The 55,629-nt window shown below is 65.5% G+C and carries 54 protein-coding genes and 1 tRNA gene (2 of these 55 only partly in view); 28 read left to right on the forward strand and 27 right to left on the reverse strand.

Features of this window, described 5'->3' with window-relative positions; translation table 11 throughout:
* Window positions 1-851: the 5' portion of a 3-isopropylmalate dehydratase large subunit gene (locus tag DAAJ005_RS13770; RefSeq protein WP_151847613.1), read on the reverse strand. It extends 436 nt beyond the left edge of the window; 851 of the gene's 1,287 nt are visible here — the first part of the coding sequence; the start codon lies at window positions 849-851; the stop codon falls past the left edge of the window.
* 237 nt (window positions 852-1,088) lie between these two features.
* On the opposite strand from DAAJ005_RS13770, the gene DAAJ005_RS13775 reads away from it, so the two are divergent.
* Window positions 1,089-1,895, forward strand: coding sequence for an AAC(3) family N-acetyltransferase (locus DAAJ005_RS13775; protein ID WP_151847614.1), 807 nt, complete (start codon window positions 1,089-1,091; stop codon window positions 1,893-1,895).
* 12 nt (window positions 1,896-1,907) lie between these two features.
* Here the strand turns inward: DAAJ005_RS13775 and DAAJ005_RS13780 are convergent, their stop codons facing one another.
* Window positions 1,908-2,249, reverse strand: a complete 342-nt coding sequence (locus tag DAAJ005_RS13780; protein ID WP_151847615.1) for a DUF4180 domain-containing protein — start codon at window positions 2,247-2,249, stop codon at window positions 1,908-1,910.
* Between the two features lie 44 nt (window positions 2,250-2,293).
* Between DAAJ005_RS13780 and DAAJ005_RS13785 the strand changes: the two genes are divergently transcribed.
* From DAAJ005_RS13785 to DAAJ005_RS13800, 4 genes are all read left to right on the forward strand, one after another.
* Window positions 2,294-2,809 carry a DinB family protein gene (locus DAAJ005_RS13785; protein ID WP_151847616.1) on the forward strand — a complete coding sequence of 172 codons (516 nt, stop codon included), beginning with the start codon at window positions 2,294-2,296 and terminating at the stop codon, window positions 2,807-2,809.
* Complete coding sequence (locus DAAJ005_RS13790; protein ID WP_226342432.1) at window positions 2,806-3,288, forward strand: DinB family protein; 483 nt, start codon at window positions 2,806-2,808, stop codon at window positions 3,286-3,288. The genes DAAJ005_RS13785 and DAAJ005_RS13790 overlap by 4 nt, the downstream gene beginning before the upstream one ends.
* On the forward strand, window positions 3,285-3,761 hold the full coding sequence (locus DAAJ005_RS13795) for a dUTP diphosphatase (protein WP_151847617.1): 477 nt from the start codon (window positions 3,285-3,287) through the stop codon (window positions 3,759-3,761). Before DAAJ005_RS13790 ends, DAAJ005_RS13795 begins: the two co-directional genes overlap by 4 nt.
* A gap of 82 nt (window positions 3,762-3,843) precedes the next feature.
* Window positions 3,844-5,136 (forward strand): aspartate aminotransferase family protein, encoded by a 1,293-nt coding sequence (locus tag DAAJ005_RS13800; protein WP_151847618.1) that lies wholly within the window; start codon window positions 3,844-3,846, stop codon window positions 5,134-5,136.
* A gap of 145 nt (window positions 5,137-5,281) precedes the next feature.
* Here DAAJ005_RS13800 and DAAJ005_RS13805 read toward each other — a convergent pair whose 3' ends face one another.
* Window positions 5,282-6,031, reverse strand: a complete 750-nt coding sequence (locus tag DAAJ005_RS13805; RefSeq protein ID WP_151847619.1) for a WecB/TagA/CpsF family glycosyltransferase — start codon at window positions 6,029-6,031, stop codon at window positions 5,282-5,284.
* Window positions 6,032-6,213: 182 nt separating this feature from the next.
* Here DAAJ005_RS13805 and DAAJ005_RS13810 point away from each other — a divergent pair, with 182 nt between their 5' ends.
* Both DAAJ005_RS13810 and bshC read left to right on the forward strand, forming a co-directional pair.
* Window positions 6,214-6,888: a Crp/Fnr family transcriptional regulator gene (locus tag DAAJ005_RS13810; RefSeq protein WP_151847620.1), complete on the forward strand. Its 675-nt coding sequence runs from the start codon at window positions 6,214-6,216 to the stop codon at window positions 6,886-6,888.
* Window positions 6,889-6,955: 67 nt separating this feature from the next.
* Entirely contained in the window at window positions 6,956-8,512 is a 1,557-nt protein-coding gene (gene bshC / locus DAAJ005_RS13815; protein WP_151847621.1) for a bacillithiol biosynthesis cysteine-adding enzyme BshC, read from the forward strand.
* 45 nt (window positions 8,513-8,557) lie between these two features.
* Here the strand turns inward: bshC and ftsY are convergent, their stop codons facing one another.
* Both ftsY and DAAJ005_RS13825 read right to left on the reverse strand, forming a co-directional pair.
* Window positions 8,558-9,514 carry a signal recognition particle-docking protein FtsY gene (ftsY, locus tag DAAJ005_RS13820; protein ID WP_151847622.1) on the reverse strand — a complete coding sequence of 319 codons (957 nt, stop codon included), beginning with the start codon at window positions 9,512-9,514 and terminating at the stop codon, window positions 8,558-8,560.
* A gap of 122 nt (window positions 9,515-9,636) precedes the next feature.
* On the reverse strand, window positions 9,637-11,418 hold the full coding sequence (locus tag DAAJ005_RS13825; protein ID WP_151847623.1) for a GAF domain-containing sensor histidine kinase: 1,782 nt from the start codon (window positions 11,416-11,418) through the stop codon (window positions 9,637-9,639).
* Window positions 11,419-11,656: 238 nt separating this feature from the next.
* Between DAAJ005_RS13825 and DAAJ005_RS13830 the strand changes: the two genes are divergently transcribed.
* From DAAJ005_RS13830 to DAAJ005_RS13845, 4 genes are all read left to right on the forward strand, one after another.
* Entirely contained in the window at window positions 11,657-12,733 is a 1,077-nt protein-coding gene (locus tag DAAJ005_RS13830; protein ID WP_151847624.1) for an Mrp/NBP35 family ATP-binding protein, read from the forward strand.
* Window positions 12,730-13,416 carry a metalloregulator ArsR/SmtB family transcription factor gene (locus tag DAAJ005_RS13835; protein WP_151847625.1) on the forward strand — a complete coding sequence of 229 codons (687 nt, stop codon included), beginning with the start codon at window positions 12,730-12,732 and terminating at the stop codon, window positions 13,414-13,416. The genes DAAJ005_RS13830 and DAAJ005_RS13835 overlap by 4 nt, the downstream gene beginning before the upstream one ends.
* A gap of 69 nt (window positions 13,417-13,485) precedes the next feature.
* Window positions 13,486-14,076 carry a 2'-5' RNA ligase family protein gene (locus DAAJ005_RS13840; RefSeq protein WP_151847626.1) on the forward strand — a complete coding sequence of 197 codons (591 nt, stop codon included), beginning with the start codon at window positions 13,486-13,488 and terminating at the stop codon, window positions 14,074-14,076.
* A 127-nt stretch (window positions 14,077-14,203) separates the two neighbouring features.
* Window positions 14,204-14,279, forward strand: a tRNA-Trp gene (locus DAAJ005_RS13845).
* 58 nt (window positions 14,280-14,337) lie between these two features.
* Here DAAJ005_RS13845 and DAAJ005_RS13850 read toward each other — a convergent pair.
* Genes DAAJ005_RS13850 through DAAJ005_RS13860 form a run of 3 tightly spaced genes read right to left on the reverse strand, consistent with a single transcriptional unit; the run spans window position 14,338 to window position 16,889 of the window.
* Window positions 14,338-15,765 (reverse strand): HAMP domain-containing sensor histidine kinase, encoded by a 1,428-nt coding sequence (locus DAAJ005_RS13850; protein WP_151847627.1) that lies wholly within the window; start codon window positions 15,763-15,765, stop codon window positions 14,338-14,340.
* 40 nt (window positions 15,766-15,805) lie between these two features.
* Window positions 15,806-16,468, reverse strand: coding sequence for a response regulator transcription factor (locus tag DAAJ005_RS13855; RefSeq protein WP_151847628.1), 663 nt, complete (start codon window positions 16,466-16,468; stop codon window positions 15,806-15,808).
* A 52-nt stretch (window positions 16,469-16,520) separates the two neighbouring features.
* The gene (locus tag DAAJ005_RS13860) at window positions 16,521-16,889 is read right to left on the reverse strand and encodes a YkvA family protein (RefSeq protein WP_151847629.1); all 369 of its coding nucleotides are present in this window, start codon (window positions 16,887-16,889) and stop codon (window positions 16,521-16,523) included.
* A 403-nt stretch (window positions 16,890-17,292) separates the two neighbouring features.
* Between DAAJ005_RS13860 and rplU the strand changes: the two genes are divergently transcribed.
* The 4 genes from rplU (at window position 17,293) to DAAJ005_RS13880 (ending at window position 19,019) form a co-directional block, all read left to right on the forward strand.
* Window positions 17,293-17,595 carry a 50S ribosomal protein L21 gene (gene rplU / locus DAAJ005_RS13865; protein ID WP_029483010.1) on the forward strand — a complete coding sequence of 101 codons (303 nt, stop codon included), beginning with the start codon at window positions 17,293-17,295 and terminating at the stop codon, window positions 17,593-17,595.
* A 17-nt stretch (window positions 17,596-17,612) separates the two neighbouring features.
* Entirely contained in the window at window positions 17,613-17,897 is a 285-nt protein-coding gene (gene rpmA / locus DAAJ005_RS13870) for a 50S ribosomal protein L27 (RefSeq protein ID WP_029483009.1), read from the forward strand.
* Window positions 17,898-18,039: 142 nt separating this feature from the next.
* Window positions 18,040-18,258: a 50S ribosomal protein L31 gene (gene rpmE, locus DAAJ005_RS13875; RefSeq protein ID WP_151847630.1), complete on the forward strand. Its 219-nt coding sequence runs from the start codon at window positions 18,040-18,042 to the stop codon at window positions 18,256-18,258.
* A gap of 92 nt (window positions 18,259-18,350) precedes the next feature.
* Complete coding sequence (locus tag DAAJ005_RS13880) at window positions 18,351-19,019, forward strand: thymidine kinase (protein WP_151847631.1); 669 nt, start codon at window positions 18,351-18,353, stop codon at window positions 19,017-19,019.
* Between the two features lie 76 nt (window positions 19,020-19,095).
* Here the strand turns inward: DAAJ005_RS13880 and glgC are convergent, their stop codons facing one another.
* Window positions 19,096-20,337, reverse strand: a complete 1,242-nt coding sequence (gene glgC, locus DAAJ005_RS13885; RefSeq protein ID WP_151847632.1) for a glucose-1-phosphate adenylyltransferase — start codon at window positions 20,335-20,337, stop codon at window positions 19,096-19,098.
* 179 nt (window positions 20,338-20,516) lie between these two features.
* Complete coding sequence (gene miaA, locus DAAJ005_RS13890) at window positions 20,517-21,449, reverse strand: tRNA (adenosine(37)-N6)-dimethylallyltransferase MiaA (protein ID WP_151847633.1); 933 nt, start codon at window positions 21,447-21,449, stop codon at window positions 20,517-20,519.
* 87 nt (window positions 21,450-21,536) lie between these two features.
* Here miaA and DAAJ005_RS13895 point away from each other — a divergent pair, with 87 nt between their 5' ends.
* From DAAJ005_RS13895 to DAAJ005_RS13910, 4 genes are all read left to right on the forward strand, one after another.
* Entirely contained in the window at window positions 21,537-21,974 is a 438-nt protein-coding gene (locus tag DAAJ005_RS13895; protein WP_151847634.1) for an Hsp20/alpha crystallin family protein, read from the forward strand.
* Between the two features lie 83 nt (window positions 21,975-22,057).
* Complete coding sequence (locus tag DAAJ005_RS13900) at window positions 22,058-22,555, forward strand: DcrB-related protein (RefSeq protein WP_192930772.1); 498 nt, start codon at window positions 22,058-22,060, stop codon at window positions 22,553-22,555.
* 42 nt (window positions 22,556-22,597) lie between these two features.
* Entirely contained in the window at window positions 22,598-23,848 is a 1,251-nt protein-coding gene (gene nspC, locus DAAJ005_RS13905; RefSeq protein ID WP_151847636.1) for a carboxynorspermidine decarboxylase, read from the forward strand.
* 12 nt (window positions 23,849-23,860) lie between these two features.
* Window positions 23,861-24,346 (forward strand): nucleoside deaminase, encoded by a 486-nt coding sequence (locus DAAJ005_RS13910; RefSeq protein WP_151847637.1) that lies wholly within the window; start codon window positions 23,861-23,863, stop codon window positions 24,344-24,346.
* A 248-nt stretch (window positions 24,347-24,594) separates the two neighbouring features.
* Here DAAJ005_RS13910 and DAAJ005_RS13915 read toward each other — a convergent pair whose 3' ends face one another.
* The 3 genes from DAAJ005_RS13915 to DAAJ005_RS13925 form a co-directional block, all read right to left on the reverse strand.
* On the reverse strand, window positions 24,595-25,773 hold the full coding sequence (locus DAAJ005_RS13915) for a DUF4384 domain-containing protein (protein ID WP_151847638.1): 1,179 nt from the start codon (window positions 25,771-25,773) through the stop codon (window positions 24,595-24,597).
* 220 nt (window positions 25,774-25,993) lie between these two features.
* Window positions 25,994-26,770, reverse strand: coding sequence for a DUF554 domain-containing protein (locus DAAJ005_RS13920; RefSeq protein WP_151847639.1), 777 nt, complete (start codon window positions 26,768-26,770; stop codon window positions 25,994-25,996).
* A gap of 180 nt (window positions 26,771-26,950) precedes the next feature.
* On the reverse strand, window positions 26,951-27,919 hold the full coding sequence (locus DAAJ005_RS13925; protein ID WP_151847640.1) for a leishmanolysin-related zinc metalloendopeptidase: 969 nt from the start codon (window positions 27,917-27,919) through the stop codon (window positions 26,951-26,953).
* 484 nt (window positions 27,920-28,403) lie between these two features.
* Between DAAJ005_RS13925 and DAAJ005_RS13930 the strand changes: the two genes are divergently transcribed.
* Window positions 28,404-28,607: a helix-turn-helix domain-containing protein gene (locus DAAJ005_RS13930; protein WP_151847641.1), complete on the forward strand. Its 204-nt coding sequence runs from the start codon at window positions 28,404-28,406 to the stop codon at window positions 28,605-28,607.
* 40 nt (window positions 28,608-28,647) lie between these two features.
* Window positions 28,648-29,322, forward strand: a complete 675-nt coding sequence (locus DAAJ005_RS13935; RefSeq protein WP_226342433.1) for a hypothetical protein — start codon at window positions 28,648-28,650, stop codon at window positions 29,320-29,322.
* On the opposite strand, the gene DAAJ005_RS13940 is transcribed toward DAAJ005_RS13935, so the two are convergent.
* From DAAJ005_RS13940 to DAAJ005_RS13950, 3 genes are read right to left on the reverse strand one after another with little or no spacing between them, the layout of a single operon-like run.
* Window positions 29,312-30,562, reverse strand: coding sequence for a cytochrome P450 (locus DAAJ005_RS13940; RefSeq protein ID WP_151847642.1), 1,251 nt, complete (start codon window positions 30,560-30,562; stop codon window positions 29,312-29,314). The two genes, DAAJ005_RS13935 and DAAJ005_RS13940, sit on opposite strands and share 11 nt — an antisense overlap.
* Entirely contained in the window at window positions 30,562-31,413 is an 852-nt protein-coding gene (locus DAAJ005_RS13945; RefSeq protein WP_151847643.1) for a DivIVA domain-containing protein, read from the reverse strand. Before DAAJ005_RS13945 ends, DAAJ005_RS13940 begins: the two co-directional genes overlap by 1 nt.
* Entirely contained in the window at window positions 31,410-32,063 is a 654-nt protein-coding gene (locus DAAJ005_RS13950; RefSeq protein ID WP_151847644.1) for a YggS family pyridoxal phosphate-dependent enzyme, read from the reverse strand. Before DAAJ005_RS13950 ends, DAAJ005_RS13945 begins: the two co-directional genes overlap by 4 nt.
* A gap of 346 nt (window positions 32,064-32,409) precedes the next feature.
* Between DAAJ005_RS13950 and DAAJ005_RS13955 the strand changes: the two genes are divergently transcribed.
* The gene (locus DAAJ005_RS13955; protein ID WP_151847645.1) at window positions 32,410-35,028 is read left to right on the forward strand and encodes an outer membrane protein assembly factor; all 2,619 of its coding nucleotides are present in this window, start codon (window positions 32,410-32,412) and stop codon (window positions 35,026-35,028) included.
* 71 nt (window positions 35,029-35,099) lie between these two features.
* On the opposite strand, the gene DAAJ005_RS13960 is transcribed toward DAAJ005_RS13955, so the two are convergent.
* From DAAJ005_RS13960 to DAAJ005_RS13995, 8 genes are all read right to left on the reverse strand, one after another.
* Complete coding sequence (locus DAAJ005_RS13960; protein WP_151847646.1) at window positions 35,100-36,926, reverse strand: ABC transporter ATP-binding protein; 1,827 nt, start codon at window positions 36,924-36,926, stop codon at window positions 35,100-35,102.
* A gap of 73 nt (window positions 36,927-36,999) precedes the next feature.
* Entirely contained in the window at window positions 37,000-38,805 is a 1,806-nt protein-coding gene (locus tag DAAJ005_RS13965; RefSeq protein ID WP_151847647.1) for an ABC transporter ATP-binding protein, read from the reverse strand.
* Window positions 38,806-38,896: 91 nt separating this feature from the next.
* On the reverse strand, window positions 38,897-39,661 hold the full coding sequence (locus tag DAAJ005_RS13970) for a peptidylprolyl isomerase (RefSeq protein ID WP_192930773.1): 765 nt from the start codon (window positions 39,659-39,661) through the stop codon (window positions 38,897-38,899).
* 56 nt (window positions 39,662-39,717) lie between these two features.
* A complete protein-coding gene (locus tag DAAJ005_RS13975) occupies window positions 39,718-40,233 on the reverse strand; it encodes a DUF1684 domain-containing protein (protein WP_192930964.1) in 516 nt (171 codons plus the stop codon).
* 23 nt (window positions 40,234-40,256) lie between these two features.
* Window positions 40,257-40,484 carry an RNA-binding S4 domain-containing protein gene (locus DAAJ005_RS13980; RefSeq protein ID WP_075833884.1) on the reverse strand — a complete coding sequence of 76 codons (228 nt, stop codon included), beginning with the start codon at window positions 40,482-40,484 and terminating at the stop codon, window positions 40,257-40,259.
* A gap of 114 nt (window positions 40,485-40,598) precedes the next feature.
* The gene (locus DAAJ005_RS13985; RefSeq protein ID WP_226342434.1) at window positions 40,599-41,378 is read right to left on the reverse strand and encodes a hypothetical protein; all 780 of its coding nucleotides are present in this window, start codon (window positions 41,376-41,378) and stop codon (window positions 40,599-40,601) included.
* Window positions 41,375-41,836 (reverse strand): hypothetical protein, encoded by a 462-nt coding sequence (locus DAAJ005_RS13990; protein ID WP_226342435.1) that lies wholly within the window; start codon window positions 41,834-41,836, stop codon window positions 41,375-41,377. The genes DAAJ005_RS13985 and DAAJ005_RS13990 overlap by 4 nt, the downstream gene beginning before the upstream one ends.
* A gap of 26 nt (window positions 41,837-41,862) precedes the next feature.
* Complete coding sequence (locus DAAJ005_RS13995) at window positions 41,863-42,876, reverse strand: Ig domain-containing protein (protein WP_151847649.1); 1,014 nt, start codon at window positions 42,874-42,876, stop codon at window positions 41,863-41,865.
* A 245-nt stretch (window positions 42,877-43,121) separates the two neighbouring features.
* Here DAAJ005_RS13995 and DAAJ005_RS14000 point away from each other — a divergent pair, with 245 nt between their 5' ends.
* The 4 genes from DAAJ005_RS14000 to DAAJ005_RS14015 all read left to right on the forward strand — a co-directional run bounded on the left by DAAJ005_RS14000 (window position 43,122) and on the right by DAAJ005_RS14015 (window position 50,085).
* Window positions 43,122-43,925, forward strand: a complete 804-nt coding sequence (locus DAAJ005_RS14000) for a glutamate racemase (RefSeq protein WP_151847650.1) — start codon at window positions 43,122-43,124, stop codon at window positions 43,923-43,925.
* 76 nt (window positions 43,926-44,001) lie between these two features.
* On the forward strand, window positions 44,002-46,923 hold the full coding sequence (locus DAAJ005_RS14005) for an insulinase family protein (RefSeq protein WP_151847651.1): 2,922 nt from the start codon (window positions 44,002-44,004) through the stop codon (window positions 46,921-46,923).
* 111 nt (window positions 46,924-47,034) lie between these two features.
* Complete coding sequence (locus tag DAAJ005_RS14010; RefSeq protein ID WP_151847652.1) at window positions 47,035-47,814, forward strand: hypothetical protein; 780 nt, start codon at window positions 47,035-47,037, stop codon at window positions 47,812-47,814.
* Between the two features lie 477 nt (window positions 47,815-48,291).
* Window positions 48,292-50,085, forward strand: coding sequence for an ABC transporter ATP-binding protein (locus DAAJ005_RS14015; RefSeq protein ID WP_226342436.1), 1,794 nt, complete (start codon window positions 48,292-48,294; stop codon window positions 50,083-50,085).
* 337 nt (window positions 50,086-50,422) lie between these two features.
* Here DAAJ005_RS14015 and DAAJ005_RS14020 read toward each other — a convergent pair whose 3' ends face one another.
* Window positions 50,423-52,153, reverse strand: coding sequence for an ATP-binding protein (locus tag DAAJ005_RS14020; RefSeq protein WP_151847654.1), 1,731 nt, complete (start codon window positions 52,151-52,153; stop codon window positions 50,423-50,425).
* 39 nt (window positions 52,154-52,192) lie between these two features.
* On the reverse strand, window positions 52,193-54,304 hold the full coding sequence (locus DAAJ005_RS14025) for a GAF domain-containing protein (protein ID WP_151847655.1): 2,112 nt from the start codon (window positions 54,302-54,304) through the stop codon (window positions 52,193-52,195).
* 244 nt (window positions 54,305-54,548) lie between these two features.
* On the opposite strand from DAAJ005_RS14025, the gene DAAJ005_RS14030 reads away from it, so the two are divergent.
* Window positions 54,549-55,082: a recombinase family protein gene (locus DAAJ005_RS14030; protein WP_151847656.1), complete on the forward strand. Its 534-nt coding sequence runs from the start codon at window positions 54,549-54,551 to the stop codon at window positions 55,080-55,082.
* Here the strand turns inward: DAAJ005_RS14030 and DAAJ005_RS18980 are convergent.
* Window positions 55,072-55,212: a hypothetical protein gene (locus DAAJ005_RS18980; RefSeq protein WP_192930774.1), complete on the reverse strand. Its 141-nt coding sequence runs from the start codon at window positions 55,210-55,212 to the stop codon at window positions 55,072-55,074. The genes DAAJ005_RS14030 and DAAJ005_RS18980 overlap by 11 nt on opposite strands.
* A gap of 97 nt (window positions 55,213-55,309) precedes the next feature.
* Here DAAJ005_RS18980 and DAAJ005_RS14035 point away from each other — a divergent pair, with 97 nt between their 5' ends.
* Window positions 55,310-55,629 carry the 5' end (the start) of an AAA domain-containing protein gene (locus tag DAAJ005_RS14035; RefSeq protein WP_151847657.1) on the forward strand. It continues 4,831 nt past the right edge of the window, so only the first 320 of its 5,151 coding nucleotides appear in the window; its start codon is at window positions 55,310-55,312; the stop codon falls past the right edge of the window.

The following is a 55,629-nucleotide window of genomic DNA, read 5'->3' on the forward strand; positions in this document are numbered from 1 at the left end:
CGCCCGTTGCTGGGAATGTTCGGATAGGCCACGGTGGGTTCCACAGCGGAGGCATCCACATCGACAACCACGCGGTATCTGGCGTCTGCATCCGAGGTGTATTCGGTGTAGTCGCCGGGGCTGATGCCGCGCTCTTGCAGGTAGGCGCGGGTGGTGTCGTCCACCGCCACGATGCCCGTCTTGCCGCCCGCCTCAATGGCCATGTTGGTCAGGGTGTAACGCCCTTCCATATCCAGGTTGTCGATGTACTCGCCCACCCATTCCATGACCAGATAATTCGCGCCGTCCGCCCCGATGCGCTTGATGACTTCCAGCACCACGTCTTTGGGCGTCACGCCCGGTTGCGTCCGGCCCGTGACCCGGATCAGCATGGTCTCGGGGACCTTGAACCACACGCGGCCCGCGTAGATGGCCCCGGCCAGATCGGTGCTGCCCACGCCCGTGGCAAAGCAGCCCAGCGCCCCGGCGTTGCAGGTATGGGAGTCGCCGGACACCAGCGTCTGCCCCGGCTTGATCAGACCGGTGTTCTCCAGCACCACATGGGCAATCCCGCCGCGCCCCACGTCATAGAAGTGCTTGATGCCCTTTTCCTTGACCCAGCTCTTGAGCTTCTGGTACATCTGCGCGGCCTTGATGTTCATGGCTGGGACCGAGTGATCGGGAATGGCCACGATCTGATCGGGATTGAAGACCCGGTCCATGCCGCGCTCCTCCAGCATCCGCAGGGCGGCAGGCGTGGTGATCTCGTGGCACAGCACCCAGTCGGTCTTGCACTCGATCAGTTGGCCGGGCACCAGCACGTCATGGCCGCTGTGGGCCGCCAGAATCTTTTCCGCAATCGTCATTCCCATGTGTCGTTCCTCCCCATCACCAAAGCTCTTCCATCGTCAAATCTTCCAGGCGCGCTGCTGGCGCTTTTCCGCCGCCGTGACCCGCTGAACCTGCCCGCGAGTCTAGCGCCTGACCGGATGCGTGCGGCCCGAGGTGGGATAGATGGGCCGCCGCGCTTCATCCACCGTTGGCCGTTGAGCACGAAGGTGAGACGCGGCTCTAGCCGCAACCCGCGCCGGGCCGCTAAACTATGGGCTGTGCTGAATCTGCTGCGGAAGCCCGCTGTCCATGCCGCCGAACTCGATGAGGGTCTGGCCGCGCTGGGACTGGACGGCACGCAGCACCTGATCGTCCACGCCAGCCTGAAGTCCTTTGGCACGCTGGACGGCGGCCCCCGGACATTGGTGGATACGCTGTGGCGGCGCACGGCCACGCTGGTGGCCCCAGCCTTCAGCTATAACACGCTGCTCAACCGGCCCAGCAGCGTGGCTCACACCAAATTCCACCGCGACACCCGCGTCAGCCGCGACATCGGGCGGGTGTCGCAGGAACTGGTGGAGCGGCGCGACGCCCTGCGCTCGTTTCACCCCACCCTCAGCTTCGTGGCGCTGGGAGACGAGGCGGCGCGGATCACGGCGGCCCAGTTGCTGAACAGCCCGTACCAGCCCATCGGGGCGCTGTATGACCTGAACGGCTACGCGCTGCTGATCGGTGTGGATTTCGGCAGCAACACCAGCGTCCATTACGGTGAGTATCTGGCCGGAATCCCGATGCTGACGCGCTACGTGCCGCTGGACGGTCAGGTGTTGCCCACCGCCTTTCCCAACTGCTCGGCGGATTTCGACAACCTGCTGCCGGAGATGGAGTTTAAGTTCCGCTCGGCGCGCGTCGGCCCGTCCACGCTGCGACTGTACCGCGTGCGCGATCTGGTAGACAGCACCGTGCGCCTGCTCCAGCGCGACCCCGAGGCATTGCTGTGTCAGTACAAGGGCTGCCGCTGTCAGGAAGTGCGTCAGACGGTGCGGCGTGACGGGCTGAAGCCCCGGCTGCATGTGGGGCTGTAAGGCTTCACTGCATCAGGAACTGAGCCACGCCCACGCCTCCTCCTCGTTATGAACAAAACGGATCAGCGGGTGGAATGAATGTTCGTGGGCCAGTTCCGCAAAACGTTCGCCGTGCGCCGTGAAATCCGGCAGCACCAGCGCCACGCGCAGGCGGTAATTGGTGAACTTCTGGAACGCCTCGCCCGCCAGCCCGGTCTTCAGATCGAGGAACTCCGGCGAAAGGTCCGCTTCAGTCAGGATCAGGCCGTCCAGACCGTAGGCCGCGCCGATCAGGGTGTGGATGTCGTCTAGACCACGCAGGGAGAGGCCCAATTCACGGACGGTCTGAATTCTGGGGGCTTCATCTGGGTTCATGCTGAATGCAGCGTAACAAAGCCTGTGTCTGCGAAACTGAGCGCATGACCTCTTCTGACCACATTCCCGACAACCGCAGCGAACGCGCCCAACTGGCCTTTGCCCGCCTGCTGCCCAAACTGTTCCGGGGCGGGCAGGCGTTCGTGGGGGTGGAGGCCAGCCTGAGTGGCCTGGATGCAAAGACGGCGGCTCGTGTGCCGGACGGACTGCCGCACAGCGTGCTGGGGCTGCTGGCGCATGTGAACTGGTGGAACCGCTGGATGCTGGACACCATCGAGATGGGACAGGCCCAGCCCTACCCCACCCACGCCGCCGACACCTGGCCGGAAGTGGAAGCCGACGACTGGGGGCGCGTGAAGAACGAGTTCTACGAGTTGCTGGCCCGCGTGGACGCGCACGCTTCAAGGCCCGATCTGGCCAACCCGGTCAACCACGAGGAAACGATTGGCGAGCTTCTGGCCGACTTCGCGCTGCACACCGCCCACCATTTTGGGCAGATCGTGACCGTGCGGCAGTTGCTGGGCGCGTGGCCCCCCCCCGGAGGAGGCGATAGCTGGTGAGCGAGGCTCAGACGGGCGGAATCTTCAGCAAGGCAGTGGGCAATCTGTATCTGGGCGGCCCGGCCAACGTGTCCTGGGAACACGCGCTGGAAGGGCTGGAGGCAGGGGACGCCACGCGCGTTCCTGAGCATCTGCCCCACAGCGCCGCGCAACTGGTGGCGCACGTCCAGTTCTGGCAGGCGCATCTGCTGGACACGCTGGCCGGGAAGCAACCCGCCACGCCCGAACACGCCGCCGGGGGCTGGCCCACGCCGGGCGACTGGGAAACCCTGCGGGTCACCTTCCTGCGAGACGCCGCAACATTGCGTGCCCACGCCCGCGATTCCGAACTCTGCGCCGCCCTGAACCGCGAGGGCGTGCCCCACGCCGCCCTGCTGACCACCTACGCTGGACACAGCGTCTACCATCTGGGGCAGGTGGTGGCCGTCCGGCAGGCGCTGGGGCTGTGGCCGCCGCCGGGTGGGGGCGATACGTGGTGACGCAGCAGAACAGCAGAGAGCGCGGCTTCGAGGTGGTGTCTGACGCACACCGCACACACCCAAATACCGAGATTCACCTGCCCAGCCGGGGTTCACGTCACTCTGCCGGATACGATCTGCATACGCCGACGGGCTTCACGCTCCCGCCTGCGGCCACTGCCATTGTCGTCACCGATCTCAAGGTCTATATGCAGCCAGACGAGGTTCTGTCGGTCTACCCGCGCTCGTCCGTGGGCCTGCGCGGGGTGATGCTCACGAACACGGTGGGCATCGTGGACGCCGACTATTACGCCAATGCTGCCAACGACGGCAACATCCGCCTCTCGCTACACAACATCGGCCCGGAGACATTCACGGCGGGGGCGGGAGACCGCATCGCGCAGGCCATCTTCACGAAGTACCTGCTAGCCGATGGCGACGACTTCGCGGCTGGCCCCGAACGTCAGGGCGGGCACGGCCACACCGGACGCTGAGGCGGCTGACCGCATTCAACCCTGATCTCGTTCAACCCTGGCCCCATTCAATTCCAGGCCCATTCAACTCTAGGATAGCCCCATGTCCAACGTCTTCTACCGCTCGCGCAAACCCTACCCTGTCGCCAGCCATGCGGAGGGCGTCTACATCTTCGACGACAGCGGAAAGCGCTATCTGGACGGCAGTTCCGGCGCGCTGGTCGCCAACATCGGGCATGGGCGGGCGGCGGTGGCAGACGCGATGGCGGCGCAGGCGCGGCGGCTGGCCTTTGTCCACGGTTCGCAGTTTTCAAGCGATGTGCTGGAGGAGTACGCCTCCCGCCTCGCCGTCTTTCTGGGGCTGCCCGATTTCCGCTTCTGGGCCGTCTCCGGCGGTTCGGAGGCCACCGAGAGCGCCATTAAACTGGCCCGCCAATACCACGCCGAGCGGGGTGAGACGGGGCGCTACCGCATCGTCACGCGCAGGCCCAGTTACCACGGCGCGTCGCTGGGGGCGCTGGCGGCGTCCGGCATGGGCGCGCGGCGCGAGCTGTACACGCCGCTGATGAACGAGGCCGCGTGGCCCAAACTCGCCAAGCCTGACCCGGAACTGTCCGGCGAACAGGATGCCGAACGCTTGCGGATACTACTGGAAGAACTGGGACCAGACACGGTGGCCGCCTTCATGTGCGAGCCAGTGGTGGGCGCTTCGGACGCAGCACTGGCCCCGAATACGGGCTATCACGCACGAATTGTCGAAATCTGCCGAGAATACGGCGTGCTGTTCATTGCCGACGAGGTCATGTGCGGCATGGGCCGCTGCGGAACGCCGCTGGCCGTGCGGCTGGGCGGAGAGGTGACACCCGACATCGTGGTGCTGGGCAAGGGGCTGGCCGCCGGATACGCCCCCCTGGCCGGATTAATGGCCAGCCCCAGCGTCCACGACACTGTGATGAACGGCTCCGGGGCCTTCAAACACGGCTTTACCTACGCGGGCCACCCGATCAGCGTGGCGGCGGGCCTGAGCGTGCTGGACATCGTCGAGGATGAACAGCTTGTGGAAGCGGCAAACGAACGGGGCGCTCAGCTTCTTGGAGGTTTACAGGCGTTGAAGGCGAAATACCCGCAGGTTTTAGAGGCGCGCGGTCACGGGCTGCTGCTGGGACTGGTCCTGGGCGATCCCACAACCGGACAGGCGTTCGAGACTCCGGGGCTGGCGGACCGGGTGGCAACGGCGGCGCGGGCACGCGGCCTGATCACCTACCCCGGCTCCGGCGCGGTGGACGGCGTGCGTGGCGATCACCTGCTGCTGGGGCCACCGCTGAGCATCACGGCGGCGGAGGTGGAGGAAATGCTGGCGGGTCTGGACGGGGCCTTGGCAGACACGCGGGGCTGAGGGCGGAAACGCTGGTCACACGCCCCCTCACCCTTCCGGCGCTGCGCGCCTCCCTCCCTCTCCCACAAGGGGCGAGGGGATAAAAACCGCCGCGACCTGCGCACCGCTTCCCATGTTTTCCCACACCCTACAGCCCACACCCCATCTACCGTTTCCGCCGCTTCTCCGCCCCCACCAGACGCACAAAATTCAGCAATCGGGGCGCACGGTTCCAACGCTTGCGGTCCCCGGCGACGCGCCAGACCCATTCCACGCCCAGTTTGCGGGTCCAGGCGGGGGCCAGCACCGCTGTTCCGGCCAGCACGTCAATCACGCCGCCGCAGCCGATCATCACTGGGACGCCCAGCACGCCGCGCCACTGCTGGTTAAAGACCTCCTGCCGTCCCGCGCCCATCGCGGTCAGCAGCAGATTCGCGCCGCTTTCGCCCACCAGCCGGGCCACCCGCTCGTCGTCCTCCGGGCCGAAGTAGCCGTGGTGGATTCCAGCCACCGTGACGCCGTAATCGCGGGCTGCGTTCTGCGCGGCGGCCTCGGCCACACCGGGTTTTGCGCCCAGGAAGAACACTCGCAATTCCGCGCCGTGTTCTTCCATCAGGCCCGTGACGATATCGAAGCCCGGGGCGCGCGGCACCTCCTGACTGTGAAGCTGTTTGGCCGCGTACACAATGCCCACGCCGTCCGCCGTGACCAGATCGGCGTCCTGAACGGCCTGGGCAAATTCAGGATGACTGCGCGACTGCACGATAATTTCCGGGTTCAGGGTGACGACGGTGTGCGGCGCGCGGGCCGGGTCCGCCAGCCAGCCGCCCAGCAGCGTCAGCGTGCCTTGCAGATCAATCACGTCCAGCGGCAGACCAAACAGCCACAGGCGCGGGCGGGGGGCAGGAGAGGACATTCGAGAAGGATTCTAAACGTTCGCGTCCTACAGGGGCGTCTGTTTCTTGGCTTCGGGGGAGGGACCAGAAAGAGTGCGCCGCAGAAAATACCCTGGGAAACCGCCCAGCAACGGCGTTCCTCCCCTGGCACTGCGCCCCCGCTTGCGTTCCCCCGCACCAATTGCGGCATACTGACCTACATATGTTGCCCGGAGCATTTGGAACCCTGCCTGAGACGGCGCAGGCACAGGTCATGGCGGCGGGGCGGGTGGGGCGCTGGGCGCGGGCCGGGCTGCTGTTTCACCCGGAAGACGCCGCCGAGACGCTGTTTGTGATCCTGCGCGGCGCGGTGCGGCTGTACCGCCTGGGGTCCGGGGCGCGCGAGGTCACGCTGGACGTGCATGGCCCCGGCGCGCTGCTGGGTGTCTCGGCCCTGACCCCCGGCGAGAGCTACAACGTCTACGGCGAGGCGATGGACGACGTGGAGGCCCTGATGCTGGGCCAGGACGCCCTGCACCGCCTGACGGGCGCGCAGCCTCCCGTGGGCGTGGCCCTGACCGAGCAGATCACCCGCCAGACGCGGGGCGTGCAGGAACGTCTGTCCGGGCTGGTCTTTTTAGAGGTCTCGCAGCGGCTGGCGCTGGCGCTGCTGAATCTGGCCGAACGCGAGGGCGGCTGGCCGGAGGAAGGGCCAATTGCCCTGAAAGACCGCGTTTCGCACCAGGACCTGGCCTATGTGGTGGGCAGCACGCGTGAGACGATTACCAAGCTGCTGGGAGACTTCCGCACGCGTGGGCTGCTGGACCTGGGCTACCGCCGTATTATCCTGACCGACAAGGGAGGTCTGCAAAGGGCTTCGCGGGAATCGCTGCGCTAGGCAGGGCTTTTGAGATAAATCAGCAACTGGTCCCCGGTTTGCGCCGGGGCGGGAAGGAATGGGCAGTATGGCGCGGAATATAGCGGCGGAATACAGGGCCGGAGGGCTGGAAGAGTTCTTCCGCCTGCCGGTGGACGCAATGAAACAGGCTCAGGTCGAGGTCAGGCCAGATATTGACCGGGGGGCGCTGGCAGAGGCTTTGCGCCAGTATCACCAGGGTCTGGGAACGCTGGACAGGACTGTGGAGGAGGCGCTGTCACGGCTGGCCCACCCTGCCTCCAGAGTCGTCGTGACCGGGCAGCAGGCGGGGGCACTGACCGGCCCGGCCTACAGCGTCCATAAGGGCGCAGACGCCGCGCTGCTGGCCCGCAGCCTGAACACCGAAGATGTCCCGGTGGTGGCCGTGTACTGGGTGGCCAGCCAGGACCACGACGCGGCAGAGGTGGCCAGCACCAGTCTTCTGGACATGGCAGAAGTGCTGCACCACCTGACCCTGGACGTGCCCGAAGGTGTGCCGGTGGGCCGCGTGCCGTGGCAGCAGGAATGGACCGCTCAGGCGCTGGCCCTGCTGGACGCTTTCGATGCGCCGCTCGAATACATCGCCGCCGTGCGGGCGCGGCTGGTACGGGCGGTAGAGGCGGGCGGCAGTTACGCCGATGTCTTTGCCCGCCTGATTCACGGTCTGCTCTCCCCTGCCGGATTAGTCGTTCTGGACCCCCTGCACCCCACGATAGCCCGGTTGATGGCCCCCACCCTGGCGCGTGAATTACAGAACCCGCTGGCCTCCTCGAAAGCTATTGAGAACGCTGCGGCGCGACTGACGGCACAGGGCTTCGTGCCGCAACTGCGCCGCGCGGCAGGAGCGACAAACCTGTTTATCGAGGAAGAGGGTGGCCAGCGGCGACTCCTGAAACTGGACGGACAGACCTTCAGCACCGAGAGCCGCGAGTACACCCGCACCGAATTGCTGGCTGTGCTGGAGGCCGATCCCAGCCGGATCACTCCAGCGGCGGGCCTGCGCCCGGCAGTGCAGGACGCGCTGCTACCCACGCTGGCCTTCGTGGTGGGACCGGGGGAAATCGCGTATGGAGCGCAACTGCGGGAAGTCTACGAACTACACGGCCTGAAGCAGCCGTTGCTGTGGCCGCGCCTGACCGTGACGTGGCTGGAGCCGAACGTGGCCCGTCTACTGAGGCGACTGGGCGCAACCGCCGCCGAGGTTCAGGCCGATCCCGAAGGCGTCCTGGGCCGCGCCCTGGCCCGTGAACGCGGCGCGGCGGCGGTCACATCCGAGAAACTGGCGGAGATAGACGCCCAGCTCCGCGCCGTGATGGACGAAATTGCCGCCCTTGATCCCACTCTCGTCGGCGCGGCAGAGCGCACCCGCTCCCGCGTGATCGGGCGGGTGGGCCGCCTCCAGACCCAAGCGGTGCGCGCCCTGGCACGTCAGGAAAATGACCGCAGCGGGCAACTCACCCGGCTCAAGGCACACCTGCTACCGAACGGCACACCCCAGGAACGCGAGATGAATTTCCTGACCTACCTGCTCAAGCACGGCGAGAAACCGTTGGAGCTACTGCTGGCGCTGGAGCCGGGGTGGCGGGGAGAAATCGAGATTCCGTAACCAAGACGGGGAGGAGTGAGAACGTCGTTCCTCCCCACTGCTCGCCTATTCCTTCGGCACTTCCACATCGAACAGCGCCCGCACGAATTCCTGGCTGTCGAAGGGTTGCAGGTCGCCCGCGCTCTCGCCCACACCGATGAATTTAATAGGCACGCCCAGTTCGCGCACGATGGGAATCAGGATGCCGCCCTTGGCCGTGCCGTCCAGCTTGGTAACGATCACGCCGGTCAGGGGAGTGGATTCGTGGAACTTCTTGGCCTGTTGCAAGCCGTTCTGCCCGGTCACGGCGTCCAGCACCAGCCAGACCTCGGCGGGTTCGCCGGGATCGGCCTTCTCGATCACGCGGCGCACCTTCTTCAACTCTTCCATCAGGTTGTGCTTGTTGTGCAGGCGTCCGGCGGTGTCCACGAACAGCAGATCCGTGCCACGGGCGGCGCGGGCAGTGGCGGCGTCGTAGGCCACGGCGGCGGGGTCACCGCCATCGGTGCCCTGCACCACGGGCACGCCCAGCCGGTCCCCCCACTCGCCCAGTTGTGCCCCAGCAGCGGCGCGGAAGGTGTCTCCGGCGGCGAACATCACGCTATTGCCCCGGCCCATGTAGTACTGGCCCAGCTTGGCGATGGTGGTGGTCTTGCCCACCCCGTTGACGCCGATCACCATGATCACATGCCCGTTCGGCTGCACCGACACGCGGCTGGCCTGCGGCGCGAAGCCCAGTTTGCGGAACTCGGCGCGGCTGGCGTTGGGCTCCAATTGCAGGGTCAGGGCGTCCATCAGCGCCTGCTGCATGTTCTTGCCCTCGCTGCGGCGCACGTCCTCCAGAATTTCCTCGGTGGCAGCGCGGCCCACGTCGGCAGCGATCAATGCGTATTCCAGGTCTTCGATGGTGTCCAGACGGTTGTTGAACACGTCCTTGACGTCGTTGCCCATGAATCCGGCGGTCTCGTTGATCTGCGCGCGGGTCTTGCTCAGGCCGCTGCGCAGGCGTTCGAGCCAGCTCACGGACGGTCCCCGGCGGGAGCAGGTGTCGGGCAGGAAAAGAATGGGGCGATCATGCCCCCACCATAGCGCCCGCTGCCGGGGGCAAAAGGGCAATGAGCGGTCAGAATTTCCAGCGTGGAGACTTACGCTTGCGGCATCTCCGCCTCGATGGTGGTGCCCCGGCCCGGCATGCTGAGGACGCGGTACTGGCCGCCCCTGGCCTCCAGGCGTTCGCGCATCTGGGTCAGGCCCAGGCCGCCCGCACTGCTAACCCGTCCAGTGACCGCCTCCAAGTCAAAGCCCGCGCCGTCGTCCTTCACACTCAGGAGAACCCGCCGCGCGCCGCCGTCCAGGGTCACGCGCACCTCGCCCGCGCGGGCATGCTTGGCGACATTGTTCAGGCTCTCTTGCAAAATGCGGAAGACCACGGCCTCGTCGCCGGGCGAGAGATGCACCTCGCCGGTCACGTCCAGACTGCTTTTCATGTTGTTCTGCTCGCCAAAGTCCAGCACGTAGCGGCGCACCGTTTCCAGCAGGCCGTAACGTTCCAGATCGATGGGCCGCAGCGCGAAGATGCTGCGCCGCACTTCCTTGATCTGCTCGCGCAGCAGTGCCGTGGCCGCGCGCACGTCCGCCTCGGCCAGTTCGGGATCGCTGTGCATTTTGCGGGCCACCACGTCCAGCTTGAGGGCCGCGAAGGCCAGCGACTGCGCCACACCGTCGTGGATCTCGCGGGCAATCCGGGCGCGCTCGTCGCTGATCGCCAGTTCCTCGGAATACAGGTAGGCGCGGGCGTTGCGGACCGCCAGGGTGGCCTGCCCGGCCATTAAAGCCAGCAGCGACACGCGGGCCGCCTCGAACACCCCCTCACGCGGATCGCCCAGCATCAGCACGCCCACCAGTCCCTCCTCGTCGCGCATAGGCAGCCCCAGCACGCTGCGGGCCTCGGGGAACACCTGACACGCCTCGGCCCCGGTCACGATCAGCGGCCCGCTGGACTGCGCCACCCGCGCGGCGAAGGCCGGGGCCACGCCGCCGCCGGGCACGTCGTTCCGGCTGGCTCCGTCGCCGCTCATCCCACCACCACCACTGACCTCACCGCGCCGGTCCTGGGCGTATTCCAGCCGCAGCACGCCGTCCTCGTCGCTCAGATACGCCGCGCGGGCCTCGGCACCCACCCGGCCTGCCATCGTACCCGTCACGCGCGACAGCAGACGGCGCATGTTGCGCTCGGCGCGAATGCTCTGGTCCACGCTGTACAGGGTCATCAGGTCCAGAGTGCGCTGGCGGGCGGCTTCCACGCCCGTCGCCACTTCGGCAGCCAGCGCCTGCGCCAGTTCTGCCGTATCGGCGCTGGGCGGGGTCTCGAAGTGCAGCAGCAGCGCGCCACCACCGGGAACACTGACCTTCAACGGGTGCAGGGCGGCGCTGGGGGCGCTGAGCAATGTTTCGCCGCGCGCCGTGCCGCTGAGGCCACCGGGCACGGTCAGGGTGGCGTGGGTGGCCCCAGTCACGCGCACCGCGCCGCGCACCGCCACCTCCAGCACTGCGCCCAGATCAGGTGCGCCGCCCAGGTCGCGCATCAATTCCTGCACCCCCTGCAAGCGCCCGTGAGAGGCGCTGAGCTGCCCGTACAGGTCACGCAATTCAAGCTCGGCGCGTTCGCGGGCACGGGTGCCCTCGGCGATCCACTCCACGCTGAAAAAAGTCGCGGCGGGGCCTACCAGACCGTAGAACAACAGGTGCGCCCACAGCTCACGCTGCCCGTTGCCCAGCAGCGAGATAGTCAGTTCCACCGCGCCCACCACCAGCACGATCAGTGGCGGCAGCAGGTTGCGAACCAGCCGCACCCGGTCCGACAGCGGCGCGCGCGGCACGGCAGGGGGCCGGGCGGGCGGTCTGCGGGTGGCAGGAAGCTCGGTCATGGCCCCAGTCTAGAGGGGAAAGTGCGGCGGGGTCAGTAACTTTCGGTGCGGGCCAGATGGTGGCAGGGGGCCTTGGGTGGGTGAGACGGCTCACGACTGTCCTCTGATACGCAGGCCCTTATCGGAATGCAGGCCCGAAACTGCCGCGCCTCTCCCCGCCGTCCAGCACAACCTTCCTGGCCCCCACTGTGAGCGCGTGGCTTGCCCACTGGCCGGCTTTGCGGTACTACTAGCCCATATGCATGACGCCGTGATGGCCGCCCTCAGCACCGTGAACGATCCCGAACTGCACCGCGATCTGGTTTCGCTGGGCATGATCGAGCGCGCCGAAGTGGTGGCAGGCGTGGCCCAGATCAAGGTCAACCTGACCACCCCCGCCTGCCCCCTGAAAGGTCAGATCGAGAGCGAGGTCCGCGCGGCGGTGCTGGCGGTTCCCGGCGTGAACGACGTGCAGGTAACCTTCGGCGCAACCGTGCGGATGGCTGCGCAGCCTGCGTTGCCGGGGGTCAAGCACGTTCTGCTGGTGGGCAGCGGCAAGGGCGGCGTGGGCAAGAGCAGCGTGGCGGTCAATCTGGCGGCCTCGCTGGCAGCGGACGGCGCGCGGGTGGGCCTGCTGGACGCCGACGTGTACGGCCCCAGCGTGGCGCACATGCTGGGCCAGGGCGCGGCCCGCGTGACCGCCAACGCCGAGCGCAAGATGCAGCCGCTGGAGGCGCACGGCCTGAAATTCATCAGCATGGCCAACCTCTCCCCCGCCGGACAGGCCCTGGTGTGGCGCGGGCCAATGCTGCACAGCGCAGTCCAGCAGTTCATCAAGGACGCGGCCTGGGGCGAGCTGGATTACCTGATCGTGGACCTGCCCCCTGGCACCGGAGACGTGCAGCTTTCACTGACGCAGACCGTAAATGTCACCGGGGCCGTGATCGTCACGACGCCGCAGGACGTGGCCCTGATTGACGCGGCGCGGGCCATCGACATGTTCCGCAAGGCCAGCGTGCCGGTGCTGGGCGTGGTGGAGAACATGAGCTACTTCGTCGCGCCGGATACCGGGAATGTCTATGACCTGTTCGGGCGCGGGGGCAGCCGCAAGCTGGGCGAGCAGTACCCGCTGCTGGGCGAGGTGCCCCTCGACATGGACGTGCGCCAGGACGCCGACGCCGGAATTCCCGCCGTGCTGGCCCACCCGAACACCCCGGCCTCGCAGGCGCTAATCAGTGTGGCGCGCAATCTGGCCGGACAGGTCAGCGTGCTGGCCGTGAACAAGGAGTTGGCACAGTCCCTAGCCGACTTGCCGGACCAGTTGACCGTCGTATGACGGCGGGGTCCAGCAACACGCCTCCCCCTCCCGCGGCCCTGGCCCTCCCAGAGCCGCCGCCCGCCCCACCCGAGCGCACCAAAGTGCGGCTACTGGAGCTGGTGCAGCGCCACGGCCCGCAGACCGCGCAGGATCTGGCCGCGCGGCTGGAGGTCAGCGTGCCCGCCGCGCGCCGTCATCTGGGCGACTTGCAGGAGCAGGGGCTACTGGCCTCGCGCACCGAACGGCCCGGCGGGCGTGGGCGGCCCCAGCATGTCTTCAGCCTGACGGAGCGGGGCGAGGCGGGGTTTCCCCGCAGCTATTCCGGGTTGTGCGTGGACGTGCTGCGCCACGTGGAAGACCTGTTCGGCCAAGGCGCGGTGCTGAAGGTGCTGGACGCCCGCAACGTCGAGATCGAGGCTCGGATGCAGGCTGAAATCCCGAGCCATCTGCCGCTTGAAGACCGGGTGCGGCGGCTGGCGGCCCTGCTGGGCGACATGGGCTTTGATCCCGTGCTGGAACAGGACGGCGCGGACTGGTGCCTGACCCAGCGCAATTGCCCCAATCTGGCGGTGGCCCGGCAATACAGCCAGCTCTGCGACTCGGAATTGAACCTGTATGCCAGTCTCCTGGGCGCGCCCGTGGTCCGTGAAACCCGCATCGCCTGCGGGCAGGGCGGCTGCCGTTACCGCATCGTCGGTTAAACCCAGTCTACTGCCCCCCAAGCTGATCAGAACATGAGACAGTACAGTGGTCCCCAGGACTTCCCTGCCATGACCCAGCATCTGCCCCCCCTCCCCGAACCGCACAGGCCGCTGTACAGCCTGGTGGCCTGGCCCCCGCAGGTGCTGGACACCTGGATGCGCCGGGTCCAGGCCACGCTGAATGTCAGCGGCTTCGGCCTGCCCCACCTGAACCTGCGCGCCCCCTTCCAGACCAGCCTGAGCGGTCCCGATCTAGTGGCAGCCTTCCGTGAGGGCCTGCGCGGCGAACCGGCGCTGGAGGTGCGCGTGCGGGGCTGGAAACGCCTGAGCGGCGTCATCTTCCTGGAGTTCGAGCTGGACCCGGCGCTGGCCGAGCTGCACACCCGCATGCTGGAGATCGGCCCGTCCAGCCGCGCGCCCTACGACGGCCCCGACTACCGCCCGCACCTGACGCTGGCGCTGGGCATTCTGCCGTGGGCCGAGGACCTGCTGTGGGACAGAGTTCAGGTGCTGACGCCTCCGCTGGACCACTTCACCGTCCAGGCCCTGAGCCTGACCCGCGAGGAACGCGGCGAGGTCCAGGAACTCCACACCTTCCCGCTGGTCCTTCCGCCCGAGGAAGACGAGCCAAGAACCGAGGCCGGAGCCGCGCCCAGTTAAATCGCCCAGCTCAATGGCTTAAAGGGCCGCACACGTCTTGCACCGCTTCCCAGGCTCTGCTACTCTGTCCAGGCCCGCGAGAAGACGCCATCTTCCGGTGGGTGTCTGGTCAGCAACATCCTGGCGAGGGTTCTTAGCTCAGTTGGTAGAGCATCGGTCTCCAAAACCGAGGGTCGCAGGTTCAAGTCCTGCAGGGCCCGCCACGCACAACCCCGCATTGCGCGGGGTTTTTTCGTTTCTCTCTGACGGAGAGAACCGGATCTATGGCCCAGAAGTGGAATCCCGGTGGAGTGACCCTTCCTCTGGCAACCGCAACGTCGCCGTGAAGCCCTCTCCCGGCGCACTTTTCAAAGTCAATGTGCCGCCGTGCAACTCGGCGGCGCGGCGGGCCAATGCCAGCCCCAGGCCGTGGCCCTCGCCGCTGCGGCTGGCGTCCGGGCGGTAAAACGCCTCGCCCAGCCGGGCCAGCACGTCCGCCCCCACGCCGGGGCCATCGTCGTGAACAGTGACGGTGGCCCAGCCATCTGCCTCTGCCAACGTCACCGTCACAGTTGCGCCGGGAGCGTGGCGCACCGCGTTCATGGTCAGGTTCCAGATCGACTGGCCCAGCAATACGCGGTCTCCCAGTACCGTTACGGGCTGTGGGGCACTCAGGTCCACGTCCGCCTCTGTATCCGCATCAGGGGCATCCAGATCAGGGACCAGCTCGCGGGCGCGGTCCACGGCGTCGGCGGCCAGCTCGCGCAGGGGCACCGGGGCGCGGGCCAATTGCGAGGCGTCGCGCGCCAGCAGCAGCAGGTGGTTGGTTAGCGTGGACAGCCGCGTGATGTCGGTGCCGATCTCCTGCAAGTCGCTGCGGTAGCGCGCGGGATCCCGGTCACGCGCCAGACTGCCTTCCACGCGGGCGGTCAGGGCGGCCAGCGGGGAACGCAGGTCATGGGCCGCCGCGCGCATGAACGCCTGTTCACGGTCACGGGCGTCGGCCAGTCGGCCAAAGGTGCCTTGTAGGGTCAGCGCCAGCCGCGACAGCTCGTCGTCCTTGCCCGCACCGGGCAGGGGGCGGCGAAGCTGTGCGCCCTCGCCGACTTCGCGCGCCGCATTTTCCAGCGTCCGCACGGGGCGCAGCAGCCGCCCGGCCACCCACCAGCCCACGCCCAGCGCCAGCAGCAGCGCCAGCGGCAGCAGCCACGCCAGCGCCCGCGTGAACGCCTCGCGCGCCTCGCCCAGCGCGCGCGCGTCCGAAATCACGGTCAGCCGCAGGTTGCTGCCCCGCAGTTGTTGCACGGTCAGCAGTTGATCGCCGCTGATTCCCACCCCCATCGGCAGGTCCAGCGGCACGCCAGACGGGAAGCGAGTGGTGTGGACGTCTAACAGTTCGCCGCCCTGCACGCCCTGAATGCGGACCTCGAAGGCCCGGTTCTCGCCGCGCGTATCGGCCAGATTTTCCAGGTCCGCTGGCCGGATCGCCACGCCATCCAGCCCAAAGGGCCAGTTGCGGTCGCTGGCGCGTTGCAGGGCCGCCTCCAGTCGCACGGCGATCACCGCGCTGGTGGTCAGCAGCCGCTCTACCTGGGCCTGCCGCAAAAAGCTGTTGACGGCAAAGAACAGTCCCGTCGCCACCAGCAGCACGGCCAGCCCGGTGGCCAGCGCCGAGAACAGCGCCAGCCTCAGCCGCAGGGTTAGGCGCATGGAGGGGTCTGGCCTCTTCCCTGCCCTGCTCCACTTCCTGTCAACGTTCCACCCGGTAGCCGCGCCCACGCTCACTGCTGATCGCCTCGGGGGCCAGTTTGCGGCGCACATAGCGCACGTACACGTCCACAATGCGGGCCTCGCCACCAAATTCCGGCCCCCACACGCGGTCCAGCAGGTCCTCACGGGTAAACCAGCGTTCGGGCGAGAGGGCCAGTGCCTCCAGCAGCGAGTACTCGCGGCCCGTCACCGCCACCTCTGTGCCGTCCCAGGTCACGGTCCGGGCCACGGTGTCCAGCGTGCCGCGCCCGTCCGCGAAAGTGACCTGCGGCGCGGCCTGACCCCGCTCCCGCCGTGACAGGGCACGCAGGGTCGCCAGCAGTTCCGGCACCGCGAAGGGCTTGACCAGATACGCGTCGCCGCCCAGATCCAGCCCCTGCACCCGGTCGGCCAGTTCGCCGCGCGCGGTCAGGAACAACACGGCGGCCTCCACCCCGCCCGCCCGCAGTTCACGGGCGATCTCGAAGCCGTCCATACCGGGCAACATCACGTCCAGTACGATTAAGGGAAAGTCGCCCAGCAACGCGGCCTCCAGTCCCTCGGGGCCGGTCTGCGCCCAGGTCACGGCATAGCCCGCCTCGCGCAAAGCGCCCACCGTCGGCTCGGCGATGCGCGCGTCGTCCTCTACCAGCAGTAAGCGCATATGGGGCCAGTCTACGGGGCGGCGTTAAGCAGGGGTTAGGCTCAGTTGCCGCTCAGCCCCCGCCACCCAGTCCTCGCCACAGTGCCCAGACCAGCAGACCTGTTCCCAGGATCAGGCTCGCCCCAAGCGCAGGCAAGAGCCACGGCAACCGCCTTTGCAGCGCGGCGCTGCGGGCGCGGGCACTGAGCAGCACCGGCGCAGGCAGCGAACGGGCGGCCAGCGCCAGAATCGCGGGAACCACCAGCAGGTCATCACCGAGGCCCACCACCGGAATCGCGTCGGGAATCAGGTCAATCGGGCTGAGGGCGTAGGCCAGCGCCAGCAGCGCCCCCAGCCTCGCCGTCATAGGGGTGCGGGCATCCCAGACGGCGAACAGCAGGGCCAGCGCGTCGCGCCAGATGGGTTTGAGACGGGTGATCACGCCCTTCTATACGCGGCGCGATGAACCGAAGTTCCAGTCTTCAGCCCCTCGCCCCCGCCTTTTGCTATGCTGTGTCTTCGCAGCGGTTAGGCCCAACAGCCCAGCCGCGCCGGAGGAAAGAGAAAGCGCGACTCAGTCACATGAGTCCAGGTGTACCGCGAGGACACCTCCACAGACACGGGAACACGCACACCACACACCTTTTGGCCCTGCTCCGGCGGGCCGTGTGACCCGTGCCTCCCCCGTTGTCTGGAAGTTCTTTTCTTCCCCGGCAATGGGGCGTTCCCGTTTGTGTCGGTTCTGTGTTAAAGTCCCAAGTTGGTGTGTTGCGCCCCAGGGTGCGGCAGCAAGAGAGGCCACGTCAGGCAGCGTTCCGGCGTCGGCAGCACAAGGAAGGTAGACGATGTTTGCAATTATTCAGACCGGCGGCAAGCAGTACCGCGTGCAGGAAGGCGACGTGATCCGCGTGGAAAGTCTGGCGGGCGAGGCAGGCGACACCATGGACCTGACCCCCATCTTCGTAGGAGGCGACCAGACCCTGTTTGGCGACGCCGTGAGCAAATTTGTGGTCAGTGCCGAAGTGGTGGAGCACGGACGCGGCCCCAAGATCTACATTCGCAAGTACAAGAGCGGCGTGCAGTACCGCCGCCGCACCGGCCACCGCCAGGATTTCACGGCGATCAAGATCACGGGCATCAAGGGTTAAGGGGAGGCTGAACTGATATGGCACATAAGAAAGGCGTAGGTTCGTCCAAGAACGGACGCGACAGCCAGCCCAAGTACTTGGGCGTCAAGAAGTTCGGCGGCGAAGTGGTCAAGGCCGGAAACATCTTGGTCCGCCAGCGCGGCACCAAGTTCAAGGCCGGTCCCGGCGTGGGCATGGGCCGCGATCACACCCTGTTTGCCTTGGAGCATGGCCGCGTCGTGTTCACCAACCGTGGCAACACGGGCCGCTTCATCAGCATCGAAGCCGCGAACGCTGCACCCACCGAAATCGCTGCCGACTAAAGTCCAGTTGCTGGGCAGGAGCCGGGGGCCTGCGGGTTTCCGGCTCTTTTTGAATTGCTTCCCTTCCCATTAAACCCCACGCAGGTGTATACTTCTGCGGTTGCCCGCTACGCACAAGTGACGTGGCGGAGGAGGCACGCACATGAAAAAAGACATCCATCCCAAAGCCGTTCCCACCAAGATTATTTTTCAGGGCAAGGTCATCATGGAAACCATGAGCACCCGTCCCGAGATTCACGTCGATGTCTGGAGCGGCGTTCATCCCTTCTGGACCGGCGAAGAACGCTTCTTGGACACTGAAGGCCGCGTGGACAAGTTCAACAAGCGCTTCGGCGACAGCTACCGCACCAAGAAGAAGTAAGTCCCAGGTTTTTCAAAGATGCCCTGCCCCTGTGGTGGGGCGTTTTCTATGGTCATCAGCCAGAGGCGGCGCAGGTTTGGCATACTCTCCAGGTGCTTAGATCTCCTTTCCACGGCGGTCACCTCGAAGTGATCGTCGGCCCCATGTTCAGCGGCAAGAGCGAGGAGCTGATCCGCCGCGTGACCCGCTCGCTGATTGCAAAACAGAACGTGCTGGTCTTTAAACCCGCGCTGGATGACCGCTACCACGCCTCCGCTGTCGCCAGCCATGCCGGGCGCAGCGTACAGGCGCTGGCCGTGCGGGGCGTGGCCGACATCCGCGCCCACCTGTCCGGCGAAGGCCGCCTGCTGGGCGCGGAACCGGGAGCGGAAAAACCGCCACTGCCCGACGTGGTAGGCATCGACGAGGTGCAGTTCTTCGACGCGGAGGTGGTGACGCTGGCGCTGGAACTGGCCGACGCCGGGGTGCGCGTGATCCTGGCCGGACTGGACCTTGATTTCCGGGCCGAGCCGTTCGGCCCCATGCCCCAACTGCTGGCCCGCGCCGAGAGCGTGGAAAAGCTGACGGCCATCTGCACGGTCTGCGGCGCACCTGCCACCCGCTCCCAGCGCCTGATCGGCGGCCAGCCCGCGCGTTACGACGACGCGGTGGTGCTGGTGGGCGCGCAGGAGAGTTACGAGGCCCGCTGCCGGGTGCATCACGCGGTCCTGGGGCAGCCCACGCCGCAATCTCAGGGCGAGGAACAGGTGGTGGGGGCGTAGAGCGATTCAGCAGTTCACGACAAGAAAAGCGGGAGAAGCCCAGATGTGGCCTCTCCCCTCCTGTGTGCTGTGACTGCTAGAAGGTATAGCCCTTGGGCACCACCACCACGCCGTTGTCGGTGACGGTAAAACCACGCGCCCGGTCCTCATCAAGGTCCAGACCGATCTTGGTGCCGGGTGGGATCACCACGCTCTTGTCCACGATGGCGCGGCGCAGGTGCGAGTGCCGCCCGACCTCCACCTCATCGAACAGCACGCAGCTCTCGACGGTGGAGTACGAGTGGGTGTGGATACCGCGCCCCAGCACGCTGTCGCGCACAGTGCCCCCGCTGATGATGGTCCCCCCGGCCAGAATGGTGTTGAACGCCTGGCCCTTGCGGCCATCGCTTTCATGCACGAATTTGGCGGGTGGGGAAAACTCGCTGCTGGTCCGCAGCGGCCACTCGGCGTTGTACAAACCGAATTCAGGGTTCACGCTGACCAGATCCATGTTGGCCTCGAAGTAGGCGTCCAGCGTGCCCACATCGCGCCAGTACAGGTTGGGGCCGGTCTGACCGGGAATGGGGTTCTTGTGGAAATCATAGGCCATGACGGTGTAGCCGTCCGACAGGGCGCGCGGAATCACGTCGCCGCCGAAGTCGAAGCCGTCCTGGCCGTCGCCCATGCTGGTGACCAGCAGTTCTTCCAGCGCGCGGCGCGAGAAGATGTAGTTGCCCATGCTGGTCAGGCTGATGCCGGGCTGCCCCGGAATGCTGGGCGGGTTGGCGGGCTTTTCCAGGAAGTCCGTGACCTTCCATTTCTCGTCCACATGCATGATCCCAAACTGGTGGGCCTGCTCCTGCGGCATCGGGTAGGCCGCGATGGTGATGTCGGCGCGGGTGTCGATATGCGTCTGGATCATATGTTCGACGTTCATCTTGTAGATGTGGTCGCCGGAGAAAATCGCCACATAATCGGCCTTGTTGTTGTCCAGCAGGTGCAGGTTCTGGTACACCGCGTCCGCCGTGCCCCGGTACCACACCGGCCCCAGTTCCTCGATGCGGTACATCTGCGCCGGAACCAGGGTGATGAAGTAGTCGCTGAGGAAGGTGCCGAAGCGCCAGCCGCGCTGAATATGCTCGGTCAGGCTCTGTGCCTTGTACTGGGTCAGCACGTAGATGCCGAACAGCCCCGAGTTGATGAAGTTGTTGATGGCGAAGTCGATGATGCGGTACTTGCTGCCGAAGGGCACGGCAGGTTTGGAGCGCTTCTGCGTCAGCGGGGCCAGCCGCGATCCCTGTCCCCCGGCCAGAATCATGCCTAGTACGCGTGGTTTCATGTCTTACCCCCTGTAAGGTGGTGCTGTAGAAAGCGTCGCCATAGATAAAGTCGCTGCGAGAATAAGCGGCGATATGAGAAGGTGGTCCTTCCCAAAATAGCGTTCCCCGGATAGGGCGGTGCTGGAATTGATCTCGGTCCCCACTCTACCCGCGCCGGGCTGAACTCTTCTGCCCCGGTCTAATTAACACTCGCCTTATGGGCAGCGCCTAGATGTTCCCGCACCTGCTTTATGGCGTCCTGTGGCGTCAGCACCTGCGCCCCAAGCTGGCTCCGCATGGCCGTCAGTTGCCGCTTGGCATACTGCCGCGAGGCCAGCACGGCGCGCGCTGTCGCCTCCGATTGGCCCAGATGTCCGGTAGCGACGGCCCACGCCTCGCGGTAGCCCAGGGCCTGCCAGGCGGTAGGACGTGGCAGGGTTTCGGGGTCAAGCTGTGAGGCCAGCCACGCGGCCTCTTCTGCCCAGCCAGCGGCGAACATGGCCCCCACACGCGCGGCCATCCGTGCCTCCAGCTCTGGGCCGGGCCGGGTGAAGGCGGTCACGGCGTACCCAAAACGGGGCGGGCGATTCCCGAAAGAACCGGGATACTGCCCGGTGCGGCGGAAGACCTCAGTGGCGCGCACGATGCGGCGGGGGTTGCGCTCCATGCGCCTCGCCTCGGCTGGGTCGCTGGCGGTAATATCGGCCAGCAGGGCGTCCAGGCCACGCTGGGCCAGTTCGGCCTCCACAGCAGCGCGGACCCCCGGATCGGCGGGCGGGGTCAGCGGCAGGCCGCGCAGCAGGGCCGTCAGATAAAACGTCGTCCCGCCCACCACCAACGGCACACGCCCACGCTCCAGCACACCCGCGATGGCAGCTTCAGCCTCCTGCACGTAGCGGGCCACGTCGTAGTTCTCGCTCACATCGGCCACATCCAGCAGATGATGCGCAACGGCCTCCCGTTCGGCAGGCGTGGGCTTGGCGGTGCCGATGTCCAGCCCCCGGTACACCGTGAAGGCGTCTGCCGAGACCACCTCCAGACCAAATTCTTGGGCCAGTTCCAGCGCCAGGGCCGACTTTCCGGCGGCGGTGGGGGCAGTCAGCAGGGGAATTGGAGTGAGCAGCCGGGTCATCCCTCCCACTTTAGGCGCTGGCGTGCCCGGCGGCATGGTGTAGGGGCGTGTGGCGTGCCCGGCGGCGCGGGTGCTAGCGTGACAGGCATGAATGAGCCGGTGCTGGCCCGACTGCAACACCTGATGACCCTGCGCGAGGAGGTCGAGACCCTCGGGGCTGGTCCCTGGACGCCCACCGCCGACTGGGCGGACAGCGACGCCTACCTGACCCTTCATCTGGATGTGCCGGGCATCGATCCCGAACGCCTGGAAATGCACGAGGAGGGCGGCATGTTGACCGTGGCCGGGGAGCGCGCCGCGCCGCAGGGCCTGCTGAGCGCCGAACGTCCCAGCGGCGTCTTCCGCCGGGTGCTGACCTTCCCGCGCGAGGTAATGCCGCAGTCCGGCGAGGCCCATCTGGCGGGCGGCGTGCTGACCGTACGCTTTCAGAAAAAACACCCCACCATCGATGTCCACTCTGCGGATATGCACGGGGCGGATAAGCAGGGTGCCGACACACACGGGGACGGCAGCCACTCCGGCTGAGCGGGCCTTCTGGGTATTCAGGGACTCCCCGAACAACCTTCATGCAAGCTCTCACGGCCCCAACCACACATCTACACTGGGCCATGACGAAAAAACTCACCCTGAGTCTGGCTGGCCTGACCCTGCTGGGATCGGCCCTGGCCGCCACGTATAAGAATGCCGAGAACGGTTTCTCGGTCACGCCGCCGCCTGCCTGGACGCAGCTCAGCGTGCCCGGCGTGGCGGTGGCTTTTGCCGATAAACCACAGGGGGATTTCACACCCAACCTGAACGTGGCGGTGCAGCCGCTTCCGCCGGGCATCACCCTGGCGCAGTACCACGCCCTGAGCCTGGATCAGGTGAAAAAACTGATCACCGACAGCAAGATCATCAGCACGCGCGCCACCACTCTGGGCGGGGCCAAGGCACAGGAAACCGTCTATACCGGGCGACAGGGCCAGTTCAAGCTCTACTTCATCTCTACCTACGCGGTCACAGGCGGCAAGGCGTATCTGGTCACCGCCACAACCAAACAGGGACTCCAGGCCAAGATGACGCCCACCAACGCAGCGTTCGTGAAGAGCTTCAAGCTTTTGCGTTGAGGAAGGCGGTTTAGGAAACCCTGGCCCGCTAAACTCGTGGGCATGACCGTCACCGACACCCACAGCGCCGACACCCACAAGGCCGAGTTCCAGCTTCCCGTCGTGACCCCCGAGGGCAGCATAGACTGGACCGCCATTCCCAGCCCGGCCTTCGTGCTGGACGAGTCGCGGCTGCGGCGCAATCTGGCGCTGATCTCGCACGTTCAGCAGGAAAGCGGGGCGCGGATCATCGTGGCCTTCAAGGGCTTTTCGATGTGGAGTACCTTTCCATTGCTGCGCGAATACGGCATCTCCGGCGCGACGGCCAGCAGTCTGAACGAGGCCCTTCTGGCCCGCGAGGAAATGCGCGGCGAGGTCCACGTCTACGCCCCAGCCTACAGCGACGAGGAAATGCCCCGCATTCTGGAACTGGCAGACCATCTGGTGTTCAACTCGTTCTCTCAGTGGGAGCGCTTTAAGCCAGCGGTGGAACAGGCCCGCAAAGGGGGCCGCGACATTCAGGTGGGCATCCGCATCAATCCCGAGTACGCCGAGGTCGAGACGGACCTGTACAACCCCGCCGGGCCGTTCTCGCGGCTGGGCGTCACGCGCCGCGAGTTCCAGGAAGACCTGCTGGACGGTGTGGACGGCCTGCACTTCCACACCCTCTGCGAGAAGGACAGCGACACGCTGGAGCGCACGCTGGAAGTCGTCGAGCGCAACTTCGGCGAATTCCTACCCCGCATGAAATGGGTCAATTTCGGCGGCGGCCATCTGATGACGCGGGAGGGCTACGACACCGCCCGCCTGATCCGTCTGGTGCGCGCCTTCCGCGAGAAGTGGGAGGTGGACGTGATCCTGGAACCCGGCAGCGCTTTCGGCTGGCAGACGGGCTGGCTGGTCAGCCGCGTGCTGGACGTGGTGCATAACGTCAAGAACGCCGCCCTGCTGGACGTCTCGGTCAGTGCCCACATGCCCGACGTGCTGGAAATGCCCTACCGCCCCCGCATTCTGGGCGCGGGTGATCCCCCCGAACACGAACACCGCGAGGCCAACGACTACGGCGGCGGCCATCCCTACCTGATCGGCGGCACCACCTGCCTGGCCGGGGACGTGGTGGGCGAGTACGTGTTCGACAAACCGCTGCACATCGGGGACCGCGTGATCTTCGACGACATGATCCATTACACGATGGTCAAGACCACCTTCTTCAACGGCGTCAAGCACCCCGATATCGGCATCCTGCATCTGGACGGCAGCTACGAGCGGGTCAAAACGTTCGGTTACGAGGAATTTAAGGCCAAGCTAAGCTGAGGGAGAGCGAACATGAATGACAGGGACAGATACTTCCTGACGCGCTGCGTCGAACTGGCCGAGACCGCGCTTCAATCGGGCAACGATCCCTTCGGCTCGCTGATCGTGTCGCAGTCGGGCGAGGTTCTGTTCGAGGATTACAACCGGACCGCAGGCGGCGACGCCACGCAGCATCCGGAAATTGCGATTGCCCGCTGGGCCGCCACCCACCTCTCGCCGCAGGAGCGAAGGCAGGCCACCGTCTATACCTCCGGCGAACACTGCGCGATGTGTTCCGCCGCCCACGGCTGGGTGGGGCTGGGGCGCATCGTGTACGCGAGTTCGTCCAGGCAACTGACCGAATGGATGGAAGAGTTTGGCGCGGAGCCGGGACCAGTCAACCCGCTGTCCATTCAGGACGTGCTGCACGACGCGGATGTCGAGGGGCCGGAGCCGTCGCTGAGCGAGCGTATCCGCGAACTGCACGAACAGAACATCCGCAGGCGTTCCAAAAGCTGAGCGCATCCAGAACAGCACAAAGCCCCCACACTCGCCACGGAGTCGGGGGCTTTGCGCCTGTTGCCTGAATGTCTGTATCGGGGAGAGGTTGGGTGAAAGTTGCGCCGGGGCAGATCGTTTGCCCGTAAAAGCGCGCCGATTGGAACCCGGCCCGTGGTGCGGGGCTGGGAAAAAGAGGGCCGGGCATGGGGTCACGAACTGGGTGTCCAGTCATGCCCGGCGCAGAGAAGTCAGGTTGGGGGTTGAGCTTACTTGCGGTAAATCCTGGAAACGCCATTCACAGTGCGGATGCTGCCACCCTCGAAATCGGCGGCCCAGGCCCCGTTCAGCATGTACTGATCGCGGGTGGGAAACCCCAGGAAGCTGCCGCTGCCGCCCAGTCCCTGGTAGGACTTGAGGACCGGGCCAGTCAGCCAGAAGGTGCCGTATTTCTGCGAGTCGTACAGTGCGCCGTTCTGGAAAAAGCCGTAGAGGCCGGTGGTGCCGTAAAGGTTTTGGGGAATGACCTTCTCGTCTCCGGCAGCCCAGCCCAGACGGCTGGGGGGGCGGGTTGTGCCATTCTCAGCCTGGGCCAGTGACAGGTAGCGGGCCAGCAGGCGACCATGCACCGAGTAGGAGCGGCTGCTGCCGTTGGCGTGCAGCAGGGCCGCGTCGCCGTATGCCCCGACGCCGTTGAACTTCTGCCAGAAACCGTTGCCCCACGCCGCAGCATAGGTGGTGGCCTGACCCAGCGACTCGTCACCCTTCAGGCGGGCGTAGGCGTCCACCATCGCGCTGTCGAAGGAGCCGTCCTGACGCTGGCCAGGCTGAATCTGCACGGCAGGCGTGGGCTGGGGCTGCGGCGTCTGCACCGTGTTGCCCACCCGGAAGAAGGCGGTGTCGGTGACCCAGGCGTTACTGGGCAGTGGGTTGACCACGACACTCAGCGCCTGCGCCAGTCCGTCCTGTCCCTGCACACTGACGGTGGCGAACTGCTGCTGTCCCTCGAAGGTGGCGATGTCGTTCAGGCTCAGCTCGGTGGTACTCGCCACGGCCAGCAGCTTGTCCTGCCCGTTGGGGCCACCAACGCTGAGGCCGTAGTTCGCGCCATTGCGTGGAAAGACCCGCGTGCCCGCCTGGACATAGTTGCTGTCCTCGTACCTGTTGGGAAAGAACAGATCAATGTTGCCGTCCGCATTCACGTTGAACAGGTAGATGTAGGCGTCCGCATTGGTCTTGAGGCCCACGCTGATGCGCTCGCCGATCTGATAGACGGGGTTCCCGGTGCCGCTGGCGTCGCGGTTCGTCCAGACCTGCACATTCAGCTCCGGCTGCGAGGGATTGACGATGATGCTCTGGGCGCTGAGCTGTGCGTCACCCGCACTGGCACTGGAAACGGTCAGGCCCAGCAGGGCGGTCAGGGTAGAAATGCGCTTGAGGTTGGACATGTCGGGCCTCCTGAGGATCGAAGTGGGTGTGTGCTGCTCGTAACTTGAATGTGCGTAAGGTACGGGCTGAATCTGACGAGGCACTGATAAGCCGCGAGCATTAAGCCCAGTCAGGAAAGCAGGGCTGGCAAGGGCCGGGAGGCCACCGACGCATCATCGCCGTCCTCCCACCCACATTTCTTTTGTCCCTGGTCAGCCTGAGCGGTCAGTAGACGAACCGTTACCGGACGATCAGCCCGGCCACCCACAGCGCCAGCGGGGCCAGCAGCAGCGCCGGGAGCATGCTCGCCACGCGCACACGCTTGTCCTCCATGCCCAGCCCGGCCAGCATCAGGTTCCAACTGATCCCGATAATGGTCAGGCCACCCGCCCCGGTCAGCATCAGCACGTAAGCATTGGTCTTGAGTGTTTCGGGGTCCGCACCGCCCAGCAGCGTGGCGGCGAACGCCCCGGCAGCCAGACTGATGCCGCCCTGCACGATCAATATCGTGATCACGCTGAAGCCCACGCCGATGCCGTAGGCGCCCGCCAACGCCAGCGAGGCAATGCCGTCCAGCGTGCTTTTCAGGATGTAGCTGGAGGCGTCCCCCGTCAGGCCGTTCTGCAAGCCGCCCACGAAGGTCAAAGGCCCCACGCAGAACAGCAGGCTGGCGGCCACGAAACCCTCCGTGAAGCGCCCCCCGCCCTTAAAGCGTTTCTTGAGAACCTCGCCCAGACGGTTCAGACCTTCCTCAATGCCCAGCGCCTCGCCGATCACCACACCAGCCGCCAGACTGACCAGCGCCAGAATCACGCCCGGAATGCTGCCCGCCGAGACTTTGTTCAGGCTGCCCGCCATGTCCAGCCCGATGAACAGCGTGACCAGACTCAGGGTCTGGAGCAGCGAGCGCTGCGTGCGCGCGGGCAGCCTTCCCCCCACAGTCAGGCCCAGCAGCGTGCCCAGCAGCACGGTCCCCACGTTCACGAAAGTGCCTGACAGTTGTGCGAGAAGACTCATCGGGACAAAGGGTAGCGCGCCGGGCAGGCGGGGAAAGCAGGCACCTTTGCCTCCGCACGCCCCACCCACAGAAAATCAGGCCCGCAGCGAACTGAGGAACGACTGTAGCCGCCCACCCTGTACCCGGACTGTCAAAACCCCACCTCAATCATAGAGGCGGGGGTGAGAAGGCCCGGCGTTTTATTCGCTGCGGTACGTCGGTTCGATCAACTGTTCAAGCCCGCCCAGATCCAGCAGTTCGTCCACACCCTGACCGCCCAGGCTGGGAATGCGGTAAGCGTCCGCCGCACCGTAGTTCACGGCGTAGCCCATGTCCTGCAAGGTGCCCACGCTCAGGCGCGACAGCGGGTTGAAAACGCCGCTGTTCAGGTAGCCGGTCATCAGCTCGGTCTTGAACGTCGTTTCGCGCCAGTGGCCGCCTGCCGTGCCGGGGCCGCCCTGATTTTCCACGGGAACGCTGCCCAGGGTGCCGCCTACCGCGCGGTATTCACGCAGGCCGTTGCCCCCCTGATAGGTGGGATTGCTGCCGCCGATGCCGCTGACCAGCCCAAAGCGCTGCCACAGCGTCCCAATGCCCAGCGAGTGCCCCAACTCATGCACGGCGATATCGGCCAACTGGCTGCTGAACGCCCCCAGATCGGCAGTGTCGAAGACCAGCGTGCTGTAGGTGGTCAGGCCACTGGCACTGCGGATGCTACACGGGCCGCTCTGGGCCAGGATACCGCCGGGACCGTCAATGGCGGTGTTGCCGGTAAAGACCAGCAAGTCGTCGATGGTGCCCACGTAGGCCGCATTGCTGCCACACGATCCGGCGCGGATGTTGGCGCGGTAGCTGGGCAGCCCCTGCGTGACCACGCCTTCCCAGCGTGCGGCGGCAGTCTGCATAGCGTTCACCACGCTCGCGCTGCTCCCCGGTGCAAATTTCAGCGTGATGTTGTAACGCTCGGTGGCCTGCTCCTGCAACGGATTACGCGTGAGCTGAGGATCAATGGGCAGATCGCTGACGCTGACCCTGACCTGCGCCGCCGCCGCTTCGCCGCCTTGCAGGGCAGGGGTGGCCACGTCCTGTGGTCCACCGCAAGAGGCCAGCACGGCGCTGAGGGAAAAGGCGGCAAGAGTGAAACCGGGAATGCTGCGGGGCTGAGCCATGATGAAACCTCCAGGGTGTAACGGCGACAGAAGGCCACAGACAGAACAGCCGTCCAGACCATAGGGGCTGAATGCTTCTGCCAGACGCGTTTTATCGCTGCTTGCGCCCACAGTAGTTCGCGGGGCATGAGATATCTGTAAAAGAATTCTCTCGGCATTCAACGGGTGACAGAGCAGATAAGAAGCTGGCCCTTTCGTGTATTCCAGTTAAGATTTCCAGAACTTTTTGCCCCGTGTTTTTCAAATTCAGCGCGTGTATTACACCCGCTGGGGGCTGACCCGCAGTTGACGTGCAGCGTGCTACGCTCCGCGCAAGTTGAAACACACCGAGGCTTCTTCCCTGACCGCGCCCCCGCTGGGGGTTGGGCCGGGCGGCGGCGCTGTTTTGACCTGGCCTGGGACGCACCGGGGCCTGAACACTGAAATCAAATTCTGTCTGGGGCCTGCCTTATGTCGGCCCCAAGCTCTTTTTGGGAGGTCCATCATGACCCTTTCAGACCAGTTCCACAGCCTGCCCACCCTGCTGAAAGTCCGCCAGGTCGCCGATTTTACCGGCACCCACGAACGCACTGTGCGCCGCTGGATTCGCGATGGGCGTCTGGGCGCAGTGGAACATCCCAGCGGCCTGCGCGTGCCCCGCCGCGCCCTGTGGCGTTTCCTAGGACTGGACCTTGCGCTGAGCGCATAAGCGAAACATTGCCCTGAGGCCGGGTTATCCTGCGTCCGCTATGGCTGACGCGCAGGCTGAACTGAGAACGGCGCTGGAACGCGGCGAACCCGCGAGTTTCTTCGGCACACTGCCCCTGCATGGTCAACCCGAGGCGGCGAGGCTGGCCCTGCGACTGGGCCGCCCCCGCCTCGCCGCGTTGTGGGCACAGGCGGACCCGCTGACTCACGCGGCGGCGTTATTGCGGGTGGGAGAATCCGGGAACGCGCTGCATGTGCTGGAGCCGTTGCCCGGCACCGCCCGTCCCGCTGCCCTGCGCGCCCGCGCCCTGTGGCAACTCGCGGACGCACAGGCTGAGGCTGAAACCACGAACGCACTTGAATTGGCCCGGCAGGAAGGCGATATATGGGCCGTAATCGCCGCCGCCACCCTGCGCGGCGAGCAACTTTTGCCTCAGCCCCATGCCGCCCTGCGTGCCCTAGCCGAGGGGTTGAAAGTGGCCGAGGGCAGCGGGCAGCCCAGTGACTCCCATCTGCTGGCGGTGCTGGCCCACGCGCAACTGCGGCTGGGGGGGGCCAAGGGTGTACGGACGGCTGAGAAAGCCCTAGACCGCAGCCTGCCGCGCAGCCCGGCGCGTGTGCTGGCGCTGTTTGCTTTGAATAGACCAGTGGAAGCAGAGACAGAGGCACTAGACGGAGATCTGACGGCAGTGTGGTGGCGGGGGTTTAGCCGATAACGTCCAGACGCGCCAGCCCGCGAATCACGAAGCCCCCGGTGTACTGGCCCGGCTCGTCGGGGTTGACCAAACGCAGCCCCGGCAAGGCGCGGCACAGTGCCCGCAAACTTAAAGCCAGTTCCAGCCGGGCCAGCGGCGCACCCAGGCAGTAATGGATGCCCAGCCCAAAGGTCAGATGCGGGTTGGGATCGCGACCCAGATTCAGCGCGTCCGGCTCCATAAATTTGAGCGGATCGCGGTTGCCACTGGCGTACAGCAGCGAAACGCGGTCTCCCGGCTTCAGGGCCGCACCGTGCAATTCCAGGGCTTCCAGCACGATGCGCTCGAACATCGGCAGCGGCGTGTCGAAGCGCAGCAATTCCTCGGTGGCACGGCGGAAGATGGGCAGGCTGTCTTCACGCGGGGCCGCCTCCACCAGCGCATCCCAGTGGTTCCGGTTCCGCAGCAGCGCCAGCACGCCCGCCGCTAGACCGTTAACGCTGGCCTCGTGCCCGGCATTCAGCAGCAGGATGCAGGTATCGATGAGTTCCTGCTCGCTCAGGCGATCCCCGGCTTCCTCAGCCTGCACGAAGGCGGTGATCAGATCGTCTCTGGGTTTGAGGCGGCGCTGCTGGCTCAGGTCACGCAGCAGGGCGCTGAAGTCCTGCACGGCGCGTTCGGCTTCGGCCTGTGCCTGCGGCCCGGCGCTCGGCTCGTACAACCGGACGATGGCGGCGGACCACGGGCGCAGCATCGCACGGTCTCCCTCCGGCACGCCCAGCAGTTCGGCGATCACCGTGACGGGCAGCGGTTCGGCGTAATCGGCCACCAGATCGAACGCTCTAGAGGCTCCCAGTCCACTCAACTGCCCGGCCAGAATCGCCTCGATTCGCGTTTGCAGGCCCTCCACCCGGCGCGGCGTGAAGGCTAGCCCCACTAGCGAGCGCAGGCGGGTGTGCTTGGGCGGCTCGGAATCCAGCAGATGGTTGCCGTTGAAGGCGTCGAACTGCGCCTGCGCGGGATCGGGGGGCGGCCAGCCCAGTTCGTCGCGCGAGTAACGGTGCAGGGCGCTGCGCCCGAAGCGCTTGTCTTTCAGCACGGCACTGATGTCGGCGTAACGGGTCAGGACCACCCGGTTCATGTCTGGATCGAAGAAAACTGGCGTCGTCTCGCGCAATTCGGCTAACAACGGGTACGGGTTCTGGACAAAGTCCGGGTCTGCAACAGGCAGACGGAACTGTGGGAGATTCTCGCCGGTCATTACAGAAACTGGTGGCCGTCGAGTAGCGCCGTGTCCTTCTCCACCTCTTTTTCAGGGTCTGCGCTGGGCAATTCCTTGTTCTGTGCCCGCCCCTGACCCTTGAGATGCTGGCTGGGCAGCCCGGAGACGGGCAGAGCCATGTCCTCGGGCAGCACATGGCGGGCCGACAGGTCAGAGAACGAGGTCATCAGCGCGCGGTAGCCGCTCAGAAACTGAGTGTATTCCTGCCGCGCCCCAGCCAGCCGCGAGGTGTATTCGGTGTGACGCTCGTTGAACTCGCGTTCCAGGGCGTTGATGCGTTCGGTCTGCACACGCTCGCGCTCCAACAGCAACTGGTGGTGGTCGCGCTCCAGATCGGCGAAACGGGCGTGGAAGGTGGCCTCCAGGGCCGTCATGCGTGCGCCGTGCTGGGCCTCGAATTCCACGTTGCGGGCCTGGGCCTCACGCAGCATGCTCTCGCCCTGCGCATTGGCGTGGGCCACGATCAACTCGCTTTCCTTGGTGGCGTTCTGGCGCATGTCGTGGCCCATCTGCTCGGCGGCCACCACCGCGCGGCGAATCTGGTCCTGCGAGGCTTTCAGTTCCTCCAGCTCACGCTCCAGCCGGGTGCGCGTCTCGCGCCCGCGCAGTTGCTCGCCCAGCACCGCCTCCAGCTCATCGGACACCTGGGCCAGAAAGGTCCGCACGCTGTCACGCCGGTAACCGCCGAATCTGCCGGGAAATTCCTGATGGCGGATGTCCAGCGGCGTCAGCCGGTTGGAATCGCGGCGGGCGGTGGTGCCGGGGGTCAGCTCGGAAGACGGCTCAGAGTTCAGGTCTCGGGTGGGGTCAGATCGGGTCAGGTCAGTCATGTAAAGAGGCTCCTTCCCACCCGCACCAGGGTGGCTCCTGCGCGCACGGCCAGTGGGTAATCGCCACTCATGCCCATGCTCAGTTCACTCAGGCCCAGATCGTGGGCATGCCGCGCCGTGTCGGTAAACAGCCGCAGAATACGGGTTTCGGTCTCGGCCTGCGTCAGGTCCTCACCGAAATCCGGGGCCATGACCATCAGCCCGCGCACGGTCAGGCCCGTTTCACGCACGCTTTTGAGGGTCTCTGCCAGTTCGTCTGCCGGAACGCCGTGCTTCTGTTCCTCGCCGTTGTGCAGTTGCAGCAGCAGGTCTGGCGCGTGGCCCCACTTCTGCGCCGCCTCTGCAATGGCCTCGGCCTGCCACACGGCCTCGATGGCGTGGACCAGCGTGACCGGGCGCAGGTACTTGATCTTGTTGCGCTGGAGGGGGCCGATGTAATGCCATTCCCAGTCAGGGCGCTCGGCGGCCTTGTCGCGCAGTTCCTGGGCGCGGCCCTCGCCCAGCGGGTAGGTGCCGTGGGCCAGCACATGACGCTCGATACTCTCCAGGGTCTGACCCTTGGTCACGGCCACCAGTCTGGCGCTGCCTGCCTCGCGCCCGGCTTCCTGCTCCAGCGCCCGCAAGTGGGCGACGATTTCGGGAAGACTCATGGCGTTTGCCTGGGGAAGAGGGCGTCAGGAGCGTTCCCGGCAAATCCAAGATCAATGCGGCTGATCCATCCCACACCCGGCGCAACGTCACGAACCATCTGAGTAGAGAACATCCCTCCATTGTCCTCCACCCTGGCAGGAGGCTCAAGGACAAACCCCCTGAGCCGTGCGGCCAGGGGGCCATTTTCACCGTGACGCACCCGATCTTCACCCTTCTCAGGGGCTGAGCAGCAACTGTGGACGCAGTGACCGCCTCATCCGGCCCCCAGCCCTGCTCTGCCCGTGCCCATTTGCGGGCATTTGTGCGGTCAGGGCGAGTTCAGAGATGTGCGAAACTAGGAGAAGAATGCGACACCCTTTAACACTCGCCGTAACCGTCGCGCTGGTTGCGCCCGCCGTGGCCCAGGCCCAGACCGCCGGAACCGTCCAGGACATCACCGTGACCGGAACCAGCGATCTGCTGACCAATTTCCTGCGCGCCACCCTCAGCGTCCAGCCGGGCGCGCCGCTGTCCAGTGTCAACCTGCGGGCCGTCGAGCAGGAAGTCGTGGCCACTGGTTACTTTAAGAGTGCCGTGGCCGAACTGCGGACCGTGGCGGGCAAGGACACCCTGAACGTCACGGTGGTCCCCAACCCCACCATCACGGCGGTGACGGCCAGCGGCCTGACCTTCCTGAACGCCGACGCCTTCACCAAGTCGGTGGGCGAGCTGCTGAACATCGCCCCCGGCGCGACGCTGAACACCCAGCGCCTCGATCAGGCGAAAGAAGCCCTGGCCCAGAACTACCAGACCGAAGGCTACCCCTTTGCCCCCAGCATCAGCGCCCAGACCAAGGCGGGTACGGACGGCAACGTCACCGTGACCTTCGTGGTGGACGAAACCGCCCCGATCAAGCGCGTGGAGGTCAGCGGCGTGACCCTGCTGCCCGCCGCCACCGTGACCAACATCTTCAAGCCGCTGTACGACACCAAGAAGTTCACGCCAGACCTGTACTACGGCGCGGTGCAGCAGCTCCAGATGGCCTTCGACGACGCCGGATACCTGCAAGCCGGGGTGGACACCAAAAACAGCACCCTGGTGGACGGCGTGCTGAAGGTCAACGTGATCGAGGGCAAGGTTGCTGATGTAGACCTGAGCAACCTGGGAGACCCCAAAGTGACGCTCCAGACCGCCCCCGGCAAGCCCGTGACCCTGGCCAGCCTTCAGGCTGACGTGCGGACACTGGCCAACCAGACCGGCAAGCCAGTGGGCTTCGCGCTCCAGCCCAACCCAGAGAATCCCGGCGAGGTGACCGTGCTGTTCGGGGCGTCGGACGTGGCTTCCGGGCCAGTCAAGACCATTGCCATCACCGGCAACACGCTTCTTCCCACCGCCACGTTGCTGGCCGCCGTCAAGACCAAGGCGGGCGACATCTACAGCCCGCAACTGGCGCAGGACGACTTTCTGGCGCTGCGTGACGCCTACCGCAAGCAGGGCTACGAGATCAGCACCCGCGACGCGGTGAGCTTCAAGGAAGGCGCACTGACCTTCAACGTCCGCGAGGTCAAGCTGGTGGGCTACGAGCTGGCTTGGCAGGGCGCGCACCGCACCAAGGACCGCGTGATCCTGCGCGAATTGCCCGATCCCGGCAGCGCGTTCAACCGCGAGAACCTCAGCGCCTCGCTGGCCCGCATCAGCCGTCTGGGCTTCGTGAGCGTGACCACGGAATCCGTCCGCAGCGATCCTCAGAACCCAGAGAACGTGACCTACGTGCTGGGCATCACGGAAAAGGCCAAGGGCATCCCCGTCAGCCTGGGCCTGACCTACGACAGCTTCGCGGGCGGCTTCAGCGGCGACGCGGCCTATACCAACCCCAACACCTTCGGACTGGGCCACGCCTTCACGGTGGCCATCGGCGCGCAGCAGAACGACGCCGGGCAGAACTTCAACGGCAACGTCAGCTACACCATTCCCTGGCTGGACCTGAAGTTCCTGGACTTCCAGAAGAACCGCACCAGCCTGTCGTTCGGCGTGGGCAGCAACGTCAACGGCAACAACGCCGTGTTCACCAAGCCCACCGACACGCCCGCTGGCACCGGCTTTCCGGCCAACACCGACACCGGCTACGACTACACGGTCCGCAGCACCGGCTTCAGCGTCAACACCGGGCGCAACCTGACCAAGTATCTGTACGGCAGCGTGGGCGTGGGCATCAGCTACAAGACCTACTACTTAGAAGCCCTGAAAGAGGGGGACAAGAACACCGTCGAGATCGCGGGGACGAACGGCCAGCCAGCCCAGACCTACACCTTCGACGAGGCCAAGGCCCAGAGCCTGCTGCCCGAGGCAGGCGTGACCACCCGCGTCAGCAGCGGCCTGAATTACGACAGCACCACCAATCCAGAGTTCCCCGACCAGGGGTTCCGCGCCAACGTGAACGCCGGATACAACTTCGGGCGGCAGGGACAAGCCCCGCTGCGCTGGAGCGACGTGGAGGGCGGCGGCAGCACCTACTACGGCTTCGGGCGCACGATTGACAAGGATCTGGGCTTGCAGACCAAGCAGCAGGTCTTTGCGGTGCGGGCCAACGCTGGCACCATCTTAAACGCCAGCGGCGCGCCCGGCGGCACCGGCTTTTCCATCGGCGGCGGCAGCACCCCTGAGTCCTCACGCCAGATTCGCGGCCTGCCCGACGGCTCGCTGTTCGGCGTCAACTACTTCACCACCAGCGCCGAGTACCGTTTCGATTTCGGCCTCAAGGCGGGCATCGCGCAGGGCCTGTACGGCGTGGCTTTCGCGGACGCCGGCAGCGCCTGGGGCACCAAGGAAAACCCCAACTTCAGCCTGCAATACGGCGTGGGCGCGGGCGTTCAGCTCAACCTGGGCATCGGCGGGGCGCTGCTGCCCAGCCTGCGCTTCGATTACGGCTACAGCCCCCAGAACCAGCGCGGCCAGTTCTACTTCCGCATCGGCAACTTCTTCTGAGCTGAGGCTGAAGAAAACAAAAAAGAGGCGCGTATCCCCGAACAGGATGCGCGCCCTTTTGCGTCAACCGTTCAACTGGGTTGTTCTGCCCACAGCGCCCGCATTTCCTCGCTGCGCTCCAGCAAACCCTCCAGCGTCCCCTCGTCCACGATACGTCCGTCCTGCATCAGCAAAATCCTATCGGCGCGGCTTAATGCGGCGCGGCGGTGGCTGACCACCAGACAGGTCGCGTCGGTCTCGCTGAACAGGCCGTCCCACAGTTGCGCCTCGGTGCGGGCGTCCAGGGCGCTGGAGACGTCGTCGAAGACCAGCAGATCGGCGTCCCTCGCCAGCATGCGGGCCACCGCCGTGCGCTGCATCTGCCCACCGGAGAGCTTGACGCCGCGTGCGCCCACGGGCGTATCCAGACCCTGTGGCAACTGCGCCAGATCGGGTTCCAGCACCGCCAGACGCACGGCGCGGCCCAATCGGTCCTCATGGCTGCCGCTCAGCACGTTCTCGCGCAGGCTGTCGCTGAACAGGCTGGGAATCTGGGAGGTGTAGGCGCTGCGCGGCGGGACGAGGAAGGTGGCCGGGTCTTCCACTACCTGCCCGTTCCACTCCACCGTGCCGGACTGCGCCGGGATCAGGCCCAGCAGCGCCCGCAGCAGCGTACTCTTGCCGCTGCCGATGCGCCCGGTCACGACGACGAATTCGCCCTGTGTAACGGTGAAGCTGGCATCACGCACCCCCAGGCCGCTGTCGTGGATTGCGGTCAGACCAGACACCCGCAATTCTTCCAGCGGCAGTTCCGGCGGCGCGGCGGGCGGCGCAGGTGGCCTGGCATGCAGGTAAACCGGATGGTGTTCCACGATCTTCGTGTCGGGCGCGTCTTGCAACAGACGGGTCATGCGGTCATAGCTGACCCCGGTGCGGCGGTGACGGGCAATCGCGTCGCCAAAAAAGCCCATACTCCCGGTCAGGCGCGGCAGCAGGCCGATGAACAGCACAAAATCGGCAATTTCCAGCGTGCCGCCGCGAATCTTGTTGGCTCCCAGCAGCAGCACCAGCCCCACCGCCAGATTGACCATGTTGGTGTTGACGCCCCGGATCAGCTCGGTCAGGAGAACGTCGCGCAGGGCGGCGTGTCGGCGCGTCTCGCCCAGGGTGCGGAGGTGGGACACCATGCCGTCCTCACGGGCGGCCAGCTTGACGGCGCTCACGGCCCCGAAGGTCTCGCCGATAAAATCGGTCACGCGGGCGGTGGCCTCGCGCATGCGGCGGCGGTAATTGCGGATGGTGGGCGAGAGCTTCTGCACAAAGGCCACCATCAGCAGCAGCGGCGTGCAGATCAGCACGGTAATCAGCGGGTCCACGCGGGCCATCAGCGTGATCGCCACCAGCGAGTACAGCACGAAGCCCAGGCTGTCGATCCAGACCTCCACATACCCAGCCACGTCCTCCACGTCGTCGCGGAAACGGCTGACGGCCTCGGCAGGGGTGTCGGGCAGGCGGCGCGAACCCCGGGCGGTCAGCAGGTAGCCCAGCAGATTCCGGCGCAGCAGCGCGTCCAGGGTGTACCAGATCTCAATGAACGCCCGGAACGCCCCGTAGAAGATGCCGAAGCGGCTGACCCGCACCAGCGCGAACCACCCCACGAACACCCAGGCCGCCAGGATGGTCGCGCCTGTATCCCCGCCGCTTTTGCGGAGCAGCTCTGCCTGATCCAGTTGCCCGAAAATGCGGCTGATCGCCAGCGCCAGAAGCGCGGGAGAGACGTGAACCATGCCCCACATGAACAGATTGAAAGCGAAGAGACCCGGTTTGTACGCGAACAGCCGTTTGGTCAGGGCAAAGGTGCGGTCCGGCGCGGTGGCAGCCGATTTGGCGGAAGAACTAGAGGTGGGGGCGGTGGTCATGCAGAGACTCCGGTCAGTGATAAGGCGTGAGGGCACACGGGGGCAAGATTTTGAGTGTCAGGGGCTGAATACCTCATGCCAGCACCCCCGCGCCCTCTTCTTCCAGGGTCCCGGCGCGCAGCAGTTCGGCGTAGTGGCTGTGCGGGGTGTGGGCCAGCACGGCGCGGGGGCCGTCCTCCAGCACCTCGCCGTCGCCCAGCACCAGAATCCGGTCTGCGCGGGCCACAGTATCCAGACGGTGAGCAATGATAATTGCAGTGCGTCCGGCCAGCAGGCGGGTCATGGCGGCGGTCAGCAGGGCTTCGGTGGCGGGGTCCAGACGGCTGCTCGGCTCATCGAGGATGATCACGGCGGGATCGCGCAGCATCACGCGGGCAAAGGCCAGCAGTTGCGCCTCCCCCGCCGACAGGCTCCCCGTGGGCAGCGGGGTGTGAACACCGTCTTTCAGGCGGGCCAGCCAGGTGCCCAGGCCCACCTCGTTCAGGGCCGCCTCCACTTCCTCATCGGTGATCTGCGGGTCAAAGAAGGACAGGTTGTCGCGCACGCTGGCCTGGAACAGTTGCACGTCCTGCGTGACCACCGCCACGCGCCGCCGCAAGCCGTGCAGGTCCACGTCCTGCACGTTCATCCCGCCCAGCCGCACGGTGCCGGACGTGGCATCGTACAGCCGCGAGACGAGGCGGGTCAGGGTGGTTTTGCCACTGCCGGTGCGTCCCAGCAGCCCCAGCGTCTGTCCGGCAGGCAGGTGAAAGGAAACGTCGTGCAGGACGCCGCGTAAGTCCGGCTCGTCAGGGGAATAGCTGAACGCGACGTTCTCGAATTCCAGGCTCAGGGCGCTGTCTTCCGGCAAGGCCGCGCTGCCGCCGTGAATCGCGCTCCTTAGGGCCAGAATCTCGCCCACCCGGAACAGGCTGGCCCCGGCCTTCTGCAACTCCTGCAACTGCTGCGTGAGCTGATCAATCGGTTCTTCCACCAGACTCATGTAGTTGTAGAGCAAAAAGGCCGTGCCCAGCGTGATCGTTCCCGCTGCGTACAGGCCCACCGCCGCCGACAGCACGCCCACGTAGCCGACGGCGAACAGGGCCATGCTCAGTTGCCACACGATGCTGCGCCGCCGCCAGGAATTGACGCTGTTGGTAAAGAAAGTGCGCTGCGTCCGCAGAAAACTGTTCAGATGGTGGCCGCCCGCGCCCAGGCTGCGAATGTCTTCCAGACCCGAAAGGCGTTCTTCGACAAAGCCGAACAACTTGGCGCTGGATTCACGCTCCAGCCGGGTGGGTTCCACGCCCAGTTTGCGGACACGGTTCATGGCGATCAGGGTCAGGAGGACAAAGAGACTGACGCCCGCACCCACGCGCCAGTCCTCGCGGAAGAACATGAACAGCGCGCCCAGCAGCAGCAGCGCCGCGCCGAACACCCGCACTGCGAACTGAGAGAAGAAGTTGCTCAGGGCCGTCACGTCGCCATCGATGCGTTCGATCATCTCGCCGGGGGTACGTTCCTTATGCTCACGCATGTCCAGCGACAGCAGGTGGGCCATCAGGTCCACGCGCAGCCGGTTGGTGGCGGTCCAGCCCACCCGCGCGCCCACGTAGGTGGCCCCCGCCGTCATCAGTTGCACGCCCACCGCCAGCGCGATATACATCCCAGCCAGCCGTGCCAGCAGCCCCACGTCTGCCCCCGCCCCCAGCTTGGCGTTGTCCACGAAGGTGCGGAGCAGTTGCGGCAGCAGCAGGTTCAGGCCGGTGCCGGTCAGCAGCAGCGCAGCCAGACCCGCCACCTGCCACTTCAGCGGTCCCAGGTACACGCGAAGCACGCCCAGCGTGGATGACGGCCTGGACGGCTCGGAATGTTGTTGAGTGGGGGCGGGCACAGACATCCCTACAGGCTAGAGCGGCGCGGCCTGGATTGCATACGCAATGTGGCGCATTTGGAGGGTAGCTCCCACGATCAACCCCTCCCCCCAGCCCTCAGCTCTTGTTCTTGGTCAGAATCCGCACCGACAGGATCTCGTCGGCCTTGGCACCGGCAATCGGGGTTTCCTGGCCGGACGCGGTGTCGCTGGTGCGGGTCAGCTTGGCCAGCGCGCCGTCACCCGTAACCACCTTGCCGAAGATGGTGTGCTTGCCGTTCAGGAAGTCGGTGGGGGCCAGCGTGATGAAGAATTGAGAACCGTTGGTGGCCGGGCCGCTGTTGGCCATTGCCAGGATGCCTTCGGAGTTGAAGGTCAGCTTGGTGCGGAATTCGTCGGCGAAGCTGTAGCCGGGACCGCCCGTTCCCCACTGGTCTTTCTTGGCCTCGTCCACGCTCAGGGGATCGCCCGTCTGGGCCATGAAGCCGTCGATGACGCGGTGAAAACGGATGCCGTCGAAGTAGCGGTCACGGGCCAGCGTCACGAAGTTGTTGACCGTGACCGGGGTTTCCTGCTCGTACAGGTCTGCCAGAATCTGGCCCCGGTTGGTGTCGATCAGGGCGTAGTAGTCCTGGCCGTCTTGCAGGGCCATCGCGGGTTCCTTCTTGAACTCGCGCACTGGCTCCTTGGTCAGGTCAGGGACCAGGGTATAGCCAGCCGGAACCGCACCCGGAGTGGTCACGGCAGGTGCGGCGGGCGTCGTCTCGGCAGGCTTCGCGGCAGCAGCGGTTTCATCCGGCTTGGCAGCAGCAGTGTCGTCCGCCTTCTTCTGGCAGGCGGTCAGCGCCAGCAGGGCGCTCAGGATCAGAACAGCATTCTTCATAACGCCCCAGTTTAGAGCAGCCGGGCGCGGGCGGGCGTCCCCCGTAAGTCGGAGCCTCAGCTTTCGGGCAGCCGCTCCCCAGCCTGAACCGCCACGGGCAGCACGTTTCCAGGCGGGGGCAGCGGGCAGGTCCAGCCGTCACCGTAAGCGCAGTACGGGTGATAGGCCAGATTGAAATCCACTGACACCAGCGTCTCACCCCCCTCGCTGCGAACCAGCGGGGCATCCAGATAGCGGCCCGCGCCATAGGTTTCTTTCCCACTGGTGGCGTCCCGGAAGGGGATGAAGACGCGCTGTGGTTGCTCGTCGCCCAGCGGGACGAAGACGCTCAGGGTCTGTTCGCCGCCGGGCAAAGTCAGCGCCACCGTGCCGTACAGAGCCATCGTGCGCGGCTGACCGGTGTTGGTTTCCAGCGTGAATTCGGCTGCCGGACCGGGGGGCGTCAGGGTCAGCGGCCCATTGAAGGCCCACGCCTGATCTGGCGGGTAATAGCGCAGGCCGTGAAACGCGGCCACGTCCACCGGACCACGCCCCGCGGCAAAATGCTCATCTTTGCGGCGGCGAAAGTCCATCACGGCGTCGGTGTACGGTGAGGTCACCAGTCCACCGTCAGCTTTTCACCGCCGTATTCCACGATGTCGCCGCGCCTCAGCTTCTTGCGCCTGCGGGTCTCGATCTCGCCGTTCAGCCGGACCTCGCCGCCCTGCACGCGGAATTTGGCCTCACCCCCGGTGTCCACCACGCCACTGATTTTCAGAAAATCCTGAAGATCGATGGTGTCCTGTGCCTCTCCATTCTGTGCTGCGCCTCGGCTGCCTGTCATGCGGGCAGCGTAGCAAAGCGCGGCGGCTGGCGGGAGAACAAAAAAGCCCTCTCGGTGGGGAGAGGACCTGCAAGGGGATTGTTTCGCGGCTGTTTCTTCACGGTTGCTGCTTCTTTATGGCTGCTTCGGCGCAGGATCGGCAGGCGGGGCTGGCGAGGGCGGGCTGGGCGTGCCCTCTTTTGGGGCGGTATCCGCTGGAACAGTATCTGCTGGAGGCGTAGCAGGTGTCGTAGTGGCAGGCGTCGTGGGGGGCGTCGTGGGCACCGTGCCAGGAGCAGACGGAGTCGCTGGCGTTCCCGGCGTCTCGGCAGGCTTCTGCTCCGTCTGCTTTTCCTCTGGCTTCGGCTCCGCCTCAGGTGTCGGCTTGTACTGCGCGCTGAAGATTCGCAGGTCCGCGTCGTCCACCTTACGGTCCTGGTTCAGATCGCCCACTGAACTGGATTTGCCGTAATTTTCCATCAGGATCGCCAGATCGGTCAGGTCGATTTTGCCGTCACCGTTCAGGTCCGCGCCGCTCAGGCGGGTGCGGGCGGCCTCGGCAGTCCAGTCCTTAAAGCCTAACTCGCGGGCCAGTTCCTGCTTCACGGCGTCGAATAGTGGCAGCGGGCCTGCCGGGTTGAACTCGATGCGCCGCGACCCGGCCACCGTGACCACGCGGGCGGCGACATCCGGGTTAAAGGGCGCCGCGCTGGTCCCCGCGCCGCCCAGGGTCAGAATCGTGCCCGAACTGCTGTCCAGCGTGACTGGTAGTTCCTTGGTACTGATGGCGCTCAGGGCCGCCTGCACCGCGCGGGTGAGGGCATCGCCCTGCGGTTGCAGCTTGACGCTGGCGGCGCTCGCCACGCCCAGGGCAGTGCCCAGCAGCAGGGCAGCGAAGGTCAGACCGCGTTTCATTTGGCCTCCAGCGCGGCACGGATGGCGTCACGCAGTTTGGCGGGATCGGTGATGGGTGTTTTGGCGTCACCTGCGGTCACCTTGCCGTCCGTGACCGGATACAGCCCCTGGTTAAAGCCCACCAGCGGACTGTCCTGCTTACGGACATACAGCAGCGCGAAGACCTCCTGACCGCTCTTCAGATTCGGCACGTCGGAGAGACCCTGGAGGAAGAACAGCGCGGGCTTGCCATCGTTCTGGGGCAGGCGGGCAGCGTCTCCGGTGATCGTTTCGGCCACGGTCAGCGGATAGGCCAGATACGTGACCTCGCCCTCCTTGACACTGACCGCCGGACCCAGCGTGCCACGCACGATCACCTCGGCCTTCTTGACCTGTTGCGCCAGCGTCAAGATCGGCGCAGTGGTGGCTCCAGCGGTGGCTACGAGGAAGGCGGCCAGAAACACTCTCTTGATCGACACTGTTTTTATCAACACTGTCCGGCGCATCACAGCGGCGCTCCGGTTCTCAGGTGCGCTCCGGGCGGGGCAGTCACGGGCGGCTTGGGCGGCTCGACGGGATTCTGCACCGGGGGCGTTACAGGTTGCTCGGTGGATGGCGGCTGGGGGGCTGTCGGCGTCGTCTGGGCGGGAGGGGTCACACTGGGCGTCGTTTGCGTCGGCATCACGCTGGGCACCGTTTCGGTAGACGCTGGAGCATCGGCGGGCTGATCCGCGCCGTCCTGCGTCCCATCCGCTTTCGGCGTTTCCGTCATGGCCGCTCCCGACATAAATTTGCCTGCCAGCAGCTTGCCCGTCCCGTCGCGGGCCTCGTAACCCATCTTGGTGGCGGTCAGGGTGGCAGCCTTGTCCTGGGCAGGTTTCACGCTGATCAGGGCGATCCGCACGCCGTTCCGCGGAACGGTCTTGAAACCCAGATCCACCGTCAGCACCTGCCCCTGCTGCTGCCAGAACAGCACGCCGCTCTGCTCGGACGCCTGCACGCGGGTCACGCTGACGCCTGCGGGCAGTTCCCAGTTCAGGCGCGCCGCCCGCACGTTGCGGGGCGCGGTGATGATCAGCGGAATGCGCGTCTCGCCGCGAATCTCGCCCGTGGGCAGGGTGGGGGCCAGCGACAGAGGCGGCAGAGTATTCACGTTGACCGTGTATTCCTTGCTGCGCGTGCTGAGGGTGGAGTCGGTCACCTCCAACGTGAACTTGTAGGTCCCGGTGGCGGTGGGCGTCCCCGTCAGGCGCTGACCGCCCAGCTTGATACCGGGAGGCAGAGTGCCGCTCGATATCTTCAGGGTGTATGGTCCCGCGCCGCCCGAAACACTCAGATCGGCGCTGTAGTCCTCGCCCTGGTACATCACGGGTAGGCCAGAGGCGTTGTCGGAGAAATACAGGATGTCCCGGCCACTTCCACCGCCCGTAGACGTGCCAGTGACGGGCTGCCCGCATCCGGCCAGAAGGGCGCTCAGCGCCAGGGCCAGCGCCGGAAGGGTGGTGCGAACATGCTTCATGCCTCTCAGTCTACCCGCCACGCCGTGTCGGTCCCGTGAGTTTGCGGTGATTTACCGGGGGGTGGAGGTGGGCAGAAAGAAGAATTCCAGTTCACACCGGGCTGTGCTGGATCAACTGTGCTGGAACCCAGCCTTGAATTCTGAGTTTGACCAGAGATGGTAGATTCGCGCAGATCCCGGTCCCGTGCCACCCTCCGTTTCCCGGCACGCCTCCTGCTCCGAAACTCCTGACTGAAAGGCAGAACATGCGTGAATCCCTGAAACAGCCCGTGGGTATCTTCGACGCCGGAATTGGCAGCTACAACATCGTGCAAAAAGTCAGGGCGGCCTATCCCGATCAGGACATCGTGTATCTGGCGGACCGGGCCAGCTTTCCCTACGGCGCAAAGAGTGAGGGCGAGCTGGAAGGCAGCATTCTCGCGGCGCTGAACTTTCTGACTGGCCGGGGCGTCGGGTCCATCATCGTGGCCTCGAACGCCCCCAGCGTCACGGTGTTGCCCCAACTTCTTCCCCTGTTGAATGTCCCTGTTCTGGGCGTCTATCCACCCATCCGGGCCGCACTTGAAAACGTTCAGCCTGACGGGATGGTGGCCGTGATCGGGGCCAGGGTGCTGACGAACAGCGCCGCGCTGCGGGAATATGTCGCTGGCGAGGCGGGCAGACACAGGGAGCAATTCGTCTTCGAGGAAGCTGGCGAGCTGATTGATCTGGTGGAAGCCGGAACCTTCCTGAGCGATCCGGCCACGACACAGCGGACAGTGTCTGCCTTTGTCGAAAGGCTCCAGCGGCAGCATCCGCTACTGGCGGGCCTCACCCTGTCCAGCACGCATCTGCCCTGGCTTACTCATTTTTTTGAGCAGGCCGCTCCCCACCTCCAACTCTTCGATCCGGCTGACGAAGTGGTCAATCAATTCAGACCTCTCGCCACGGCTGGCAGCGGAAAGCTCATCACGCTGGTTACGGAAAGTTCGCAGCATCCCTTCGCCGAATTCCAGGCCACGCTGGGCCGATTGAATCTGGACCTCCAACCCGGCTTGGTCCAGATCTGAGCGCGGCGCAGATCGCCTGACCTACTTCGGCGTTCCGGGCACGGTCTTTTTCACCCCATGCTCTAAACTCGCCGTCATGACAATTGCTGCAAATCCGCTGCCCGCCCTGCCGGGCGTGGGCGAACGCCTGGGCCGTTACACCGTGAACCGCGTGGAAGACCTGCCCGAGATGCAGGGCCATCTGATCCTGCTGAGCCACGAAAATGGGGCACGGCACGCCCATGTGGTCCGCGACGACGACAACAGCGCATTTGGCGTCACCTTCCCCACCGTGCCGCGCGACAGCACCGGCGTGGCGCACATCCTGGAACACATCGTGCTGATGGGCAGCCAGAAATACCCGGTCCCGGACCCGTTTTTTGCCATGCTGCCGCGCAGCCTGAACACGTTCATGAACGCGATGACCAGCAACGACTGGACCACCTACCCGTTTTCCACCCGCAACGAGAAGGACTATTTCAACCTGCTGGGCGTGTATCTGGACGCCACCTTCTTTCCCCTCATGCGTTACGAGAGCTTCCGCCAAGACGGCCACCGCTTCGAGTTCGAGACCCCCGAGGATTCCAGCACCGAACTGAAATTGCAGGGCGTGGTCTACAACGAGATGAAGGGCGCGATGGCCTCGGCGGGCGCGGTGATGTGGCGGGCCTTCGGCAAGGCGCTGTTCCCGGACCTGACCTACGCCAATAACAGCGGCGGCACACCGGCCAACATTCCAGAGCTGACCTATGACAACCTGCGGGCCTTTCACGCGGCGCACTATCACCCCAGCAACGCCTTTTTCTACACCTACGGCAAGCTGCCGCTGGCGCGCATTCTGGACGAGATCGAGTCGCATGTGATGTCGCGCTTCCAGGCCCAGACGCTGGACGTGAGCATTCCCGATCAGACGCCCTTCACCGAACCCCGCCAGGAGCGCGTGACCTACCCCGGCAGCGATACCGAGCGCGGCACCCAGGTCAGCGTGATGTGGAAACTGGGCCTCAGCAACGACGCCGACGCCAACCTGCGCTGGAGCGTGCTGAGCGACGTGCTGCTGGGCAACGCGGGTGCGCCGCTGACCCGCCCGCTGATCGACTCTGGGCTGGGCAGCGCGCTGGCGGACCTGACCGGCTACCGCGACTCCTTCCGTGAGGGTGCGTTCGCCGTGGGCCTCAAGGGGCTGGGCGCAGGCAAGGTGGAGGAAGTGCAGAAACTGGTGCTGGACACCCTGCAAGGCATCGTTCAGGAAGGCATCGATCCCGAACTGATCGAGAGCAGCCTGCACCAGTTCGAGATTGGGCAAAAGGAGGTCAGCAACTCCGGCTTTCCCTACGCGCTGGGCGTGATGTTCCGGCTGCTTGGGCCGTGGCTGTACGGCGGCGATCCGCTGACTGGCCTGCGTCTGGACACCCAACTGGAAAAACTGCGCGCCGATCTGGCGGCTGGCCAGGTCTTCGAGCCGATGTTGCAGCGCGAGCTGCTGGATAATCCCCACCGCGTCACGCTGGAGCTGGCCCCCGATCCCGAGCTGGTCACCCACATGGAGAAGCAGGAGCGCGAGCTGGTGCAGACCCTCAGCGCCGACTTCACCGATGAAGACCGCGCCCGCATCGTGGCCGAGAGCCTGAAACTCAAGGAACTCCAGGCACAGGAGAATGATCCAGGGGTGCTGCCCACCCTGGCCCTCTCCGACGTTCCGGCCAGCATTCCCCCCGTGCCGTATGAGACGGAGGAAACGGGCCGCGCCCTGATCGCCCGCGTGCCCCAGCCCACCGGCGGCCTGACCTATCTGGATGTGCAGGTGCGTTTGCCCGAGCTGCCACAAGACCTGCTGGACGTGCTGCCCCTCTACGCCTCCGCCGTGACCAAGAGTGGGGCGGCGGGGCAGGATTACGTGGCCCTCAGCCGCCGCATGGAAGCTGTGACCGGCGGTGTGGGGGCCAGCGCTAGCAGCGGCGTGCGCCCGGACGACCTGCACATGCTGCGACTGGCCGTGTCCTTCAGCGGCAAGGCGCTGGCCCGCAACGGCGCGGCGCTGGTGGAAGTCATGCGCGACATCATCTCTGCCCCTGAATTTACCCGCGAACGGCTGGAGCAACTGCTCAAGCAGCGTCTGGCGGGCCTCAAGGCCAGCGTGGTCAACTCCGGCAACGCCTACGCCGAACGGCTGGCCGCCGCGCAGATCAGCCCCGCCGCCAGCATCGGCGAGAACTGGGGCGGCCTGACCGGGCTGGAAACCCTCAAGGGGATCGTGGAGGGCGACAAGCTTGACGACTTGCTCGAACGCTTCGGGCGCATCCACATGCTGCTGCTCTCGGGTCAGCCAGTGCTGTGCCTGACGGCCACTGAGGACGATCTGGGGCTGGACCTGAAGCCACTGACGGACCTGTTCACCGGAGACGCTCCAGTGGGCCACCCGCAGCCCCGCCTCCGTGACGGCGGCCCGCAGGCGCGCGTGACCGACTCACCCGTGGCCTTCAACGCGGTGGCCTTCGAGACCGTGCCATACACCCACCCCGACAGCCCGGCGCTGCTGGTGCTGGCGCGGCTGCTACGAAGTGAATACCTGCTCAAGGAGCTGCGCGAGAAAGGCGGCGCATACGGCGGCAGCGCCTCCTACGACGCGCGCGAGGGCGTGTTCGCCATGTCCAGCTACCGCGATCCGAACATCGCCCGCACCTACAAGGTCTTCCGTGACGCCCGCGCCTTCCTGGAGGGCGATCTGGGCGTGCGCGAGGTGACCGAGGCGATCCTGTCGGCCAGCAAGGCGCTGGACCCGCTGACCAGCCCCGACACCGTGGGCCGCCTGCGCTTCTTCGGTGATCAGGCTGGATTCACGCCAGAGGTTCAGGAGGCTTACAAGACGCGGCTGCTGAACACCGGAATGGCTGATCTGAAACGTGTGATGGACGCCTACCTGACCCCAGAGCGCGCCGCCTACGCGTTGGTGGCCGGACGCGATCCCAATGAGGAAATGGCCGAGTTGGGCCTGAAGTTCGGCGTTCAGTCTGTTTGAGGATACGGGGGGGACCACCCCCCAACGCCTGATCCAACAGTGAGAGAAATGCACGGGCGGCCTGAATGGAAGCGGGACTTCATTCGGGCAGGTGACTGTCAGGCTGAGGGCATGTTCAATCAAAATAAATTGAAACGGCCCGCCGCCTCTTTCGCCGCTGCTGTCGGCCTCAGCCTCGCGCTGAGTGCCTGTGGGGGTGGGGGCGGCATCACGCCTGAACCCGATCCCGATCCCAAGCCCCCCACCGAGCAGATGGGGCTGATCAAGGGGCAGATCACGCCGTTCAAGGTGGGTGACGCTTCGAGTGTCAGTGCGGGGGCAGAAAACGATAAGGATCAAGCGATTGCGACGGCACCTGTCGATATGGACGGCAAGTTCGATCTCGGTCTGCCCAAGTCTGATGTTATGACAGCGAGCTTCAACAATAAGCTGGTCAAGCCTTCTGACGTGTTTGGCTGTACTGCCAAAGAAACAGAAAGCATCAGCGCACCGGACAATATGCGCTTATTGCCAATCGCCAGTCTTAAGACTAATAAATTTCAATCTATTATTACCGAGGCAGATTCAAAAAATCCAATCTATAATTACAAGGCTTGGTGGTTCTCAAATACTGATGGGACATTTAGGTTCAAGGGAGACTGTAAAGAGCTAGCTTTTGGTAGCCCAATAGATACCACTCTCATTTTGAAGAAAGGCTGGAACGTTGTTGACACATACCTTGACTTTGGTAAAAGTCAGAAATATGCAGTTACATCACAGCCCACGACCTATCTTCCCTGGAAATCAGCAACAGCGTCCGCCAGCAGCCTCAGCCTAAATGTACAGAGCGTTATCACTTCGAAAAACTTCTTCACGCCCTGGAAGAACCTGCCCCAGTACCAGAACCGCTAAACCCGCCCAGACAGCAAAAACCCCCGCACTCAAGCGGGGGCTTTTCTCTTGGCTCGGCAGGTAGGGGTCGAACTTACGACCATTCGATTAACAGTCGAACGCTCTGCCACTGAGCTAGAAAACCTCGTTTCAGACAGCATATTCTGGCACTTTACCATTGTCAAGTTTCCACAGGAGCACCTGACCTACGGGTGGGGTATGGGCAGCAGTCTGGCCTTGAAAACCCAATCTCGTGTCGTGTGTCTTCCCCTTATCGCCAGACGCCGTCTAGCACGTACCTCTCACGATTCTCCGTTTACCATGGGCGTTCGCCCCTCAGAGGGATTGGGGCGGTTTGCGAAGCTGATTTCTCCTATCTCAGACGGGAAAAATCTCAGATGGCCAGAGGGAACGACACGAATCGTTCATCTGCCGGTGTGCGGCATGTGTGCCACGTCCTACTGCTGCCTGCCCCCCCGGCCCGTATTCTGGCCCCGCGTGACCGGCGTCTGCACGGGTCCGCAGAGGTGCCGTATTCCTACCCCCCCGCCGTCCCGGTCCACGATCCGCCGCCTCTATGCCCTGCTGTGGCCGTACCGTGCCACCATCGGTCTGGGCATGGTGCTGCTGGTGGGCAGTGTTGCAGCCGAGCTGTACCCACCGCTGGTGTGGGGCCGGGTGGTGGACGTGGGTCTAGCGCGGCGCGACTGGAATTTCGTGGCGTGGCAGTTGGCCCTGCTGGTGGGGGTGTACGGCCTGCAACAGGTGCTTTCCGCCTTTCAGGGCCTACTGCTGGAGCGCACCGGGCAGCAGCTCACGCTGGACCTGCGCCTGCTGCTGTACCAGAAGCTCGCCGGGCAGTCAGCGGCGTACTTCGAAGGCCAGCGCACCGGGGACCTGCTGGCCCGCGTCACAGCGGACGTGGAGGGCATCCAAGACGTGCTGCTGCGCGGCATCAACACCGTGCTGGGCAACTCGCTGCGCTTGATTGGCGTGATCGGTATCTTCATCGCGCTTCAGCCGTTGCTGGGCGCGGTGGTGGTCCTACCGATGATCGCCGTGGCCCTGCTGCTGACCCGCTACAACCAGACCGTGCGCCCAGCGTACCGCGCGGCCCGCAACCGTCTGGGAGACCTTTCGGCCACCGTGGCGGACCGCCTCTCGGGCATCCGGGTGGTACAGGGCTTCGCGCGGGAGGAGGCCGAGGCCCGGAAGGTGGCCGCCATCGGCCAGGCCCTGTACGACGAGGGCATGAAGGCGGTGGTGATCCGCAACCGGGCCTTTCCGCTGGTGCGGTTCATCGCCAATTTCGGCAACATCCTGATGCTGGGCGGCGGGGTGGTGCTGATCGCGCGCGGCCAATTCACGCTGGGCGGACTCTTGGCGTACCGGGGGTACGGACGCTACTTCTATGGTCCCATCGACGATCTGGTGGGCCTCAACGATCTGCTTCAGCGCGCCGAGGCCAGCGGACGGCGCATCTTCGAGGTGCTGGACGCCCCGGTTACGGTCCTGGAGCACGCGGACGCCGTTGCGCTGCCGCAGCCGGTGCTGGGCGAGATCGTCTTTGAGGACGTTACCTTCGGCTACGATCCGGCCCAGCCGGTGCTGCGCGGGTTGAACTTGCGGGTGGCCGCCGGTGAGCGGGTGGCGCTGCTGGGCGAGTCGGGGGCGGGCAAGAGCACCCTGATCGGCCTGCTGACGCGTGTGTACGATCCCCAGTCAGGCCGCGTCACCCTGGACGGCCACGACGTGCGGGACCTGACGCTGCCCTCGCTGCGCCGCGCCGCCGCCGTGATGCCGCAGGACACCTTCCTGTTCTACGACACCGTGCTGGAGAACGTGCGCTACGCCCGTCCCGACGCCACCTCCCAGGAGGTGGATCTGGCGCTGGAGCGCGCTGGGGCCGCCTTTGTCGCTACCCTGCCGCAGGGGCTGGACACCATCGTGGGCGAGCGCGGCGTCAAACTCTCGGGCGGTCAGCGCCAGCGTTTGGCCATCGCCCGCGTGCTGCTGGCCGATCCTGCCGTGCTGCTGCTGGACGAACCCACCAGCGCGGTGGACGCCGAGTCCGAGGCACTGATCGTGCGGGCGCTGGAGGAAGCGATGGAGGGGCGCAGCGCGCTGATCGTGACCCACCGCCTGTCGCTGGCCCGCAGCGCGGACCGGGTGGTGGTGCTGGAAGGCGGCGTGATCGTCGAGGACGGACCGCCCGCCGTGCTGCGTTCAAGGGGCGGTAGATACGCGGCGCTGGAGCGTGCCCAGACCCCTGGCCTGGCCGAGCAGGTGTAAACGCCGTCTGACACGGGACGTGGGCGCACGCTACCGCCCCACATGGGGAGCAGATGCCAGGACCCGGCTGCATACCTTGACGTCCCCTGCATTCCGGGCTATGTTGAAGGAATCAAAGCGGCCCGAAGGCCGCTTTCTTCTTATCGCGTGATGTCCGCTGGTGTTTTTCTCAGCAACGCTTTATCCCGAAGACTTGTACCCAGTACGCCGAGAAGATCATGTTTGGCACGCGGTTGTTCACAGAGCCACCGAAGAGGTTCAGTGCGGTGCCATCAGGTTTTCGCAGTGTCAAAGGAGTCGCTTGACGGCCTCTTCGCGCTGCTGCGGAGGCCCTGACTTAGCCTGGTTCGCCGTCTCCCAGTTCCAGGGGCCGCAGGTGCGGCAGCGTGAACGACACCGTCGTGCCCTCATCCAGCACGCTCTCGGCCCACACCCGTCCACCGTGCCGCAAGATGATGCGCCGCACCGTCGCCAGTCCTATGCCCGTGCCCTCGAACTCACTGTGCGCGTGCAGCCGCTGGAAGGGGGTGAACAGCTTGCCCGCGTACGCCGGATCAAAGCCCACGCCGTTGTCCCGCACCCACACGGTCCACGCGGTAGGTCCCGCCCGCGTCCCGATCTCGATGATCGCCTGCTCCCGGGGCCGCGTGAACTTCACAGCGTTGCTCAGCAGGTTGATCATCACCTGCTGCAAGGTGACCGGGTCTCCCATCACCTGTGGCAGCGGCTCTACCCGCCACTCGATCTGGCGGCCCTCGTCATCGACGTTGCGTCTGGCCCGCTCCACCAGCACGCTCAGGTTGACCTCGGTGTGCGCGTGCGGCTCCTGGGTGCTGCGCGACAGGGCCAGCATGGCGTCGATCATGCGGTTCATCTGCCCAGCCGCCTGCTCCACCACCACCAGCGAGCGCTCGGCCTTCTCCGGGTGCCCACTGGCCAGGGCGCGGCGGGTCATCTCCACGAAGCCCATGACGTGCCGCACCGGCGTCCGCAGGTCATGCGAGGCGCTGTACACGAAGGCTTCGAGTTCCCCGTTGACTGCTTTCAGTCCCTGGTTGCTGCGCAGCAGTAGCGCGGCGCTGGCCTGCAACTCCTGGGTGCGGCTTTCCAGGGCCTGGGTCTGCCAGGACCGCTCCAGCGCCAGACCCAGGCTACGTTCCACGGCCTCAAACACCGCCTGGTCTGCCGGCAACCAGTCCTGAACAACCTGACTGCCGATCACGAACATGGCCGCCGGCAGACCGTCCCGGAAGTACGGGGCGAAGGCCGCCGCGCCGTACGACTCCGTGAGGGGGAACGCCTGTTCCTGGGCGTTCCAGCGGCTGAAGAACACCGGCCCCTGTGCCTTCACCGCCGCGCGGTAGCCAGGGGTGGTGTCCGGCAGTCCTGCGAACAACGAGGCGCGCAGTTCGGGGTCAGGCACATCCGCGAGCAGCGCACACCACAGGCCAGCGTGCCACTCGTAGTAGCCCACGGACCACTCGGGCATGGCCACCCACAGCAGGTCCCTGGCCCGCTCGGCCAGCCGCAGCGGGTCGGTTTCCGTCCCGATGGCCTCGGTCAGTTGCACGAACGCTTCCAGGGCGAGTTGACGGTTGTGGATCTGGGCCAGGTCACTGCGCTTCTGGGCGCTGTCTAGGGCGTGGTACACCGCCTTAAACAGGTGCTGCTGCTGCGTGGTCCAGACCTCGGTGCTTTCCAGGCCCACGGCCAGCATGGCCACAGGCTGACCCCTCCGGAAGAAGGGGGCCAGGCCCGCAGCATGGAATGTCTCCGTGAATGGGATGCCCTGCTCGGCGGCGTCCCAGTGGTCAAAGAACTGCGGCGTGCGGGCGGCCACCGTCTGGGCGAAGCAGGGCGTGTCCAGCGGCAGCCCGCCCTGGATCAGGTTCAGCAGATCCGGCGGCACGCCGTCGGTGGTCACAAGCGCCACCCAGTGCTCGCCCTGGCGTTCGTAGTAGCCCGCCTTCAGGTCCGGGATGTTCTGACTCGACACCTGTTCAGCGTCCTGGGCCAGCTCACCGTGCAGTGACGGCGAACCTGCAACCAGGCCAGTGGGTTTGGGCATTGCTCCACACTGCCCTCTGTTCGTCACCGCTTGAACAGATCAGTCAGGGACTTTGGGCAGGATGAAGCCGAAGGTGGACCCCACGCCAGGCTGACCCTCCGCCATCATCGTCCCGCCATGCCGGGTCATGATGCGGCGCGCGTTCGCCAAACTGACCGCCGCTCCCTCGAAATCCTCCTGACGGTGCAAGCGCTGGAACATGGTGAACAACTTGTCACTGTACTGCGGGTTAAAGCCCACCCCGTTGTCGCGCACCCGCACCACCCAACTCGGCCCCTGGTCTTCTGCCCAGATCTCGATCAGTGCCTGCTCGCGGGTGCGGGTGTACTTCACCGCATTGTTCATCAGCGCCGTGATCACCTGGCGCAACAGGTCCGCATCCCCCATGACAGTGGGCAGATCGCTAATCCGCCACTCGATCTGGCGCTGCGGCTGGGCCACGCCCATCTCGTGACGGACTGCCGTGAACAGTCGCTCGAGATTGACCCCCTCCCTTCTGAGTGGCTGGCGCGAGGTGCGCGAGACGTCCAGCATGCCGTCGATCAGCCCGCTCAGCGTGATAGCGGCGCTGGAGACGATCCCGAAGTAGCGCTCTGCCTTCGCGTTCAACGGCTCCGGCAGTTCGCGGCGCAGCAGATCACCAAAGCTGATGATGTGGCGCACGGGGGTCCGCAGATCATGCGAGACGCTGTATGTGAACGCTTCGAGTTCCTCGTTGGTTGCCTGCAACTGGTCACGCTGGACCATGAGCTGCCGGGCGGTCTCGGTGCGTTCGAGGGCCAGACCCAGGCTGCGGCCCACGGCCCGGAACACAGCCTTGTAATGCTCAGACCAAGACATGGTGTCCTTGAACCCCAGCGCGAACATCGCCTGGGGACGCCCCCCGATGGACAGCGGGTAGAAGGCGACGCTCTGGTAGATCTCAGTCCCAGCGAAACGCTCCTTCTGGGGGTCCCAGCCATCGACGAAAATGGGCTGGCCCGTCTGCATGGGCTGGGCGAAGGCCGGTGTGTCCAATGGCATCCCGGCCCTGAGCGCGCCCAGAAGGCTGGGATCATCTTCCAGATCGCTGGTGTGTACTTTGAGCTTCCACAGGCCGTTTTCCAACGCGTAGTAGCCGTTGGTGCAGTCAGGAAACAGCACGCTCAGCACATCCACAGCCCGCCCGGCGAGTGCCAGCACATTGGTCTCGCTGTCCACCACCTCGGTGAAGTTGACAAAAGCTTCAAGTTCGGCAGTGCGGTCTCTCACCTGCCGCTCCAGATCACCGGAGAGCCGGGCGCGGTCCAGGGCCAGGGCGCACTGTCCGGCGAGCGTTCTCAGGAAGTGTTCCTCGTCCAGAGTGAAGCGGTGCGGCTCGCGGAAGTTCAGAATGATCACGCCCAGCGGCTGACCGTCCTGAACCATGGGCAGCACTGCGCTGGCGACGGGAGCCATACCGCCCGTGCGGGCTTCGAGTTCCGGGTAAGCGGCCGCCAGCTCGCCGCTCTCCTGGAAGAACAGCGGGGTGTCCCTGCGCAGTGCGTCCGGGCTGGGCCTGTGGCCCTCCAGGTCCCCGTCCTGCCAGATACTGGCGTCGTCATAACCATTACGGGCGACGACATGAAGCTGCCCATCCTGCACCAGAAGCACCACTCCGGAGATGGCCCTCAGGGCGCTCAGAGCGTCGCGCAGAACAAGGCCCGTGACCTCCTGCTGAGTGCGGACGGCAGCCAGGTTCTCTGTCAGGTTTTGAAGAGCAGCCATCAGGACGGCTGCCGCTTCCCGCGCAGTCACATCGGTCTGGAAGCCCAGGAAGTGCGTGACGTTTCCTGCCAGGTCATGCAGAGGACTGATGGTGAGTTCGTTGAAGAACAAGGTGCCGTCCAGACGGTAGTTGCGCAGGAGGACAGTGGTACTGCGGCCCTCCTGGATGGCCTGCCGAAGTTCATGCCTGGCACCCTGGTCCCAGTCCTGGCCCTGCAAGAAACGGCAGTTGCGCCCAAGGATCTGGGAGGCGGGGTAGCCACTCATGCGTTCAAAAGCCGGATTGACATAGATGATGGGCTGGTCTGGCTGCCGGGCGTCGGCGATCACAACGCTGTGGACACTCGTAGCGAGGGCCTGACTCAGGAGCTGGAGGTCAGCGGAGGAAGCGTGCGGGGCTGGCATGGGCCTCCCTGTGGCTGACCGGATTGACCGTCATGACCGGACTATACGGCCAGCACCTGTTTTTCAGACTTCAGATGAAGGTTGTCTGTCCGATGCTCACGCTCAGTCCTGGAGACTGGCCGGGCTGAGGCATGCATAGGCGCTGGGGTTACAGAAACGAACGATGACGCACCAACTTGACGTGTGTGTCCCAGCGCGGCTCGCCGCCTTGCAGAACCCTGTTGCCCAAGCCTGATCATTGGCGATGGGGTTGCGCACGGAGGCCCAAGCGCTCAGGTTGGCGGGGGCCGAGCGCACCTACGAGGAGCGTGCCTCCGGTGACCACTGGGACCGGCCCGAGCTGCACCACCTGCTCGACACCCTGCGGCCCGGCGACGTGCTGGTGGTCTGGAAGCTGGATCGCCTGAGCCGCAGCTTGAAAGATCTGCTGATGCTGCTCGAACGGCTCGACGGCCTGGACGTGGGCTTCCGCTCGCTGACCGGGCACATCGACACCACCACGCCCGCCGGGCACATGCTGCTCCAGATGCTCGGGGCCTTCGCCGAGTTCGAGCGGGAGATGGTCCGCGAGGGTCTGGCGGCGGCGCGTACCGGCGGACGGGTTGGAGGACGCAAGCCCAAGCTCTCGCAGACCCAGCGCGACGAGCTGGTGCGCGGCGTACAAGAGGAACGCTACTCAATGGCGCAGGCCGCCCGGCTCTTCGGCGTCCACCCGGCCACCGTAAGCCGACTGATGGCGCAGGTGCACGCCGCCGAGACTGCGCACCTTATGCGCTGATCACCATGCCGTTGGTCTTCAGAACGTGTTCAAGGCGGAAGAGCAATCGGTCAGTGACACCGATCTCGGGGAAGCGGCGCACGAGGACGATGAAGCAGGCCAGGTACTCGCCGTCGTCTACGGCATGCACTCGGCGTCTCCCGGCGGGCAGGTGATCCGTCTGTCAGGACGCGATCTCTATAATCCAGCTCTCCCAAGTCTCTACTCGCCGCGCCAGAGGTCAACCCATGCAAACGCCAACTCAACTTGACCGAAGCACCAGACTCTTTCAATTCCTGCAAGAGTTCACGCAGCTCAAATACAAGCCCAAGCGCACCAACGATGACGGCACCCTGCTGTGGCTGCATGCCCTCCCAGAACAGCCGGAAGTCGTCAACGCGGCGCGCGCTCCCGAGGGGCCGTCCCCGGAAGTCTGGCTCTCGGTGCACAAGCCCCGCCTGCGGCCCGCGCCCGCGCGCCCGGACGAGTTGCAGCCCTGGGTCAGCGGGTCGCTCAGCGATCCTCAGAAAGCGCCAGAAATCCGGCCGCAACTTGTGGTCGACTCTGT

This window comes from Deinococcus sp. AJ005 (genome assembly GCF_009017495.1).
Classification (GTDB): domain Bacteria; phylum Deinococcota; class Deinococci; order Deinococcales; family Deinococcaceae; genus Deinococcus.

Coding starts and splice junctions, on each gene's coding strand:
- DAAJ005_RS13780 (WP_151847615.1), bottom strand. CDS start 2,249: ATGAACCCAGATGAAGCCCCCAGAATTCAGACCGTCCGTGAATTGGGC.
- DAAJ005_RS13785 (WP_151847616.1), top strand. CDS start 2,294: ATGACCTCTTCTGACCACATTCCCGACAACCGCAGCGAACGCGCCCAA.
- DAAJ005_RS13800 (WP_151847618.1), top strand. CDS start 3,844: ATGTCCAACGTCTTCTACCGCTCGCGCAAACCCTACCCTGTCGCCAGC.
- DAAJ005_RS13805 (WP_151847619.1), bottom strand. CDS start 6,031: ATGTCCTCTCCTGCCCCCCGCCCGCGCCTGTGGCTGTTTGGTCTGCCG.
- DAAJ005_RS13810 (WP_151847620.1), top strand. CDS start 6,214: ATGTTGCCCGGAGCATTTGGAACCCTGCCTGAGACGGCGCAGGCACAG.
- bshC (WP_151847621.1), top strand. CDS start 6,956: ATGGCGCGGAATATAGCGGCGGAATACAGGGCCGGAGGGCTGGAAGAG.
- DAAJ005_RS13825 (WP_151847623.1), bottom strand. CDS start 11,418: ATGACCGAGCTTCCTGCCACCCGCAGACCGCCCGCCCGGCCCCCTGCC.
- DAAJ005_RS13830 (WP_151847624.1), top strand. CDS start 11,657: ATGCATGACGCCGTGATGGCCGCCCTCAGCACCGTGAACGATCCCGAA.
- DAAJ005_RS13835 (WP_151847625.1), top strand. CDS start 12,730: ATGACGGCGGGGTCCAGCAACACGCCTCCCCCTCCCGCGGCCCTGGCC.
- DAAJ005_RS13840 (WP_151847626.1), top strand. CDS start 13,486: ATGACCCAGCATCTGCCCCCCCTCCCCGAACCGCACAGGCCGCTGTAC.
- DAAJ005_RS13850 (WP_151847627.1), bottom strand. CDS start 15,765: ATGCGCCTAACCCTGCGGCTGAGGCTGGCGCTGTTCTCGGCGCTGGCC.
- DAAJ005_RS13855 (WP_151847628.1), bottom strand. CDS start 16,468: ATGCGCTTACTGCTGGTAGAGGACGACGCGCGCATCGCCGAGCCGACG.
- rplU (WP_029483010.1), top strand. CDS start 17,293: ATGTTTGCAATTATTCAGACCGGCGGCAAGCAGTACCGCGTGCAGGAA.
- rpmA (WP_029483009.1), top strand. CDS start 17,613: ATGGCACATAAGAAAGGCGTAGGTTCGTCCAAGAACGGACGCGACAGC.
- rpmE (WP_151847630.1), top strand. CDS start 18,040: ATGAAAAAAGACATCCATCCCAAAGCCGTTCCCACCAAGATTATTTTT.
- glgC (WP_151847632.1), bottom strand. CDS start 20,337: ATGAAACCACGCGTACTAGGCATGATTCTGGCCGGGGGACAGGGATCG.
- miaA (WP_151847633.1), bottom strand. CDS start 21,449: ATGACCCGGCTGCTCACTCCAATTCCCCTGCTGACTGCCCCCACCGCC.
- DAAJ005_RS13895 (WP_151847634.1), top strand. CDS start 21,537: ATGAATGAGCCGGTGCTGGCCCGACTGCAACACCTGATGACCCTGCGC.
- DAAJ005_RS13900 (WP_192930772.1), top strand. CDS start 22,058: ATGACGAAAAAACTCACCCTGAGTCTGGCTGGCCTGACCCTGCTGGGA.
- nspC (WP_151847636.1), top strand. CDS start 22,598: ATGACCGTCACCGACACCCACAGCGCCGACACCCACAAGGCCGAGTTC.
- DAAJ005_RS13910 (WP_151847637.1), top strand. CDS start 23,861: ATGAATGACAGGGACAGATACTTCCTGACGCGCTGCGTCGAACTGGCC.
- DAAJ005_RS13915 (WP_151847638.1), bottom strand. CDS start 25,773: ATGTCCAACCTCAAGCGCATTTCTACCCTGACCGCCCTGCTGGGCCTG.
- DAAJ005_RS13920 (WP_151847639.1), bottom strand. CDS start 26,770: ATGAGTCTTCTCGCACAACTGTCAGGCACTTTCGTGAACGTGGGGACC.
- DAAJ005_RS13925 (WP_151847640.1), bottom strand. CDS start 27,919: ATGGCTCAGCCCCGCAGCATTCCCGGTTTCACTCTTGCCGCCTTTTCC.
- DAAJ005_RS13930 (WP_151847641.1), top strand. CDS start 28,404: ATGACCCTTTCAGACCAGTTCCACAGCCTGCCCACCCTGCTGAAAGTC.
- DAAJ005_RS13935 (WP_226342433.1), top strand. CDS start 28,648: ATGGCTGACGCGCAGGCTGAACTGAGAACGGCGCTGGAACGCGGCGAA.
- DAAJ005_RS13940 (WP_151847642.1), bottom strand. CDS start 30,562: ATGACCGGCGAGAATCTCCCACAGTTCCGTCTGCCTGTTGCAGACCCG.
- DAAJ005_RS13945 (WP_151847643.1), bottom strand. CDS start 31,413: ATGACTGACCTGACCCGATCTGACCCCACCCGAGACCTGAACTCTGAG.
- DAAJ005_RS13950 (WP_151847644.1), bottom strand. CDS start 32,063: ATGAGTCTTCCCGAAATCGTCGCCCACTTGCGGGCGCTGGAGCAGGAA.
- DAAJ005_RS13955 (WP_151847645.1), top strand. CDS start 32,410: ATGCGACACCCTTTAACACTCGCCGTAACCGTCGCGCTGGTTGCGCCC.
- DAAJ005_RS13960 (WP_151847646.1), bottom strand. CDS start 36,926: ATGACCACCGCCCCCACCTCTAGTTCTTCCGCCAAATCGGCTGCCACC.
- DAAJ005_RS13965 (WP_151847647.1), bottom strand. CDS start 38,805: ATGTCTGTGCCCGCCCCCACTCAACAACATTCCGAGCCGTCCAGGCCG.
- DAAJ005_RS13970 (WP_192930773.1), bottom strand. CDS start 39,661: ATGAAGAATGCTGTTCTGATCCTGAGCGCCCTGCTGGCGCTGACCGCC.
- DAAJ005_RS13975 (WP_192930964.1), bottom strand. CDS start 40,233: ATGGACTTTCGCCGCCGCAAAGATGAGCATTTTGCCGCGGGGCGTGGT.
- DAAJ005_RS13980 (WP_075833884.1), bottom strand. CDS start 40,484: ATGACAGGCAGCCGAGGCGCAGCACAGAATGGAGAGGCACAGGACACC.
- DAAJ005_RS13985 (WP_226342434.1), bottom strand. CDS start 41,378: ATGAAACGCGGTCTGACCTTCGCTGCCCTGCTGCTGGGCACTGCCCTG.
- DAAJ005_RS13995 (WP_151847649.1), bottom strand. CDS start 42,876: ATGAAGCATGTTCGCACCACCCTTCCGGCGCTGGCCCTGGCGCTGAGC.
- DAAJ005_RS14000 (WP_151847650.1), top strand. CDS start 43,122: ATGCGTGAATCCCTGAAACAGCCCGTGGGTATCTTCGACGCCGGAATT.
- DAAJ005_RS14005 (WP_151847651.1), top strand. CDS start 44,002: ATGACAATTGCTGCAAATCCGCTGCCCGCCCTGCCGGGCGTGGGCGAA.
- DAAJ005_RS14010 (WP_151847652.1), top strand. CDS start 47,035: ATGTTCAATCAAAATAAATTGAAACGGCCCGCCGCCTCTTTCGCCGCT.
- DAAJ005_RS14020 (WP_151847654.1), bottom strand. CDS start 52,153: ATGCCCAAACCCACTGGCCTGGTTGCAGGTTCGCCGTCACTGCACGGT.
- DAAJ005_RS14025 (WP_151847655.1), bottom strand. CDS start 54,304: ATGCCAGCCCCGCACGCTTCCTCCGCTGACCTCCAGCTCCTGAGTCAG.
- DAAJ005_RS14030 (WP_151847656.1), top strand. CDS start 54,549: ATGGGGTTGCGCACGGAGGCCCAAGCGCTCAGGTTGGCGGGGGCCGAG.